The 56,748-nt window shown below is 67.6% G+C and carries 56 protein-coding genes and 2 pseudogenes (2 of these 58 only partly in view); 27 read left to right on the top strand and 31 right to left on the bottom strand.

Going from position 1 to position 56,748, the window contains the following annotated elements; genetic code table 11:
* From BO226_RS17440 to BO226_RS17420, 5 genes and pseudogenes are all read right to left on the bottom strand, one after another.
* Positions 1-30: the 5' portion of a TetR/AcrR family transcriptional regulator gene (locus tag BO226_RS17440; protein WP_175428025.1), read on the bottom strand. The gene continues 621 nt to the left of window position 1, outside the view; the window shows 30 of its 651 coding nt (coding positions 1-30); the start codon lies at positions 28-30; its stop codon lies off the left edge, out of view.
* Between the two features lie 334 nt (positions 31-364).
* A complete protein-coding gene (locus BO226_RS17435) occupies positions 365-553 on the bottom strand; it encodes a ferredoxin (RefSeq protein ID WP_071935809.1) in 189 nt (62 codons plus the stop codon).
* A complete protein-coding gene (locus BO226_RS17430) occupies positions 550-1,842 on the bottom strand; it encodes a cytochrome P450 (RefSeq protein WP_071935808.1) in 1,293 nt (430 codons plus the stop codon). Before BO226_RS17430 ends, BO226_RS17435 begins: the two co-directional genes overlap by 4 nt.
* 369 nt (positions 1,843-2,211) lie before the next feature.
* Positions 2,212-2,616 (bottom strand): annotated as a pseudogene (locus tag BO226_RS17425) (MFS transporter); the annotation flags it as partial.
* A 76-nt stretch (positions 2,617-2,692) separates the two neighbouring features.
* Positions 2,693-3,979, bottom strand: coding sequence for an MFS transporter (locus BO226_RS17420; protein WP_232238144.1), 1,287 nt, complete (start codon positions 3,977-3,979; stop codon positions 2,693-2,695).
* Positions 3,980-4,655: 676 nt separating this feature from the next.
* Between BO226_RS17420 and BO226_RS17410 the strand changes: the two genes are divergently transcribed.
* Both BO226_RS17410 and BO226_RS17405 read left to right on the top strand, forming a co-directional pair.
* Positions 4,656-5,990, top strand: a complete 1,335-nt coding sequence (locus tag BO226_RS17410) for a cytochrome P450 (RefSeq protein WP_071935806.1) — start codon at positions 4,656-4,658, stop codon at positions 5,988-5,990.
* A 360-nt stretch (positions 5,991-6,350) separates the two neighbouring features.
* Complete coding sequence (locus BO226_RS17405; RefSeq protein WP_006553745.1) at positions 6,351-7,073, top strand: M23 family metallopeptidase; 723 nt, start codon at positions 6,351-6,353, stop codon at positions 7,071-7,073.
* Between the two features lie 99 nt (positions 7,074-7,172).
* Here the strand turns inward: BO226_RS17405 and BO226_RS17400 are convergent, their stop codons facing one another.
* Complete coding sequence (locus tag BO226_RS17400; RefSeq protein WP_071935805.1) at positions 7,173-9,143, bottom strand: M13 family metallopeptidase; 1,971 nt, start codon at positions 9,141-9,143, stop codon at positions 7,173-7,175.
* Positions 9,144-9,256: 113 nt separating this feature from the next.
* On the opposite strand from BO226_RS17400, the gene BO226_RS17395 reads away from it, so the two are divergent.
* Positions 9,257-10,462, top strand: coding sequence for a serine hydrolase domain-containing protein (locus tag BO226_RS17395; RefSeq protein ID WP_064257483.1), 1,206 nt, complete (start codon positions 9,257-9,259; stop codon positions 10,460-10,462).
* A 242-nt stretch (positions 10,463-10,704) separates the two neighbouring features.
* Here the strand turns inward: BO226_RS17395 and BO226_RS17390 are convergent, their stop codons facing one another.
* From BO226_RS17390 to BO226_RS17375, 4 genes are all read right to left on the bottom strand, one after another.
* Complete coding sequence (locus tag BO226_RS17390) at positions 10,705-11,628, bottom strand: PaaI family thioesterase (RefSeq protein ID WP_064852267.1); 924 nt, start codon at positions 11,626-11,628, stop codon at positions 10,705-10,707.
* 197 nt (positions 11,629-11,825) lie between these two features.
* The gene (locus BO226_RS17385; RefSeq protein WP_071935804.1) at positions 11,826-12,437 is read right to left on the bottom strand and encodes a DUF1707 SHOCT-like domain-containing protein; all 612 of its coding nucleotides are present in this window, start codon (positions 12,435-12,437) and stop codon (positions 11,826-11,828) included.
* A gap of 52 nt (positions 12,438-12,489) precedes the next feature.
* Entirely contained in the window at positions 12,490-13,146 is a 657-nt protein-coding gene (locus tag BO226_RS17380) for a response regulator (RefSeq protein ID WP_071935803.1), read from the bottom strand.
* Positions 13,143-14,345, bottom strand: a complete 1,203-nt coding sequence (locus BO226_RS17375; protein WP_071935802.1) for a sensor histidine kinase — start codon at positions 14,343-14,345, stop codon at positions 13,143-13,145. Before BO226_RS17375 ends, BO226_RS17380 begins: the two co-directional genes overlap by 4 nt.
* 116 nt (positions 14,346-14,461) lie before the next feature.
* Between BO226_RS17375 and BO226_RS17370 the strand changes: the two genes are divergently transcribed.
* Both BO226_RS17370 and BO226_RS17365 read left to right on the top strand, forming a co-directional pair.
* Complete coding sequence (locus BO226_RS17370; protein WP_071935801.1) at positions 14,462-14,995, top strand: hypothetical protein; 534 nt, start codon at positions 14,462-14,464, stop codon at positions 14,993-14,995.
* A gap of 117 nt (positions 14,996-15,112) precedes the next feature.
* Positions 15,113-15,583 (top strand): VOC family protein, encoded by a 471-nt coding sequence (locus tag BO226_RS17365; protein ID WP_071935800.1) that lies wholly within the window; start codon positions 15,113-15,115, stop codon positions 15,581-15,583.
* 9 nt (positions 15,584-15,592) lie between these two features.
* Here the strand turns inward: BO226_RS17365 and BO226_RS17360 are convergent, their stop codons facing one another.
* Positions 15,593-16,612, bottom strand: coding sequence for a sigma-70 family RNA polymerase sigma factor (locus tag BO226_RS17360; protein WP_071935799.1), 1,020 nt, complete (start codon positions 16,610-16,612; stop codon positions 15,593-15,595).
* A gap of 186 nt (positions 16,613-16,798) precedes the next feature.
* Here BO226_RS17360 and BO226_RS17355 point away from each other — a divergent pair, with 186 nt between their 5' ends.
* The 7 genes from BO226_RS17355 (at position 16,799) to BO226_RS17325 (ending at position 24,174) form a co-directional block, all read left to right on the top strand.
* Positions 16,799-18,235, top strand: a complete 1,437-nt coding sequence (locus BO226_RS17355; RefSeq protein ID WP_071936504.1) for an ABC1 kinase family protein — start codon at positions 16,799-16,801, stop codon at positions 18,233-18,235.
* A 113-nt stretch (positions 18,236-18,348) separates the two neighbouring features.
* On the top strand, positions 18,349-19,158 hold the full coding sequence (locus BO226_RS17350; RefSeq protein ID WP_024102104.1) for a crotonase/enoyl-CoA hydratase family protein: 810 nt from the start codon (positions 18,349-18,351) through the stop codon (positions 19,156-19,158).
* 40 nt (positions 19,159-19,198) lie between these two features.
* Entirely contained in the window at positions 19,199-20,356 is a 1,158-nt protein-coding gene (locus BO226_RS17345; protein WP_006553733.1) for an acyl-CoA dehydrogenase family protein, read from the top strand.
* A 2-nt stretch (positions 20,357-20,358) separates the two neighbouring features.
* A complete protein-coding gene (locus BO226_RS17340; protein WP_071935798.1) occupies positions 20,359-21,390 on the top strand; it encodes an AMP-binding enzyme in 1,032 nt (343 codons plus the stop codon).
* A complete protein-coding gene (locus BO226_RS17335) occupies positions 21,387-21,995 on the top strand; it encodes a TetR/AcrR family transcriptional regulator (protein ID WP_232237984.1) in 609 nt (202 codons plus the stop codon). Before BO226_RS17340 ends, BO226_RS17335 begins: the two co-directional genes overlap by 4 nt.
* Positions 21,992-23,137: an acyl-CoA dehydrogenase family protein gene (locus tag BO226_RS17330; protein ID WP_071935796.1), complete on the top strand. Its 1,146-nt coding sequence runs from the start codon at positions 21,992-21,994 to the stop codon at positions 23,135-23,137. The genes BO226_RS17335 and BO226_RS17330 overlap by 4 nt, the downstream gene beginning before the upstream one ends.
* A complete protein-coding gene (locus BO226_RS17325; RefSeq protein ID WP_071935795.1) occupies positions 23,134-24,174 on the top strand; it encodes an acyl-CoA dehydrogenase family protein in 1,041 nt (346 codons plus the stop codon). Before BO226_RS17330 ends, BO226_RS17325 begins: the two co-directional genes overlap by 4 nt.
* Positions 24,175-24,287: 113 nt before the next feature.
* On the opposite strand, the gene BO226_RS17320 is transcribed toward BO226_RS17325, so the two are convergent.
* On the bottom strand, positions 24,288-26,900 hold the full coding sequence (locus BO226_RS17320; RefSeq protein ID WP_039958456.1) for an AMP-binding protein: 2,613 nt from the start codon (positions 26,898-26,900) through the stop codon (positions 24,288-24,290).
* A gap of 223 nt (positions 26,901-27,123) precedes the next feature.
* Positions 27,124-27,546: an STAS domain-containing protein gene (locus tag BO226_RS17315; RefSeq protein WP_064256113.1), complete on the bottom strand. Its 423-nt coding sequence runs from the start codon at positions 27,544-27,546 to the stop codon at positions 27,124-27,126.
* A gap of 293 nt (positions 27,547-27,839) precedes the next feature.
* Between BO226_RS17315 and BO226_RS17310 the strand changes: the two genes are divergently transcribed.
* On the top strand, positions 27,840-29,066 hold the full coding sequence (locus tag BO226_RS17310; RefSeq protein WP_064256114.1) for an EAL domain-containing protein: 1,227 nt from the start codon (positions 27,840-27,842) through the stop codon (positions 29,064-29,066).
* A gap of 16 nt (positions 29,067-29,082) precedes the next feature.
* Here the strand turns inward: BO226_RS17310 and BO226_RS17305 are convergent, their stop codons facing one another.
* The 3 genes from BO226_RS17305 to BO226_RS17295 all read right to left on the bottom strand — a co-directional run bounded on the left by BO226_RS17305 (position 29,083) and on the right by BO226_RS17295 (position 31,918).
* Entirely contained in the window at positions 29,083-30,093 is a 1,011-nt protein-coding gene (locus tag BO226_RS17305) for a DICT sensory domain-containing protein (protein ID WP_083543677.1), read from the bottom strand.
* 134 nt (positions 30,094-30,227) lie between these two features.
* The gene (locus BO226_RS17300; protein WP_071935794.1) at positions 30,228-31,004 is read right to left on the bottom strand and encodes a CoA-transferase subunit beta; all 777 of its coding nucleotides are present in this window, start codon (positions 31,002-31,004) and stop codon (positions 30,228-30,230) included.
* Positions 31,001-31,918 (bottom strand): CoA transferase subunit A, encoded by a 918-nt coding sequence (locus BO226_RS17295; protein ID WP_006553722.1) that lies wholly within the window; start codon positions 31,916-31,918, stop codon positions 31,001-31,003. The genes BO226_RS17300 and BO226_RS17295 overlap by 4 nt, the downstream gene beginning before the upstream one ends.
* Before the next feature lie 71 nt (positions 31,919-31,989).
* On the opposite strand from BO226_RS17295, the gene BO226_RS17290 reads away from it, so the two are divergent.
* A complete protein-coding gene (locus BO226_RS17290; protein WP_024102093.1) occupies positions 31,990-32,886 on the top strand; it encodes a LysR family transcriptional regulator in 897 nt (298 codons plus the stop codon).
* A 52-nt stretch (positions 32,887-32,938) separates the two neighbouring features.
* On the opposite strand, the gene BO226_RS17285 is transcribed toward BO226_RS17290, so the two are convergent.
* Entirely contained in the window at positions 32,939-34,354 is a 1,416-nt protein-coding gene (locus BO226_RS17285; protein WP_071935793.1) for an MFS transporter, read from the bottom strand.
* 204 nt (positions 34,355-34,558) lie between these two features.
* Here BO226_RS17285 and BO226_RS17280 point away from each other — a divergent pair, with 204 nt between their 5' ends.
* Positions 34,559-35,779: a CaiB/BaiF CoA transferase family protein gene (locus BO226_RS17280; protein ID WP_071935792.1), complete on the top strand. Its 1,221-nt coding sequence runs from the start codon at positions 34,559-34,561 to the stop codon at positions 35,777-35,779.
* Between the two features lie 176 nt (positions 35,780-35,955).
* Positions 35,956-36,270, top strand: coding sequence for a WhiB family transcriptional regulator (locus BO226_RS17275; RefSeq protein ID WP_425607480.1), 315 nt, complete (start codon positions 35,956-35,958; stop codon positions 36,268-36,270).
* Positions 36,271-36,275: 5 nt separating this feature from the next.
* Here the strand turns inward: BO226_RS17275 and BO226_RS17270 are convergent, their stop codons facing one another.
* Entirely contained in the window at positions 36,276-36,968 is a 693-nt protein-coding gene (locus BO226_RS17270; RefSeq protein WP_024102090.1) for an SDR family NAD(P)-dependent oxidoreductase, read from the bottom strand.
* A 212-nt stretch (positions 36,969-37,180) separates the two neighbouring features.
* Between BO226_RS17270 and BO226_RS17265 the strand changes: the two genes are divergently transcribed.
* The 4 genes from BO226_RS17265 (at position 37,181) to BO226_RS17250 (ending at position 41,568) form a co-directional block, all read left to right on the top strand.
* A complete protein-coding gene (locus BO226_RS17265; RefSeq protein ID WP_071936502.1) occupies positions 37,181-37,894 on the top strand; it encodes a dienelactone hydrolase family protein in 714 nt (237 codons plus the stop codon).
* 129 nt (positions 37,895-38,023) lie between these two features.
* Entirely contained in the window at positions 38,024-39,958 is a 1,935-nt protein-coding gene (locus tag BO226_RS17260; protein WP_071935791.1) for a 2-oxoacid:acceptor oxidoreductase subunit alpha, read from the top strand.
* Positions 39,955-41,025, top strand: a complete 1,071-nt coding sequence (locus BO226_RS17255; protein WP_064256118.1) for a 2-oxoacid:ferredoxin oxidoreductase subunit beta — start codon at positions 39,955-39,957, stop codon at positions 41,023-41,025. The genes BO226_RS17260 and BO226_RS17255 overlap by 4 nt, the downstream gene beginning before the upstream one ends.
* 129 nt (positions 41,026-41,154) lie before the next feature.
* Positions 41,155-41,568, top strand: coding sequence for a DNA-binding protein (locus BO226_RS17250; protein WP_071935790.1), 414 nt, complete (start codon positions 41,155-41,157; stop codon positions 41,566-41,568).
* Positions 41,569-41,637: 69 nt separating this feature from the next.
* Here BO226_RS17250 and BO226_RS17245 read toward each other — a convergent pair whose 3' ends face one another.
* Entirely contained in the window at positions 41,638-42,681 is a 1,044-nt protein-coding gene (locus BO226_RS17245) for a MaoC family dehydratase (RefSeq protein ID WP_071935789.1), read from the bottom strand.
* A gap of 5 nt (positions 42,682-42,686) precedes the next feature.
* The gene (locus BO226_RS17240) at positions 42,687-43,562 is read right to left on the bottom strand and encodes an HpcH/HpaI aldolase/citrate lyase family protein (protein ID WP_071935788.1); all 876 of its coding nucleotides are present in this window, start codon (positions 43,560-43,562) and stop codon (positions 42,687-42,689) included.
* A gap of 211 nt (positions 43,563-43,773) precedes the next feature.
* Between BO226_RS17240 and BO226_RS17235 the strand changes: the two genes are divergently transcribed.
* The 3 genes from BO226_RS17235 to BO226_RS17225 are packed head-to-tail and all read left to right on the top strand — an operon-like array spanning position 43,774 to position 46,179.
* On the top strand, positions 43,774-44,925 hold the full coding sequence (locus BO226_RS17235) for an acyl-CoA dehydrogenase family protein (RefSeq protein WP_071935787.1): 1,152 nt from the start codon (positions 43,774-43,776) through the stop codon (positions 44,923-44,925).
* A gap of 26 nt (positions 44,926-44,951) precedes the next feature.
* Positions 44,952-45,698 carry a GntR family transcriptional regulator gene (locus tag BO226_RS17230; RefSeq protein ID WP_006553711.1) on the top strand — a complete coding sequence of 249 codons (747 nt, stop codon included), beginning with the start codon at positions 44,952-44,954 and terminating at the stop codon, positions 45,696-45,698.
* Between the two features lie 28 nt (positions 45,699-45,726).
* Entirely contained in the window at positions 45,727-46,179 is a 453-nt protein-coding gene (locus BO226_RS17225; protein ID WP_006553710.1) for a MaoC family dehydratase, read from the top strand.
* Positions 46,180-46,182: 3 nt separating this feature from the next.
* On the opposite strand, the gene BO226_RS17220 is transcribed toward BO226_RS17225, so the two are convergent.
* From BO226_RS17220 to BO226_RS17205, 4 genes are all read right to left on the bottom strand, one after another.
* Entirely contained in the window at positions 46,183-47,310 is a 1,128-nt protein-coding gene (locus tag BO226_RS17220; protein WP_071935786.1) for a PQQ-dependent sugar dehydrogenase, read from the bottom strand.
* Positions 47,311-47,366: 56 nt separating this feature from the next.
* Complete coding sequence (locus BO226_RS17215) at positions 47,367-47,804, bottom strand: MaoC/PaaZ C-terminal domain-containing protein (RefSeq protein ID WP_071935785.1); 438 nt, start codon at positions 47,802-47,804, stop codon at positions 47,367-47,369.
* A complete protein-coding gene (locus BO226_RS17210) occupies positions 47,801-48,247 on the bottom strand; it encodes an FAS1-like dehydratase domain-containing protein (RefSeq protein ID WP_019290845.1) in 447 nt (148 codons plus the stop codon). Before BO226_RS17210 ends, BO226_RS17215 begins: the two co-directional genes overlap by 4 nt.
* A 92-nt stretch (positions 48,248-48,339) precedes the next feature.
* Positions 48,340-49,401, bottom strand: a complete 1,062-nt coding sequence (locus BO226_RS17205; protein WP_071935784.1) for an alanine racemase — start codon at positions 49,399-49,401, stop codon at positions 48,340-48,342.
* Between the two features lie 14 nt (positions 49,402-49,415).
* On the opposite strand from BO226_RS17205, the pseudogene BO226_RS28175 reads away from it, so the two are divergent.
* The 3 genes and pseudogenes from BO226_RS28175 to BO226_RS17185 form a co-directional block, all read left to right on the top strand.
* Positions 49,416-49,751, top strand: a pseudogene (locus BO226_RS28175) (hypothetical protein); the annotation flags it as partial.
* Between the two features lie 45 nt (positions 49,752-49,796).
* Positions 49,797-50,669: an alpha/beta fold hydrolase gene (locus tag BO226_RS17190; RefSeq protein WP_019290848.1), complete on the top strand. Its 873-nt coding sequence runs from the start codon at positions 49,797-49,799 to the stop codon at positions 50,667-50,669.
* Between the two features lie 4 nt (positions 50,670-50,673).
* On the top strand, positions 50,674-51,147 hold the full coding sequence (locus BO226_RS17185) for a nitroreductase family deazaflavin-dependent oxidoreductase (protein ID WP_024102076.1): 474 nt from the start codon (positions 50,674-50,676) through the stop codon (positions 51,145-51,147).
* Between the two features lie 7 nt (positions 51,148-51,154).
* Here the strand turns inward: BO226_RS17185 and BO226_RS17180 are convergent, their stop codons facing one another.
* The 6 genes from BO226_RS17180 to BO226_RS28725 form a co-directional block, all read right to left on the bottom strand.
* Positions 51,155-51,925, bottom strand: a complete 771-nt coding sequence (locus tag BO226_RS17180; protein ID WP_202399481.1) for an ABC transporter permease — start codon at positions 51,923-51,925, stop codon at positions 51,155-51,157.
* Between the two features lie 47 nt (positions 51,926-51,972).
* Positions 51,973-53,145, bottom strand: coding sequence for an ABC transporter substrate-binding protein (locus BO226_RS17175; RefSeq protein WP_071935783.1), 1,173 nt, complete (start codon positions 53,143-53,145; stop codon positions 51,973-51,975).
* Positions 53,142-53,882 (bottom strand): ABC transporter ATP-binding protein, encoded by a 741-nt coding sequence (locus BO226_RS17170; protein WP_071935782.1) that lies wholly within the window; start codon positions 53,880-53,882, stop codon positions 53,142-53,144. Before BO226_RS17170 ends, BO226_RS17175 begins: the two co-directional genes overlap by 4 nt.
* Positions 53,858-54,907, bottom strand: coding sequence for an acyl-CoA dehydrogenase family protein (locus tag BO226_RS17165; RefSeq protein ID WP_024102073.1), 1,050 nt, complete (start codon positions 54,905-54,907; stop codon positions 53,858-53,860). Before BO226_RS17165 ends, BO226_RS17170 begins: the two co-directional genes overlap by 25 nt.
* Positions 54,908-54,914: 7 nt before the next feature.
* Positions 54,915-55,430, bottom strand: coding sequence for a DUF4242 domain-containing protein (locus BO226_RS17160; RefSeq protein WP_016694511.1), 516 nt, complete (start codon positions 55,428-55,430; stop codon positions 54,915-54,917).
* Between the two features lie 114 nt (positions 55,431-55,544).
* Positions 55,545-55,595, bottom strand: a complete 51-nt coding sequence (locus BO226_RS28725; RefSeq protein ID WP_367880875.1) for a hypothetical protein — start codon at positions 55,593-55,595, stop codon at positions 55,545-55,547.
* A gap of 96 nt (positions 55,596-55,691) precedes the next feature.
* Between BO226_RS28725 and BO226_RS17155 the strand changes: the two genes are divergently transcribed.
* A complete protein-coding gene (locus BO226_RS17155) occupies positions 55,692-56,327 on the top strand; it encodes a TetR/AcrR family transcriptional regulator (RefSeq protein WP_083543675.1) in 636 nt (211 codons plus the stop codon).
* A 26-nt stretch (positions 56,328-56,353) separates the two neighbouring features.
* On the opposite strand, the gene BO226_RS17150 is transcribed toward BO226_RS17155, so the two are convergent.
* A protein-coding gene (locus tag BO226_RS17150; RefSeq protein ID WP_071935781.1) for an energy-coupling factor ABC transporter permease crosses the window boundary here: on the bottom strand, positions 56,354-56,748 show its 3' portion. Its footprint extends 718 nt past the window's final position; 395 of the gene's 1,113 nt are visible here — the last part of the coding sequence; the start codon falls outside the window, past its right edge; it ends in the stop codon at positions 56,354-56,356.

Genomic DNA, 56,748 nt, shown 5'->3' with positions numbered 1-56,748 from the left:
CCAGGCCGGCTCTTCGCTGACGCCCGTCACTGCCCGGATCGCCCTGTGTCGCGTGGAGTGGACATGGGGACACTGTACCGGAGGGTAGGGAGGCAACGCGGGCCGTCCTTCCGCTTTCCGTCCCGACTCGAGACTGTTGCTATCAGAAAAAGAAACCTTGTTCTCATCCCGATACGGCTGATTCGGGGCCGGAAAGAGGCAAGTCGGAATGCGCACCCGGGACGGAATCCGCTGCCGTTCTCGCCATCCGCTGCGGCAATTCGCTGGTTGTCAGGATGGCCGTGAGACATCCTGACAACCAACGCGGGGATCGGAGCGCACCCGGCCGGACGCCGGACCCGTCGAAGAACGGCGCGCTCTGATCTCAGTCGAGCCGGATCGCCCTTTCGGGGCAACCCCCTGCGGCCTCCCGCACGGAGTCCTGGTGTTCGGCCGGGACCTCGGACAGCAGGGTGACGGCGTATCCGCCGTCGCTCAGGTCGAAGACCTCCGGGCAGGCCGCGAGGCAGACGCCGTGTCCGCGGCAGGCGTCGTCGTCGACGACGACCTTCACTTCGACTCACCTTCCGCCGGCGTGTACTCGAGGTGCAGGGCGAGCAGGCCGCGCAGGATGAAGGTCGGCAGGTAACCGAACTTCCGGTCGTCCTCGGGGCCGTGCACTTTCTCGGAGATCCGGATCTCGCTGGTGCGCTCGAGCAGGCGCGCGATGCCCACGCGTCCTTCGGTTCGGGCGAGCGGGGCGCCAGGACACGAGTGCACGCCGCGACCGAACGCGATGTGGGTGCGTGCGTTGCGGCGATCGATGTCGAACTCGCTCGGGTCGGAGAACTGGCGCGGGTCGCGGTTGGCGGCGCCGTTGACCAGCATCATGATCGTGCCGGCCGAGACGTCGACCCCGCCGACGGTGGTGGGAGTCTTCGCGAGCCGGAAGTCGCCCTTGATCGGGCTCTCGAAACGCAGCGTCTCCTCGATGAAGTTCGGGATGCGATCGGGCTCGCTGCGCAGGGTCTTCTGGAGTTCGGGCTGCTCGGCGATGATCCGCAACGCGGAACTCAGCAGACGCACGGTGGTCTCCTGGCCGGCGGAGAACACGTTCGCGGCGATACGCAGGACGTCGTCGACGGGCGGCAGGGTGCCGTCGGGGAAGGTTGCGGTGGCGAGGCCCGTCAGCACGTCGTCGGTGGGGTTCGCGCGGCGGTCCTCGATGTACTGGCCGAACTTCTTGTACAGGAACTCGAGCGGGTTGAGCTTCAGCGTCTCACCCTCGGTGCTGCCGAGCGAGAAGCCTTTCTCCACTTGGATCTTCAGGCCCTCGATGAATTCTTGATGGTCACTCTCCGGCACGCCCAGCAGGTCGGCGATGACGAGCATCGCGAACGGAGCGGCGAAGCCGGTGATGTAGTCGCCCTCGCCTCGGGCGAGCAGATCGTCGAGGAGGCGGTCGGCGATGCGCTCGATGAAGGCCTCGTTCTCCTCGAGGCGCTTGGGCGTGATGAGCCGCATCAGCAGGCCGCGATGGTCGGTGTGCTGCGGGGGATCCATGGTGGGGAGCTGGTCGTTCATCGGCAGCGAGGGGCGGTGCTCCTCGATGAAGTCGGTGATGTCGTCGCTCTCGGGGCAGGCCGGAAGGCCGGAGAACGGACCGGTCACCGAGATGCACGACGAGAAGGTCTGCTCGTCGCTCAGGACCTGGATCGCCTCTTCGTAGCCGGTGACCATCATGACGTTGTGGTGGGGTTCGCGCGTGACCGGGCATCCCTCGCGCAGGGCGTCGTAGTAGGGGTACGGGTCCTCGACGAGTTCCGGATCGGTGAAGAAGTTCTTCGTCTCGATGTCGGTCATGGTTCCTCCCGGGGCAGGCGGTGGCTGTGATGGAGTTCGGCTTCGCCACGCGGCGTCGCGCGCTCGAGTCCGTATCTCGACCGCACATCCAACCACGGGTTCGAAAGTTGGGCGCGAGAGGATCTTTCGTGCATTTCGGACTTGTGATGGATAACGTGACGAGGATCGATGTGCTGTGTTCGATCTTGAAATGTGTGTAACCGCAGAAGCGACAACATGCCCGTACTCGAGCCTCGGAAAGTTCGGGTACGGGCACGGGATGTGTTCATCGTCGGAATGTCCGATGGGTGACTTCACGCCGACGATGGGTCGGTGGAGTCGACGGGAGGAAGAGCGACTCGACGACCTTCGCGTATCGGCGGTATCCGGTCAGCGGCGCAGATCGGCACCGCGAAGGGCCGGCGTGCTCACCGAGGTATCGGATGGACGGAGCGACCGGACATGGTTGACCGCGAGCGCGGCGAACACGATCACGCTGCCGCACGCCCCGAGGGCGAACGCGAGCGTGATGCCTCCGTCGGTCGGATGCAGGTCGGCGCCCATGTGTGCGGCGAGGACGGCGCCGGACAGGGCACTGCCGAAGGCGTCGCCGACGGTGCGGAGGACCTGGTTGAAACTGACGGCGCTGCCGAGCTCGGTGTCGGCCACGCTGCGTGCGATGAGCGCGGGCATCGCGGCGTAGGCCGTGCCCATGCCGACGCCGAACAGGAACATCCCGACGAGGATCTCCCACAGCCGGTCGTGTTCGAACCACAGCAGGAAGGCCGAGACGGTGCCACCGTCCACATCGACGACCGGGTCGTCGATTCACGAGCCGTCTCCGAACCTCGAACCTCGAACCGGGGCAACATCAGTGATGGGACAAGGCCGCGGGGCGTGCTTCGGTATCGATACCCGGGATACCGCGTCCCCGCAGCGATGCGCCCGCGGTCTCCGCCACGAAGTAGAGGGCGACGAGACCGACCGCGCACGCGCCCATCGTGTAGAAGGCCGGCATGAGATCGTTGCCGGTCCGCTCGACGAGCCATTCGTTGATCGCGGGAGCCGTACCTCCGAAGATCGAGGTGGCCACGTTGTACGAGATCGCGAACCCGGCGAACCGGACCTGCGTGGGGAACATCGCGGGGAAGGTCGCCGAGATGGTCGACAACTGCATCACGTACAGCAGGCCGAGCACGGTGAAGCCGAGGATCGCCCAGCCGAAGCCCACCGACATCAACATGTACATCGGCACGGCGAGAACGAACAGACCACCCAGCGACGCCGCCCAGAGGGGCTTGCGCCCGATGCGGTCCGACAAGGAGCCGGAGAACGGGATGACCGCCATCATCGCGAGCTGACCGATCAACACCAGGATCAGTGCCGAAGTGGTCGTCAGACAGATCCGGTCCTCGAGATAGGTCGGCATGTAGCTCAGCAACGTGTAGTTGCAGACGTTCAGCGCGATGACCAGACCCATCATCGTGATGATCGGTCGCCAGTAGCGGGTGATCAGGTCCTTGAACTCGGCGCCGACGCTGGCCTCCTCCTGGTGCGCCTCCTCCAGTTCCTTGAAGACCGGCGTCTCGTCGAGTTTCGAACGAAGGTAGAGGCCCACCAGTGCGAGCGGGCCGGCGACGAAGAACGGCAGTCGCCAGCCCCAGGTCGCCATGAAGGCATCGGTGGACATCAGATCGATCATCAGGACGAGGAACGCACCGACGGAGAAACCACCCAGCGTGCCGAACTCGAGGAAACTACCGTAGAAGCCACGTTTGTGGTCGGGGGAGTACTCGGCCATGAAAGTCGCTGCGCCACCGTACTCACCGCCGGTGGAGAACCCCTGGATCATGCGCAACAGCACGAGCAGCAGAGGTGCCCAGAACCCGATCGACTCGTACGACGGGACCGCGCCGAGCAGAACCGTCGAACCACCCATCAACAGGATGGTGAGCGCCAGGATCTGGCGCCGACCCAACCGGTCGCCGAGTGGACCCCACACGAAACCGCCCAGCGGCCGCATGACGAAGGAGACCGCAAAGACACCCAGCGTGAGCAGTGTCGCGGATTCGAGATCGCCGGGGAAGAACGAATCGGCGATGTAGGTGGCCGTGTAGGCATAGACGCCGTAGTCGAACCACTCGGTGAAATTACCCATGGCCGACGCACCGATAGCGCGCCGTACCGTCTCCGGCTGCTCTTCGTGAACGTCCGGTGTCGGGTCGACGGAACCGTTCTCCACGATTGCCCCCTCCGATCGAGCTCGGTGCCTCGGCGAATACCCGAGTCGAGGGAGGGCGAAACCGGTTCCCGTGAAGTTCCTCGAAGCCGTGGTCAGGCGGACAATCTGCTGAGCGGGCGTACCGACGAGGCATAACCGTGCCCGCTCACGCCGGCCCGCTGCGGAGTCGACGGTTGCGGCGGTGGCCTCCGGACCGTCGAGATAGCCCTGCATCACGTTGTATCCGCGGATTAGCACCTCGCTGTCGTCGGCGATGCTCACTTCCACACCGTCGCAGGGTTTTCCGACGGTCGTGGCGATCTGTTCGATGCGCACTGGGAGGCGGCCGACAAGGCGCTCTCGCGGCAAGCAGGCGCGCGGAAAATAGGGCACAGGGGAAATCGGGACGGGTAGTTGTCACTGCAGCGCCGACCGTTTGCGCGCCTTGAAGACAGTTGCATGCCGTCCGAAGGCGTGCTTCTGTCCGCGGACCGTGCAAGCCTGCTCGTTCCGGGGTTGCGGTGATCTCCCTCTGCGGGTCCGGACGGACGTTTGGATGTGCTCCCGACGGGAAGCCTTCACAAGTCCTGCCCCTCCGACGCCGGGAGCACCTGTGCCTGCAACGACCGCGACCGTTTCGCCCACCGACGCCGCTCGGCTCCTCGGGCAGGTGGCCGTGCCATTCGTGGCGGTGGGACCGATCGCTCGTCGGCGTTGGGCGATGAAGCTGCTCGAGAAGAACCAATCCGATGCCGGCGTGGTCCGCCTGGTCGCCGATCTACGGAAGCGGCACGGTGACGGACCGGTGGTCGTGCCGATCCCCGGCCGCACCCTCGCGACCGTCCTGACGCCCGAGGATGTGGACCGGATCCTGCGCACCGACACGGCATCGTTCACTGCGGCCAACAAGGAGAAGGTGGCCGCACTCAGCCCGTTCCAGCCCAACGGTGTGCTCATCTCCCGAGGGAACATCCGCGCCCAGCGACGCGCGTTCAACGAGTCGGTCCTCGAACCGGAACACGCCCTGCACCGTCTCGCGGCCGAATGGGTTCCCGTGATCGAGCAGGAGGCGCAGGATCTGCTCGAGCATGCGAGGTCGCGCGGTGAACTCGACGCTCCTGATTTCGTGAAGACCTGGTGGCGCCTCGTTCGGCGACTCGCGTTCGGCGACGCCGCCCGCGACGACGAGAGCATCACCGACCAGTTGTGGACGCTGCGCTCGAACGGGAACTGGTCGTTCGCGCATCCGCTCCGGCACCGCCTGCGCGATCGGTTCACCCAGAACCTGCACCGTCATGTCACGGCGGCTCCGTCCCAGAGTCTGGCCGGGGTGGTCCGGGACCTCGCAGCGCCGGCGTCCGTCGACCCGATCGGGCAGATGCCGCACTGGTTGTTCGCGTTCGACGCCGCAGGCATGGTCAGCGCCCGAACCCTGGCGGTGTTGTCGACCCATTCCGAGCAGCGTCTGCGCGTCGAGTCGGAATTGTCGGGAACCGAAGCCGGGACACCGCAGGTCTACGAGTACCTGCGGGCCTGCGTGCTGGACACGACCCGGCTGTGGCCGACCACTCCGGTGATCCTCCGGGACTCCGTGGAAGAGACCACGTGGAGCGACGGTGCGGGTGGTACCTCCACGATTCCCGCCGGTACGGGCTTCGTGATCCTGTCCTCGGCCTTCCACCGCTCCGACGACCTGCCGTTCGCCGACACCTTCGAACCCGAGATCTGGCTCGACGGCCGCGCCGAGCGCTATCCCGCGCTCGTGCCGTTCAGCGCCGGACCGACGGTGTGCCCCGGGCGCAGCATCGTGCTGTTCGCGGCGAGTACCTTCCTTGCGACTCTGCTCCGGTCCGCCGAGTTCACCGTGGTGTCGGATATGAAGCCGGATCCGGCGCGTCCGCTGCCCGCGACGTTCGATAATTTCGGTCTGCGTTTCGCGGTGCGGTAGGACCCTCTCGGCTGGGGCCGCAATACCGCCTCGATACCCCCTCGGAGATCGTTTCCCCGTTATCCGAAGGCGTGACGTCACTCACGGTTCATCCCGGTTTTGCGACCAACCCGTGAGGTCGATGGTGGCGATGTGAATCGAGTAGGGCAAATCGGGCACTTTTTGTCCGATACCGGTCGGTTTGGAGTCAAGGCGACACGCTGAGGTCGTCAAAGGTCGAAGTACTCTGTGATGGAATCGTGACCCTTTCGTTACCGAGGGCCTGTCCCAGAGGAAACTGCTGTGATCCGAAATCCTGAATCCACCCACACCCGAGAAGCCACCGATCTGCGACGGCGCGCAACCCGCGCCGGCAGGTGGATGGCAGTCGCGGTCCTCGCGAGCGCCGTCACCGTCGGCGGAACGACGGTCGCGAACGCCGCAGGCGACCGGGTCCGCGTCGAGTCCGCCACCGCATGGACGGGCGCCGGGGAGAACCTCTCGACCGCACCGCAGGTGCTGAAGGTCGCCGGTGTCGACGCATCCCACTACACCGAGAAGCTGAACCGCGCCGCCGAGAGGGAAGCACAGCGTGTCGTCGAGGCGATCGCTGCCCAGGAGGCAGCACAGCGTGCCGAGGCCGAGCGGATCGCCCGCGAGGCCGCCGAGCAGGCCGCTCGTGAGGAGGCCGCGCGTCGCCCCGCGCTCGCCTTCCCCGCTGCAGGAACGCTGACCTCGGGCTACGGTCCGCGCTGGGGGACCAACCACAACGGTATCGACGTCGCCAACTCGATCGGCACGCCCATCCTCTCCGTCACCGACGGCGTCGTGATCGAATCCGGTCCGGCCTCGGGCTTCGGCCTGTGGGTGCGCATCGCGCAGGACGACGGCACGACCGGTGTCTACGGCCACATCGATCAGTCCCTCGTCTCGGTCGGCCAGCACGTCCGCGCCGGTGAGCAGATCGCCACAATGGGCAACCGCGGCCAGTCCACCGGCCCGCACCTGCACTACGAGGTGTGGCAGCCGGGCGGCGCCAAGGTCGACCCCATCCCGTGGTTCCACGCGCGCGGCGTTCCGGTGCCGAGCTCGCACCTCGGCTGATCCGGTAGGCGACAGCCCGAGAACGGCCCCCGAAACGAACGCCCCCGAAACGACCACTGCCCCGACGCTGTCCGCGTCGGGGCAGAGTCGTGCGTGGAGTTACCAAATGCGCACGCGCTCCGAAGGATCGAGATACAGCCTGTCGCCCTCGGTGACGCCGAACGCCTCGTAGAAAGCGTCGATGTTGCGGATCACGCCGTTGCAGCGGAACTCCGGCGGCGAGTGCGGGTCGACGGCGAGGCGTCGTGACGCCTCTTCGTCGCGAACCTTCGTACGCCACACCTGCGCCCATCCGAAGAACACGCGCTGCAGGCCGGTCAGGCCGTCGATGACCGGCGCGGGCTTGCCGTCGAGCGCGATCTCGTAGGCCTTCAACGCGATCGACAGGCCACCGAGATCACCGATGTTCTCGCCGATCGTGAAGCTGCCGTTGACACGCTGTCCGGGAAGGGCCTTCGGCTCGAACTCGTCGTACTGCGCGATGAGGGCCGCGGTGCGCTTACCGAACTCCTCGCGGTCCGAATCGGTCCACCAGTTCTCCAGATTGCCGTCGCCGTCGTACTTCGCGCCCTGATCGTCGAATCCGTGGCCGATCTCGTGCCCGATGACCGCGCCGATACCGCCGTAGTTCGCGGCGTCGTCGGCATGCAGGTCGAAGAACGGGGGCTGGAGAATCGCGGCGGGGAAGACGATCTCGTTCATCCCCGGGTTGTAGTAGGCGTTGACCGTCTGCGGGGTCATGAACCACTCGCCGCGATCGACCGGACCACCGAGCTTGCCGAGATCGCGGTCGTATTCCGCGGCGTACCCGCTGCGGTAGTTGCCCACCACGTCGTCCGGGGTGATCGTCACAGCGGAGTAGTCGCGCCAGGTGTCGGGATAGCCGACCTTGGGGGTGAACTTCTCGAGCTTGCGCAGCGCGGCCTCGCGCGTGGCCGGGCTCATCCATTCGAGGTCGGTGATGGACTGCCGGTACGCCTCGGTGAGATTGTCGACGAGCACCTGCATGCGCGTCTTCGCCTCGGCGGGGAAGTGCCGTTCGACGTAGAGCTTGCCGACGGCCTCGCCGAGCAGGTCCTGCACGAGCGACACACCGCGCTTCCAGCGGTCGCGGATCTCCTGCGTACCGGTGAGCGTGCGGCCGTAGAACGCGAAGTTCTCGTCGACGAACGCCTCGGACAGGTACGGAGCCCGCGCGCGCAGCACCCGCCACACCGCCCAGGCCTTCCAGTCGTCGAGGTCCTCGTCGGCCCACAACGTCGCGAACGTCTCGAGGAAGCTCGGCTGACGAACGACGATCTCGGCCCACTGTTCGGTGGTCGCGCCGGTCGCGGTGATCCATCCCGTCCAGTCGAACTGCGGAAGATCGGTGCGCAGCGAGTCGAGGGTGAGCAGGTTGTAAGTCAGGTCGGCGTCGCGACGCTTGACGACGTCCCAGTGCCCGGCGGCCAGCCTCGTCTCGAGCGCGACCACCTTCGCCGCGTCGTAGGGCAGGTCGGCGAGGGCGAACATCCGGCCGATGTGGGCGGTGTACCGGTCACGGATCTCGGCGTAGCGGTCCTCGCGGTAGTACGACTCGTCGGGCAGCCCGAGCCCGCCCTGCGAAACGTGCATCAGGTACCGCTCGGAGTTCTTCGAATCGGTGTCGACGTAGTGCGCGAGCGCACCCGTCACGCCGGCGCGCTGCAACCCGCCCAGTACTGCCGCGAGCGCGGCGCGGTCGGCAGCGCCGGAGACCGCCCGGAGTTCCCCGCGGATCGGATCGAGACCGGCTGCCTCGATCGTCGCGGTGTCCATGAACGAGGTGTACAGGTCGCCGATCTTCTGGGCGTCGGTGCCCGGCTCGGCGCCGGACGCCGCGGCCTCTTCGATGATGGTCCGCACGTCGACCTCGGCCTTGTCGGCGAGCGTGCGGAAGGCTCCGTCGAGCGCGCGGTCGGCGGGGATCTCGTGTTCGGCGAGCCATCGGCCGTTCACGTGTTCGAAGAGGTCGTCCTGGGGGCGGACCCGTTCGTCGACGTGTCCGAGATCGATGCCGGAGCGAATCTCCGAGTTCTGCGCGAGGGTCATGCTCCCCATCCTTACACCGGAAGGGCAGGTCGTGCAGTCACCCTGCGGACCGGACCGCCGCGGAAGTGGGAGAACACCCTCGGGAGCGTTTACATACTCCTACCATCGCCCTCATGACCGAAGGTTCCACGACGGAGCCGCCCGTGGCGACCCCGCCCACACAGATGCTGGTCGATCCGCGCTTCATGCCTGTCGCGGATCTGTTCTTCCGGATGTTCTACAAGCCGAGCCAGGGCGGCGGCGCTCTCGCCTGCTATCTCCACGGCGAACCCGTCCTCGACATCTGGGCGGGCTGGGCCGCACGCGACAAGCGGTGGACCCGCGACACCGTGGTGCTGTCGTTCTCCACCGGCAAGGGGGTGGCCAGCACGGTGGTGCACCGCCTCGCCGAGCGTGGCCTGCTCGACTACGACGCAGCCGTGGCCGAGTACTGGCCGGAGTTCGCCGCGGCCGGCAAGGAGACGATCACCCTGCGACAGCTCATGTCGCATCGCGCCGGACTGCACAGGTCCCGCGGTCTCGTGCCCGGCAGGGAAGGACTGCTCGATTCCGAGGCGGTGGCCGCCGCGCTCGCCGCCTCCCCACCCGATCCACGACGTTTCCACGGGCCGGGTTATCACGCCGTCACCTACGGCAACCTCGTCGCCGAGATCGCATCGCGCGTGACCGGGGTGTCCTTCCAGGAACTCGTGCGCACCGAGATCGCCGAGCCGCTCGGCACGGACGAGTTCTGGTACCACGTGCCCGAGGACCAACGGCACCGCATCGCCCGGGTGTTCCCCAAGGTCAACTTCCTGCCGGCACCGTGGACGACGGCGTCGGCGGTGCTGTCGCACGCGCCGGGCGTGCGGGGTCTCGCCGAGGCAGGCATGGCGGAGGGCTTCGACGAGTTGATGCGCAGTCCGTCCGCGCACGACGCCGTCATGCCGGGATGGAACGGTGTGTTCACCGCTCGGGCCCTGGCCCGCATGTACGCGGCGATCGCGAACGGCGGAGCGATCGACGGTGCCCGCCTGTTGAAGGAGGACACCGTCGGCCAGTTGCTCGAAGTGCAGACCCGGCGACGCGACTACGTCCTCGGCATCCGGCCCAACTGGCGGCTGGGTTACCACCCCGGATGGGTCGCCCTGAGGCAGCAGCCGCTGCGGTCGGTCGGCCACTACGGCTTCGGCGGCTCCGGAGCGTTCGCCGACCCGGAGACCGGACTGTCGGTCGCGTTCGTCACCAACCGCATGGGCAACACCTTCACCACGATCTCCGACGGCCGGTTCCCGAGGCTCGGCGCCGCGGCGGTGACGGCCGCGCGCAGAGCAGCGTGATCAGACGTCGACACCCACGTTGACCGCGGCGAGGACCCGGTCACCCTCACGTGCGGTGACCGTCGTCCCCGTCGGGTCGTGGATCGAGTCGGTGTCGTTGCGAGTGTCGCGGCCGCTGTGCTCGGTGTACGGCTCGACCGTCCTCGTTCATGATCTCTCCTCCGTGCGTCCTCGTTCCGACCATCGTGCGTCCGGACGCTCGAGGCACAGTGCGAGAGAGCTGGGAGATTCCTGCGAATCCGTTACGCGCGGTGCAGCAGCTGGACGTTGGCGTGTGCGCGCACGTAGACGGTGCCGTCGGCGGCGCACAGCGTCGTCTCGAAGGACGCGAGTCGCCGTCCGGCCCGCACCGCTTCGGATCGCAGTTCGATGACCGGCCCGGGGACGGCGGGCGAGCGGAGGTAGTCGAGGCCGATCTCCAGCACGCGATAGTTCTGATCGATGCCTGTCAGCGTCTGTGCGGCCAGGCCGGTGACGGCCTCCGCCATCGACACGAGCACACCGCCCTGCACCGAACCGATCACGTTGGCCATCCACTCGCGCGGCGACAGCCGGGCCTGCACGACGCCGCGCTCGGCGGCTGTCACCTCGAGTCCGAGCAGCCCGGCGAGCGGTCCGCGCGGAAGAGTCCCGGTGGAGATGCCCGTGACGATGTCGAGGCCGGGCAGTTCGGCCAGGATCGCCACATCGGACCACGGTTCCGGCTCGTCCCGCTCCGGCACGGCCTCCGACGCCTCGGCGCCGAGTTCCATCGGCGTGCGCCCGACGACGATGGAGCGGCCGACCAGGTGCGCGACGAGAGCACCCTGCTCGTCGCGCACGTCGGTGCCCGACACGGCGGTGGACTCGTCGAAGAACAGGCTGCTGCCGTGACCGACGAGGGCCCCCGAGGCTGGGAAGGGGTGGGCGAGCGTCGCCGTCACGTGCGACAGCACGCTCTGCGGTCGCTCACCGGTCTCCGCGAATCGCGCGATACCGGCGGGTGCGCCCGCGGCGACGTCGGTGAAGACGCCGATGGAGGCGAGCGTGGTCTGCCCGCGGTGGTCGAACAGGTGCGATCCGACGGACTGGGTGACCGAGACCGACGCGTCGTCGGCGACCTCGATGCCGACGCCCATGAAACGACCCGGACGATCGACGGTGAACTGTGCGGTCTCGATTGCCATTCCTTGCTTCTACCAGGAACAGCGCAATAAAGAGCAATCGGGGAGTGGTTCGTCCCGGTCCGCGATCACCGGTCGACCCCGCTCTGCGGTCACCCCTCGGCTCAGCTCCGTGACTGTCGGTCGCTTCAGCCCCGTGACTGTCGGTCGCTTCAGCCCCGTGACTGTCGGTCGCTTCAGCTCCGTGACTGTCGGTCGCTTCAGCTCCGTGGCGTCTCCGGACCGCGACGACCCTCGAGTTCCCGGATCCGCTTCGACGCCTCCTCGAGCCGCTTCTTCCGTTCGGCGGCCTCCGACTTCTTGAGCTCTTCGTAGACCTTCTCGTCGTCGTCGCTGTACTTCAGGATCAACCGCGGAACGCTGAGCGTGACGATCAGCGACGGCCACACGATCCACGCGTAGCTCCAGTCGAGAGCGATCTGCAGGACGAGGAAGGTCACGAGCGTGACGCCGATGATGATCCAGTCCAGCGTCTCGACCATGCTGCCCCGTTCGCGGAGCGAGGCCAGTTCGTCCTCCGGGGACTGGGATGCCGTCGCAGAGGAGCTGTCGTGGCTGACCGCCGGCGCGGAGGAGTCGTGGGTCATCCGGATGTGACCGTCGACCTGTTCGAGGGGAACACCGCCGGGTAGCCCCCGGAAGGAGGGGAGCAACGCCGAAAACGTTCGCGCCGAAGATATCTCTCCGGATCGTTCGTAGAACTCGGCGCTGTCGAGCCGGCCCGCGGCGTAGTGTTCGCCGAGTGCGTTCAACGCGTGCATGCGTTCGGCGTCGCTGAGCAGCAGGTCGTCGTGATCGGAAGTGCCGGTCATTGTTTTCCCGCGCTTTCGGAGTCGGTTGTCGAATCCTGGTGCATCCCCGATCCTAGAGCTGATGGTCGGGCATGTCCCGGGCGAGGATGGCCGCCTGGATCCGCGATTGCAGCCCGAGTTTGTGCAGCACCCGGGCGACGTGTGTCTTCGCCGTGTTCTCACCGATGCCGAGGCGGGTGGCGATCTGGCGGTTGGACAATCCCTCGCCCAGGCACGCGAAGACCTCCTGTTCGCGTGCGGTGAGGGCGTCGATATCCGGACCGTCCGGAACATCCTCCCGCCGAGTCGATTTCGAGACGAACGCGTCGATGACGGTTCGCGTGACCTGCGGTGAGAGCACGGACTCCCCGGAGTGCACCGCCCGGATCGCGTCGAGCATGGCATCCGCGGAGGCGGTCTTGAGGAGGTATCCGGCCGCTCCGGCCCGAAGACTCTCGAAGACGTACTCGTCGATCTCGAAACTCGTCAGCACCAGCACCCGGGCACTCGTCTCCTCGGTGATGGTGCGGGTCGCGGCGATCCCGTCGACGTGCGGCATGCGGATGTCCATGAGGACGACATCCGGGGCGAGGGCGCGCGTCTGCGACACCGCGACGGCACCGTCGGCGGCTTCGCCCACCACCTCGATGTCCTCGCTCGTGTGGAGCAGGAGCCGCAGGCCCGCGCGGATGGCGCTGTGGTCGTCGGCGAGCAACACCCTGATCGTCACGTCGTACTCCTGTTCGCGATCGGCAGTTGCACGTATGTCCTCCATTCGTTCCCGTCGCGACCGGAGCGGGCGTGCCCGCCCACCGCGGCGGCGCGTTCGGCGATGTTGCGCAGGCCGTGCCCGGCGCCGCGGGCCGGTGACGGGTCCGGGGTGTCCGGGTCGCCGATCGGGTTCACCACCTCGATCCCGAGGTGGCCGTCGGCGTCGTCGAAACGAAGGGTCACCGGCCGTCCGGGTGCATGCTTGACCGCGTTCGTCAGGGTCTCCTGGACGATGCGGTAGGCCGTGAGATCGACCTCCGCGTCGAGGTCTGCGGGTGGACGACCGTCGATCCGGACGGAGGTGCCGGCGGCGCGTGCGGAGGCGGTGAGCGGTTCGAGGTCGGCGAGGCGACCCGCGGTGGTGATCTCGTCGGTGTCGTCGCTGCGCAACAGACGCACCATCGACTGCATCTCCTGCAGGGCGGCCACGCTGCCGGAGCGCACGGACTCGAGCACGGTCAGCGCTCGGTCGGGATCGGAATCGCGGAGGCGGAGCGCGGCCTCGCTCTGGATCGCGATCGACGACAGGTGCCCAGCCACGACATCGTGCAGGTCGCGGGCCAGACGCTGTCGCTCGGTGGTGATGGCGGCGCGACGGTCCAGTTCCGCGACCCGCGAGAGAGCCTCGGCGCGTGCCCGTTCGATCTCGGCGGCGTCCCGATGTGTGCGGACGGATCGGGCCCACCAGATCGGGACGACGATCACGAGCGCGGCGATCGACACGGCCCATACGGCGATGCGCAGTTCTCCGAAGTACACACCGAGCGCGACGGCGCCGACGACGATCGGGACCAACGGGGCGCGTTCGAGGAAGCGACTGGTCCGCGCCGAGCCGAAGAGCGCTGCGGCATACAGCAGGTCGCCGTATGCGATCCAGACCGGCAGCGAAGGGCCGACGACGAGGTCGACCAGTACCGGAACCGTGCCCAGCAGGAGTGCGAGAAGCGGTCGTGTGCGACGCATCGTCATCGGTGCACACACGCACGCGAGCAGAACCAGCCACACCCACAGCGGCTGCGGCGGCCGGTCCTCGACGAGCACACCGAGATCCAGCGCGTACAACAGCGCGCCACCCGCGAAGTACGCGAGGGCGACGAGCAGGGAGTTGTAGCGCGGGTTCACGAATCCCACTCGAATCTCGGATTCACGGTTGTCCACGGCAACGATTCGACCACAACCGGGGGAGGAGCAGGGTCGGCGTCACCCGAAGTGATGAGGCATCTGCCGCCCATCGGGCGACGCGCGCGGGGGGATGTGCGCGCGATTCTGAGGTCATGTTCAGCCACATCGCCGCTTTCATCGTGGGGTGCGAGATCGCGTTCTGGGTCGTGCTCGCGGCCGGGCTCATGTTCCGGTATCTGCTCCGGCTCCGAAGGACGGGCACGGTGCTGCTCGCCCTGATCCCGCTGATCGACGTCGTCCTGCTCGCGGCCGTCGCCGTGGATCTGCACAACGGCGCGGAGGTCGGCTGGGTCCACCGTGTGGCCGGCATCTATCTCGGTGTGAGCGTCGCCTTCGGGCCGAGCGTCGTCCGGTGGGCCGACCGGCGGTTCGCCTACCACTTCGCGGGTGGTGCGAAACCGGAACGCGCTCCGAAGGAAGGCCCGGAGGCCTTCCGCAAGGAATGTGCGGACTTCGGGCGATGGCTGCTCGCGGCCGGGATCAGCGCAGCCGCCGTGCTCGGGCTCGGGTCGACCGTCGCGAACGGCGAACAGGCCTCGGCGCTGTACGGAATCTTCCCCACCCTCGCCACGATCACGGTGATCTGGCTGATCACGGGCCCGGTCTGGGTGCTCGGTAAACAGTGACGACCACACCGCGCCGAGAAATCTCGGGGTGCGCGATGAGTTCTCGCGGGGCGGCCGGTCTGTATCCGTGACACCCACACCGCGCCCGCGCAGGACGGGCCGAACACAGGAGAAACCATGTCGCGCATGCTGTTCGTCAACCTCGCCGTCGAGAACGTCGCCGCCTCCCGTGCATTCTTCGACACGCTCGGATTCACCTTCAACGACATGTTCTGCGACGAGAACACCGCGTGCCTGGAGATCAACGAGCAGACCTACGTGATGTTGCTCGAGAAGCCGCGATTCCGCGACTTCATCAACGACGACATCTGCGACACCACGAAGGCGCGTGAGGCGCTGATGTGCGTCTCGGCCGACAGTCGCGACGCCGTCGACGCGCTCGTCGACGGCGCGATCGCGGCCGGCGGCAGCGAATGGGTGACGACCGGCGCGCAGAAGGCGCAGGAGGAGATGGGGGACTTCGCCCACCAGCGGGCCTTCCGCGACCTCGACGGCCACGTCTGGGAGGTCATGTGGATGGACATGTCGGCTGCGGCGCAGGCCTGGACTCCGGAGGACGCCGAGGAGAACGCCACCGCAGAAGCCTGACCGCGACCGTCAGCGGGCTGCCGGGTCCTCCGGCAGTCCGAATCGCGCGAACAACGCCGTGGTGTCGTCGGAGAAGAAGACGGTGGCGTGCGCGACCCTACCGTCGACGATGTCGAGCACCTGCAGTTGGAAAGGGTGGTGGCGGTCGTCCTCCCCTCGCATGTACAGCCCGAATGCCGGCTGGCCGTTGGCCACGGTGGGAAGCAGCACCTGGTCGCCGGGGCCCTTCGCGGGGCACTTGTGCTTGATGAGGGTGACGATCGCGTCGGGGCCCTGGTACCAGCCCTCGAAGGGCGGCATCTCCCAGACGGCGTCCTGGGTGAGCATCTCGACGAGCGAATCGATGTCGTACTTCTCGAAGCCGTCGATCCAGCGCTGCAGCAACGCCTTGGTCTCGGCGCTGTCGGGTTCGGCGAGGTCGTCGTCGCGGACCTGGGCGTCCTTCAGCTGCGCACGTGCCCGCTGCAGGAGACTGTTGACCGCCGCCGTCGACGTGTCGAGCGCGGCTGCGACCTCGGTGGCGCGCCACTGCAGGACCTCGCGGAGCAGCAGGACCGCGCGCTGACGAGCGGAGAGATGCTGCAGGGCCGCGACGAAGGCGAGGCGGACGGAATCGCGGGAGGCAGCGATGGTGGCGGGATCCGACGGATCGTCGGTGGCGTACCCCGCGGGGAACGGCTCGAGCCACGGCACCTCGGGGCGGGTGACCAGATCGTCGGTGGGATCGGAGCTGGGCGCGCCGAGCCCGGTGGGCAACGGCCGGCGACTGCGGCCTTCGAGCGCCGTCAGGCACACGTTGGTGGCGATCCGGTGCAGCCACGTGCGCAGTGAGGAGCGGCCGCCGAAGTTCTCGTAACCGCGCCAGGCGCGCAGATAGGTCTCCTGGACCAGGTCTTCCGCATCGTGCAGCGACCCGCTCATGCGATAACAGTGGGCGAGCAATTCGCGACGGAACGGCTCGGCGAGTTCCATGAAATCGGTCGACATCGATGTCGAACCGGCAGATTCTTCGAGCAGTTGTTCGGTCATGAGCGCGATACCCCCGGCTGGTCGGACCCGAATCCGCTACCCGTCAGAGAGTAGTCGGGGGCACCGACAGAAGACAGATGATCGCCGGGTCTCGATCGGGGGGCCGGATACAGGTACCGTGCACGAAGTCGCGCCGAGGTGAGCGCGTGGTGGACGGAGTGGGGACAGGTCGTGCACGAGTACACGCTGCGCGAAGGCGTATCCGGAGCGCAGGGTCACAGCAGGCCCGAGCGCAACGGGCCCGTCGGCCCCTTCGCCGACGTCCTTCCACCCGGGGCCCTGGACGTCGAGCGGCCTCCGCTCGACCGGTTCGGGCCGGCCGAGCTCGGACGGGCCGTGGTCGTCGCCGCCGTCCTGATCGCCTTCGTGGTGTGGGCGGTGTTGCGGTGGACCGTCCGGCCCCGGCAGCACAGCGTCGTCGAAGCGGCCGCGCACGGCACCGTCGACGCCTTCGAACATCTCGGGCCGACCTTCGTGAAGCTGGGCCAGCTCATCGCGTCGTCACCCGGACTGTTCCCCGCGGCCCTCGCCGACGCGTGCCTGCGCATGCTCGACGACGTGCCGACCTTCCCTTCCGAGCAGGCCCGCGCGGTGATCGAGGAGGATCTCGGACACCGCATCGACGAGATGTTCGAGTCGTTCGACGATGTGCCGCTCGCCGCGGCGTCCGTGGCCCAGGTGCACGGGTGCGTGCTGCGCGACGGCCGACGGGCCGTGGTGAAGGTGCAGCGACCGGGGATCGCGCACCGCATGCTCGTCGATCTGCGCGCCGCCTACATGGGCGCGAAGCTGCTGCAACTCTTCGAGTTCTTCCGTATCGCGAACACTCCGGGGATCATCCGCGATCTCTACAACGCGACGATGACCGAGCTCAACGCGGCGGTCGAAGCGGATCGTCAGGATCGTTTCCGCCGCAACATCTCCGCGTTCGGCGACAACGCCTACGTCACGGTGCCCGAGGTGTACTGGCAGTGGTGCGGTCCGCGGGTGATCTGCATGGAGCGCCTGCAGGGCAAGCCCGTCGACCGGGTGGTGCCGGGCCAGGACGATCTCGACACCTCCCTGCTCGTGCGCCGCGGAGTGAAGGTGTGGATGGAGGCGGTGCTCTGTCACGGCCCGTTCCACGGCGACGTGCACGCGGGCAATCTCTGGCTGCTCGACGACGGACGCGTCGCGCTGCTCGACTTCGGCATCGTCGGCGAACTGCCCGAGAAGTGGCGCGCGCTGCTGCGGGCGTTGTTCCGCGCGGCCCTGCTCGACGGGGACTTCACGGCGGTCGCGCAGAGTGTGCGGGCGCTCGGTGTCGCCGCCGATCTCGACGTCGACGACGCGGCGGTCGGCCGGCAGGTTGCCGAGATCTTCGGTCCGCTGCTCGGTCAGGACGTGGGGGAGTTGCGGCTCAGCGAACTGATCGGTGCGCTCGTCTCGCTCGGCCGCAAGTGGAACACGTCGACGCCCGAGGAACTCGTGTTGTTCGGGAAGCAGCTCGGATATTTCGAGCGCTACGCGACCGCGCTGGCGCCGGGCTGGGTGCTCGGCCGCGATCCCTTCGTCTTCCGGAACATCTTCCCGGACGAGGTAGCCATAAGAATCGCCGAATCGAACGTGAGCCTGCCCGACTGAGCCACGAGCCCGTTCGGTCTTTACAGGATCCGACCGGCCCCGTAATTTGAACGATCGTTCGACCAAATTATGGTGCGAGCCACACACTGGCTACCGGAAGGACCGCGACCGCAATGGCAACTTCGCAGGACGTCGTACTGAGCACGCGCGACGGAAACGTCGTGACCTGGACGATCAACCTTCCGGAGGCGCGCAACCCGATCTCGGGTGACGACGTCATCGATCGCCTCGTCGAGCTCGCCGAGGAGGCAAACCGCGACATCGACACCCGCGTCGTCATCCTCACCGGCGCCGGATCGGCCTTCTCCGCCGGCGGCAACGTCAAGGACATGGACGAACGTCGCGGCATGTTCGGCGGCAGCCCCCACGCCCTGCGCGAGGGCTACCGTTACGGCATCCAGCGCCTGCCCCGCGCCATCTACCACTGCGAGGTCCCGATCATCGCCGCGGTCAACGGACCGGCCGTAGGCGCCGGCTGCGACCTCGCGATGATGTGCGACATGCGGATCGCCTCGACGAAGGCGTTCTTCGCGGAGAGCTTCGTCAAGCTCGGCATCATCCCCGGCGACGGCGGCGCCTGGCTGCTTCCGCGCGCGGTCGGTGCGGCGCGCGCCGCCGAGATGGCCTTCACCGGCGACCGCGTCGACGCCGCGACGGCCCTCGACTGGGGCATGGTCTCGCAGGTCGTCGAACCCGAGCAGCTCCTCGACGCCGCGAACGCGCTCGCCGCCCGCGTCGCCGTCAACCCCCCGAACGCACTGCGCATGACGAAGAAGTTGCTGCGCGAAGGTCAGCGCGTCGATCTCGACACGCTCCTCGAACTGTCGGCCTCCTTCCAGGCGCTCTCGCACCACACCGAGGACCACCGCGAAGCCCTCTCGGCGTTCCTCGAACGACGCACCGGCGACTTCACCGGCAACTGACCTTCCCCTCTCCTTGCCCCCACACCCCGGAGGACAAGCCATGCAGCGGACGATCTTCACCGAAGAACACGAGCAGTTCCGGAAGATGGTGCGCGACTTCATCGAACGTGAGGTCGCGCCGCATCGCGAGGAATGGGACGAGATGGGTCGCCCGCCCCGCGAATTCTTCCGCCGGCTGGGCGAACTCGGCATCCTGGGGATCCAGGTCCCCGAGGAGTTCGGCGGAGGGGGCGAGTCCGGCTTCAAGTTCAACACGATCGTCTTCGAAGAGGTTGCGCGCGCCGGAGTCTCGTTCGGCTCCTACACCGTGCACGCCTGCCTGATCCTGCCCTACCTGCTCGAGTACGCGACCGAGGAGCAGAAGCAGCGCTGGCTGCCCGGCTTCGCCGACGGCTCGATCATGACCGCGATCGCGATGACCGAGCCCGGCACCGGCTCCGACCTCGCCAACATCGCGACCTCGGCGAAGCTGTCCGAGGACGGCAAGCACTACATCATCAACGGCGCGAAGACCTTCATCACCGGCGGCGTCACCGCCGACCTCATCCTCACGGTCTGCCGTACGAGTCCGTTCGATCCTGAGAACCGCCGCGGCGGCCTGTCGATCATCGCGGTGCCCACCGACACCGAGGGCTTCGCGGTAGGCCGCAAGCTCGACAAGATCGGCCTGCACCAGCAGGACACCGCCGAGCTCTCGTACACCGACGTGAAGGTGCCGGTCGAGAACCTCCTCGGTGAGGAAGGCGCGGGCTTCGGCTACCTCACCCACAACCTGCCGCAGGAGCGTCTGAGCATCGCTCTGAACCAGGTCGGCTTCGCCGAGGCCGCCATCGCCCACGCGATCGCATACACCAAGGAACGCAAGGTCTTCGGCAAGCCCGTCGCTTCGTTCCAGAACACCAAGTTCGTGCTCGCCGAGTGCTCGGCCGAGACCCAGGCCGCGCGTGTCTACGTCGACCACTGCCTCGAACTGCTCGACCGCAAGGAACTGACGGTCGCCGATGCGGCCCGCGCGAAGCTGTTCTGCACCGAGGTCTCCGGTCGCGTCATCGACAAGTGCCTGCAACTGCACGGCGGCTACGGCTACATCACCGAGTATCCGATCGCCCGGCTGTACGCCGATACCCGCGTGACCCGGATCTACGGTGGCACCAGCGAGGTCATGAAGACGATCATCTCCAAGGATCTGGGGCTGTAGGCATGTACCCGGGCCGTTACGCCGCCGTCGCCCCGGATCGGCCCGTCGTGCACGAGGCCGCGACCGGCCGGACGCTCACCTATCGGAAGCTCGAGGACGCGTCCGTCCGGTTCGCGCACTGGCTGCGCGCACACGACGTCGGGAAGGACGACCACATCGCGGTCGTCACCGTCAACGACGCCACTGCGCTCGAACTATACTGGGGGGCAGTTCGTTCGGGTGTCTACGTCACCTTCGTCAACACGCATCTCGCTCCCATCGAGGCGGCCTACCTCGTCGACGACTGCGACGCGAAGGTGCTCGTCGTCTCGGCGCCGCTCGCCGATCTCGCCGAGGCGATCGTGCCGCTCACCCCGAAGGTGACGCACCGTGTCGCCTTCGACGAGAACACCGTCTACCTGTCGCCGGCACCGATCTACCACGCCGCGCTCTTGCGGTACGGCGTGTCGACGCAGGCGCTCGGTGGCCCGGGCACACTCGGCCTGGCGCGCATCTGCGACGAGAACGGCAATCGGCTACCCACCGGCGAGATCGGCACCGTCTACTTCGAGCGGGACGACTTCTCGTTCGAGTACCACACGGATCCGGAGAAGACGGCGTCGACCAGGCACCCCTTCGAGGGCAACTGGTACACGACCGGCGACATCGGATCTCTCGACGAGGACGACTATCTGTTCCTCACCGGGCGCGACAAGTTCACGATCATCTCGGGTGGGGTGAACATCTACCTGCAGGAGATCGAGAACGTCCTCGCGCTGCACCGGTCGATCGCGGATGTCGCGGTGGTCGGCGTGCCGGATGCGGACCGCGGTGAACGTGTCGAAGCGTTCGTGCAGCTCGTCCCCGAGGCAGAGGGATCCGACGACGCCGAGGACGACATCATCGGGTTCTGCCGGGAGCGCCTCTCGCGTTTCACGTGCCCCCGGCACGTGCGGTTCGTCGACGAACTGCCGCGCACGCCGACGGGCAAGATGGTCGAGGGCAGGCTCGGCGAGCTGATCGCGCAGTACGCCGATACCGGAGCGTTGTCGTGAGAGTGCTGTCGCCGAAGCAGCGCGTCTTCATCGAGGCGGGCCGGAAAGAGTTCGTGCGCAACGGATACGGCTCGTCGTCGATCCGGACCATCGCGCAGGAAGCAGGCGTGAGCCTGTCCGCCCTGTACTACCACTACAAGAACAAACAGGATCTGCTGCTGGCGATCCTGCTCGACGGCGTCGACACCTACGACGCGGTCTGTGACGCCGAACTCGCCCGCGCCGGCGACGATCCGGTCGAGCAGATCCGCGCGTTCGTCAAGGGGAACGTCATCTTCCGCACGCAGTTCCCCGAACAGGGTCGCATGATCGCGACGGAGGTGCGCAACCTCGAACCCGAGGGTGCGCGACTGTACGAGGAAGGCCGGCGCGCCGGCCGAAGGCGGATCCGCGACATCATCGATCGCGGTGTCGCACAAGGCGTCTTCACCACGAAGTATCCCGACGACTGCCGCCGATCGATTTTGGCGATGGTCTCGGCTATCGCCAACTGGTATGACCCCGCGGGCCCGGACGACCCGGACGAGATCGCGGAACGCTACGCGGACCTGTCGCTGGCGCTGCTGTGTCCCACCATCACCGGTGGAGAAGGAGATCGACGATGAGTGCACGACTCGTGCCGAGGGCGGGCACCCCCGACCCGGCACTGACGGAACTCCGTGCCGAGGTACGGGCGTTCCTGAAGGAACAGATCGACGCGGGCGTGTTCACGCCGGGCATCGACACCTGGCTGACGCGATGGAACCCCGAGTTCACGCGCGCACTCGCCGCTCGCGGTTGGGTCGGCATGACGATCCCCGTCGAGTACGGCGGACACGGACGCACCTTCATGGAGCGCTTCGTCGTCACCGAGGAACTGCTCGCGGTGGGCGCGCCGGTCGCCGCTCAATGGGTCGCCGACCGTCAGGCCGCACCGTCGCTGCTGAAGTACGGCACCGAGGAACAGAAGAAGCGGTTCCTGCCGGGCATCGCGGCCGGCGAGATCTGCTGGGCCATCGGCATGTCCGAGCCCGACTCCGGATCCGACCTCGCGAGCGTCAAGACGAAGGCCACGCAGGTGGACGGCGGGTGGCGGATCTCCGGCACCAAGCTGTGGACGTCCGGGGCGCACCACGCCGACGCCTTCTTCGGCCTCGCGCGTTCCGCACCGCTCGATCCGGCGCACCGCCACGACGGGCTGAGCCAGTTCATCGTGCTGCTCGACTCCCCGGGCGTGACCATCCGCCCGATCCTGTCGATGTCCGGCGACCACCACTTCAACGAGGTGCTGCTCGACGACGTCTTCGTCCCGGACGACCTGGTGCTCGGACAGATCGGCGCCGGCTGGGAACAGGTGACGAGCGAGCTCGGTTACGAGCGCAGCGGTCCCGAACGTTTCCTGTCGACCTTCGGGGTGCTCGAATCCCTCGTGCACGGTGTGGCCGACGGTAGCGTCGAAGCGGACACCCGCATCGGAGCGACCATCGGACGCATGGCGGGCCTGCACCGCATGTCCACCGCGGTCTCCGAGTCCCTCGAACGTGGCGAGAACGCCGAACTCGCGGCGTCGGTAGTGAAGGTGCTCGGCACGAAGACCGAAGGGGACCTGGCGGATCTCGCCGACGAGGTCGCGGGATACACCGCGGCCGACGCACATCTGGCCGAGCTCGTCCGAGCAGGCGTCATGCAACGACCGGGCTTCACACTGCGCGGCGGCACGAGCGAGATCCTCCGCGGGGTCATCGCACGAGGATTGGGGATGAGATGAGCGGGCAGGACGCACTGCAGTCGACGGAACTGCGCGACTTCGCACAGATGTTGTCCGAGGTGTTCACCTCGGGTGACGACCACCGCATCGGTGAGGTCGTGGAACTCGATCGTGCCCTGTGGAGCACCCTCACCGAGCTCGGCCTCGATCGGCTCACGGGTTCGGAGGAGAGCGGCGGAAGCGGCGCGGGATGGCTCGAGGCCGCCCTGCTGCTCGAGGCCGCCGGCAGCGCTGCTGCTGCCGTGCCGGTGGCCGAGAACGATATGCTCGCGGGCTGGCTCCTCGAGCAGGCGGGCCTCGATGCGGCGCCGGCGGTGCGTACCGCCGCGGTGCTCGACGCCGACGGCCGCGCACGCCACGTGCCGTGGGCCCGGTTCGCGGACTCGATCGTCGTGTTGTGGGAGTCACCGCAGGGATGGCAGGTCGCCGAGGTCGCTCGCGGCGATGTCGAGATCGTCGAGGCCGTGAACCTGGCGGCGGAGCCCCGCGACCACGTGTGCGTCGACCTGTCGGCACTGTCCGGGCGCGACGTTCCGGCGGGCACCGCCGACGAGTTCCGCCACCGGGGCGCGCTCGTCCGTGCGCTGGCCACCGCGGGTGCGATGGATCGGGTTCTCGAGCTCGTCGTCGATCACACCACTGCCCGCGTGCAGTTCGGTCGTCCGCTGGCCAAGTTCCAGGCGGTGCAGGCGCTCGTCGCCGACATCGCCACCGAGGCCTCGCTCGTGCACGCCGCCGCGGATGGTGCGGTCGATGCCGTTCTCGCCGGTGGTTTCGATGACGCGTCGACCCGCTTCGCGATCGCGGCGGCCGCGTCGTGTGCCGGGCATGCGGCGTCGGTCGTCGCCCGAAACGCGCATCAGGCACTCGGCGCGATCGGCTTCACGATGGAACACGAGCTGCATTGGCACGCCAACCGGATCCTGTCGTGGCGCAGCGAATTCGGCACGGTCGCGTCGTGGGATTCCGAACTGCTCGCCGCGGCCGGTGAAGCCGGGGACGTGTGGGCGTTGATCACGGGTGGCCCGGCACGCTGACGAGCACGAGACATGTCGGTGCATGCTTCAACGCGGTCTTATCGATGTCGTTCACAGGGGCGAGGACTGCACACCACGCGTCCCGGGATCTTCGAACCAGTAGCAGTGACAGTTCACGCCACCGGGGATCTCCCCGGCATCTCCGCAGCGTGGGACGGGGGCGAACCACTGCTGGTACCGGCCGGATTCGGATCGGATTTCGCCCGCGCAGCACCGACCCGTCGACGCAGAGCAAGGGTGACCGTCACGGCTTGCCAGAAGAGAATGCCGACCAGAATCGACAGGGCGAACGCCAACCAGGGATGGTCCTCTCGCAGCGGCAGATACACCTGGAAGTGCGTCAGGTAGATGTAGAGCGACGCGCTCGCCAGCACCCCTGCGATCCGGCTCAGCACAGGTGGGCAGGGAACGGACTCGAGCCACACCAGCAGGCCCAGCCCACCGATGACGAGAAGTTCTCGCTGGAGATCACCCGAGAAGTATCCGGGCACCGTGGCTGCGATCACCGCCGTGACGATCATTCGGTGCCACACGGTCGTCGACGTAGCGGCAGCCCAGCCCAGGGCGAACAACCAGAAGACCATCGACGCGCTCAGAATCAGATTGTTGCCGTCCCCGAGCTCGATCACGCGGTAGCGGGGGAGCAGACCCACACCCACCAAGGCCATCGCGAACCAGAACGAGTGCCTGCGCTCAACACGGTCGATGAGCGGGATGGACAACACCGCGATGACTACGAGCAGGATGTACACGATCGCTTCGATGAACCAGTACCGCCATTCGGGCGTCCACCCGTCGGGGCCGAGAATGCCGTTGAGCAACAACGCACTGGTCACGAGATAGTCCCCGGTCAGTGCGATCACGACGCCGAGCCACACCATGCTGGGTACGGCAATTCGGGCGACGCTGCCCAGGACATGTCGCACCCGTTCGGTACGGGGAGTGGCGAGATGAAAGCGTGCGAAGTTGTATCCGGCGACCCCCAGCAGCACATGCGCGCCGCCGAGAACCCCGAACAACCGGATGTGCGAACCGACGATCAGCACGATCGCAACAGCGCGGAGCAGCACGTTGGTCTCGACCGCCCGCCACCATCGTCGCCGGGGCGTAGGCACGAAATCCTTGATCGCGGTGGTGTGCCAGTTCTGGGGTAGATAGCCGAGCATGCGCTCGAGCCGCAGAGACATCTGCACATAGGACAGCGAGTCGCCGCCCAGGCTCACGAACGAGCTGTCGTCGGTGACCTGCCCACTGTGCAGCACCTCGGCATACAGGGTCCGCAGGGCGGCCGTGTCCACGACGGTGCTCTCTGCCTCGGGTGAATCGGGCGTCGCGTGGTGCACGAGCTCGGCCACTGCCCGAAGGTCGGGTTTGCCCGTGCCGGTCCGCGGAAGCTCGTCGACGAGACACACCCGCACGGCCGCGACGGGAAGACCACAGGCCCGTGCGCTCGCGGACCGGATCGCCTCGAGATCGCTCGCACCCTCGACCGCCACGATCATGTCGTCCGTCCCGCCGACACAGCATGCCGTCAGTCCCTGTTCGGCGAGGGTCGACTCGACCTGCTGCAGGTCGATCCGTAGCCCGAAGATCTTGACGAAACGGCTGCGTCGGCCCACCACCTCGTACACGCCGCCGTCGATCTGCCGCGCGAGGTCGCCGGTCCGCAGTTCACCCTCGAGGACGTCCCCGAGACCCAGATCCTCGGGCGTGTGCGCGTAGCCGAGCATTACGTTCGGCCCCGTGTAGATCAGTTCACCGGTGCCGTCCGGAGCGTCCGGTATCGGCTCGAGCCGGAAGGATCCACCGGGAACAGCTCGTCCGATCGACTGCGGATAGTCGGAGGCGAGTTCCGGAGGCAGGTACGCCATCCGTGCGGTCGCCTCCGTCTGCCCGTACATGACGAAGAAATCCCAGCCCCGCTCACGGCCCGACTGCGTATAGGCGCGGACCCGATCCGGTGAGAGTCGACCGCCGGCCTGGGTGATGTAGCGCAGGTCGGGTAGGTCCAGTTCGTCGAATCCGAACCGATCGAGCAGATCGAACGTGTAGGGCACGCCGGCGAAGCTGGTGCCGCGGTGGTCTCGGAACAGCTCCCAGAACGCCGGGTCGGTCACCGAGCGGCTCGTGAGGATCACTGCGGCTCCGCGCAGTAGGTGGCTGTGGATGACAGAGAGCCCGTAGCAGTAATGCATCGGCAGCGTCGTCACTGCCCGGTCGGTACTACGGATGTCGAGGTACTCCGCGATCGACTCTGCATTGGACTGCACGTTGCGATGGGACAGGCGGACGAGTTTCGGGGAGCCCGTCGAGCCGGAGGTGCTCAGCAGCAGCGCCAGGTCGGGGTGCAGTACATGCGCAGAACCGTCACCCCGTTCCTCGATCGTCACGGTCCCGTCGATACTGCGCACCACCACGTCGGGTCGGTATGCGGCGATCAGGCCTTCGAAGGCTGCGGGGTGGTCGCCCGGCGCCAGCAGAACCGGATGTCCGGCGAGTAGGGCTGCAAGGTAGACGACAAGAACATCGATCTCGTTGGCACCTGCGATCAACACCAGTCGGCGGGTGTTGCCCAGCCGGGCAGTTGCCCGATGGACTCGGTCGGCCAGGTCGCTGTAGGTGACGGTTTCCTGCTGGGTGATCAAGGCTGGGGCGTCACCGAAGTCTTCCAGATGGAGGACGAAACGCACGCGAGGATGTTCCTTGCGGAAGAACGGGCTGAGCACCGATAGAGTGTAAGGGCTGCCAAACCTGACAACCGAGGGCTTGAATTGGCCTTTACCACCACCTTATGGGGTTCGCCCCCCACACACATGTCGCCGCGGTCGTGGGTGGATCCGATGCTGCAGTCGTGTCCGAGGTGTTGCGACGCGCGCACGTGGCGGGCGCGCACTGCTACAGCAGTCGGTTGCACGCCGGCCGGACGCCGTCACGCGCCCCTTGCTGTGATCAGGCAGCGGGTGCTGTGCCCGCGTCGCAGGGTGCGGCATCGGCTGTGACGTCGAGGCCGGGAGCGAGGATGTCGAGCAGCATGCGCACCTGGCGTGTGGGTGCGACGACGTGGAAACGGCCGGGCCGGATGTGAACGGCATCGGCGAGCATCGAGGCGACCTCGGAGTACATGAAGGTCACCTCGGACAGGTCGACGACGACGTGGTCGCCCGAGTGTGCGAGGTCGCCGAGAGTGGAGGCGAACTCCGCTCGGGCGGTCATGTCGAGATCTCCCTTCGCCCGCAGGACGCTGCAGCGACGGGAGGGCGAGTGGACATCGAGACGGTAGCGCGGTGCTCGGGCGACCGTCTCTGCACCGACTCGTGAGAGTGCGCCGGTGTGGGTGACGATCCTGCGGGTGGTGCTCGTACGTGTGCTCATTGCGGTCTCCTGTCGGCGTGGATTTCGTGCCGTCCGGTGCGGGCTGGATCACGAGCAGACGGTCGGCCTGCTGGGGTCGTGGTGAGAACGTCGGGGTCCGGTGAGAACTCGCCTCGGGCTTGCACAGAGCCTGTCCGACGGATGTCGCTTCGCCACCACCCGTTCCATAACGGAACGATAACGAAACATCACGGTTCTGTAACGTAGGCGTTCGGAGCTGCGAAAATATCCTATGTTCCTGGCTCCGTCGGCCCGAGCGGACGATCGGTGGCCGGAGATGGGATGCTGGATCCATGAGCGCTGTTCCTGCCGACGCTGCCGCCGACGCGGAGGCCGCGTTCGGCGGCCTCGTCGTGGAGACGGAGCTCGCCCCCATCCATCGGCTCGGCAGCGGTGCGCTGTCCGCCGTCGAACTGCAACTGCGTGGTCCGGAAGGATCATCGTTGCACGATGCGACCGCTCTGAGCGAGGCCGCCCGGGCGATGCATCAGAAGTCGGAACTGGACCGGATCAAGTGGCGCAGGGCCGGACGGCAAGCCGAGTCGGCGGTTCCGCATCTGGTGACCGTCGATCTCGATTCGCTCGACGAACTCGGCGCGCTCGGGGATCGAGGGGGCCCGACCACGGTCGCTCTCATCACCGAGCAGGCGCTGATCGCCGCCCCTGCCAGGACGCTGCGCACCATTGCGGCGGCGCGCACCGCCGGCATGCTCGTCGCGGTGGACGGTGTGGGAGCGCGTGCTCAGGCCCTCGCGCTGCTGCCGCTCGTCGAACCGGATGTGATCATCACGTCGCCGGCCCTGATCGCGCGTGCGGCCGACGCCTCGACGGCGAGGATTGCCCACGCCGTCGCCGCGTACATCGAATCCAGCAGCGCGGTCGTCATCGCGCAGGGCGTCGATTCGGAACTGCATCGCCGCCGCGCTCTGGGATTGGCCGCCGAATACGGAATGGGCGCGCTGTATCCGACAGTCGGATCGACCGGGGATGCCGCGCAAGCGGATTCGGATGTCGAACCGATATCGCTGCGTCCGCGACGGGCCGTTCCCGGCGGCCCCGAACTCACTCCCTTCGCTCTGGCGTCCGAAGGACGCAGACGCACAAGTAGTTTCAAGCGACTTCTGGTGTCGATGAGCAAGCTGCTCGAGACCAACGCGGTGGGAGCCGGACCGGAGACGATCGTGCTCGGCACCTTCCAGCGCGCCGAGCACTTCACCCCGACCTCCCGGGTTCGATGGGCGCAGCTCGCCGAGCAGGTCGCCTACACCGGGGTCTACGGCGTCGGAATCGATCCCTACGTCGACTCCGCGGTACACCACGCGCCGTTGGACCCGAACGATCCGATCGTCGACGAATGGAACGTCGTCGTCCTCGGTCCGCACTTCGCGTGCGTACTCGCCGCGCTCGACATGCACACCGACGCAGCGGATCTCGACCGCGAGTTCCGCTACGTGCTGTCCTACGACCGCGGCACCGTGATCCGGTGCGCCCACAGCATCCTGGCGCGTTTCGAGGGGTGACCCGAGGGAGAGCGGCTCAGGACGAGGGTGGGACCTCCAAGGGGACCGGTCGGGGACGGGACAGGGTCGCGCGCGCCGCGCGGGCGACGGCCTCCCGGTCGTAGGAGACGACGTACTCGAACTCCCGCTCGCCGCCGGCCGTTCGACGGTGCAGGTCGAGGGCAGAGAGCGCGCACGCGAACGACTCTCCCAGGAGGATGACGTTCCACTCGTCGACGAGGGGATCGTGCGGCTCGATCGGGACGAGGTCCGGGCCCGAGGTGCTCGTGCCGAACCCGACCGCGAAGACCGCGACGTGCGCGAGGGTGTCGGCCATCGACAGCCATCGTCTGCGTGCGGCCCCGGTGAAGTGGTCGTGGTGCTGGAAGGTGCCGAGGGCGATCGTGTCGGGTCCGGCCTCCCCGGCTCGCGCCTCGAGGTCGGCGCTCATGGACACGAGCAGACCCTTGCCGCTCCGCACGCGTTCCCGACCGGCAGACAGGATGCGGAAGGGCGCGGCGGTCGCGTCGTCGAGCGGCGCACTCCAGGTGGGTTCACGGAACAACCCTCCGCGCGGCGACGAAGGGCCGGCTTCACCCTCCGCAACGTGTAGTGCTGTACCGCAACCGAAATCGATACCGTGGGCGAGGGCCGCCTCGCGATGAAGGTCGGAGTCGACGCCCTCGGCGAGAGCGACGGAGTTCGTGCGCTCGCAGTGGGCCCGCAACGACAGCAGGGTAGTGGCGGCCCGCAGGTCGGATGCGACGAGCGCCTCGGCCGGTACGACGACCACCTCCGGCTCGACCAGAGCCAGGACGACCGTGGCGCGGGACGCCGATTCCGCGATGCGTACCGCCACGGCGAATCCGCGCTCGCGCACAGCGGCGATCCGGTGCAGGACCGTCGGGGGATCGGCGAACACCTCGTGCTCGTCGACCAGTGCGACGGCATCGCGTCCGGCCACCGGCCTGTGCGCGAGGTCGGTCAACGGCATCACAGCCGCGACGACCGTGTCGTCCACGAGGTCGTGGATCGTGCTCGCGTGCATGACGTGCCGCCTTCCCGCATCACGCGGCGGTCCGTCCGCCGAGCATCACGCCGGACGCGCGCAGGCTCGCAGGATCCGGGGCGTCGTCCGTTGCGGACATCCTGCCAGCCGCCACGTCGGTCACGTCGACGGGATCACCGCAGATACAGGCGGACCTTGTCGATCTCGTTGCGCAGCAGGTCGATCTCCTCGGCGGTGGGATCCTCGGTCAGCGTCAGCTCGTCGGAGACCTTCAGATCCCAGCCGGTGGCGGCGCGGACCTGGTCGACGGTGACACCGCGGTGGATGCTGGTCAGTTCGAGTTCGTCGAAGGAATCTTGCCGCGACAGCACGCCCAGACTGGTGAACACCTTCGTCACCCCGCGGCCGCGGGGCATGATGCCGACGCCCGCCTCACGGGCGCGCACCGGGCTCGGGGTCGTGCAGAAGTCCAGTTCGGCGGGGAAGGCACTCGGATCGTGGCGTCGCATGATCACGAACACCTCGCCGGCGTTGGGCATGATCTCGACGGCTCCGCCGCCGCCGGCCAGGCGCACGGTGGGCTTGTCCCAGTCGCCGATGATGCTGGTGTTGAGGCTGCCGTCGCGGTCGATCTGCGCCGCCCCGAGGAACCCGACGTCGACGTTGCCGCCTTGGAGCACGTACCCGAACAGCGACGCCATGGACACCACGGATTCGGCGCCGGAGACCACGACGGAGTCGGCGATGCCCTCGGCCATCGCCTCGGGGTGCGCACCACAGACCCCGGATTCGTAGATCAGCTCGACGTCGGGGTTCGACGTGCGGGCGGCGAGGTCGACGGCGAGGGTGGGCAGACCCACCCCGGCGAAGACCCGGGCCTTGCCGGCCAGGGCCCGCGCGGCGACGGAGACGATCAGTTCGGTGGTGGAGAAGGTTTCGGCGGTGGTCACTTTCGGCTCCCGTAGTCGACGGTCCCGGAGGGGCGCGGCGCGACCTCGAGGTCGGCCCAGTACTCTTCGCCCAGTTTCTCGAGGTATTCGGCGTGATCGGCGGTGGTGAGGACCCATTCCTTCAACCAGGTGCGCAGTTGCTGGGGGTCCTTGCTGATCGCGGTCCATCGGCGGTAGAACGCGCAGTCGCGGTCGTAGTAGCCCTGCGCGTAGGAGGGGTGCGCTCCGCGCGGGCTCAGGACCACCGCGTCCACCGCGTGCGAGGGGACGAGGGTGCGGCTGGGATCGGAGCGGATCACGTCGTCGTCGACGATCTCTTCGACCACCACGATGGCCTTCTTCGCAGCGTAGACCGCTTCCTGCTGCACACCGGCGATGCCCCAGATCTGGACATTGCCGGAGCGGTCGGCGCGCTGCGCGTGGATGATCGTCACGTCCGGGTTCAGCGGAGGCACGACGTAGACGCTGCCGCCGCTGAAGGGATCCTCGACGAGCCGGATGTTCGGGTTGATCTTCGGCAGGTCGCTGCCGGCATACGAGCGCAGCGGGAAGAAGGGCAGCCCGGCCGCGCCGGCCTGGTAGCGGCAGACCATGCCGTAGTGGCTGTACTCCTCGACCTCGAGTGCGACGGGGTCGTGGCTCTCGATGCGCCGGCGGATCTCGTACAGCGACCCGGCCGAGCCGCTGGCGAAAAACGAGGCGACGAGCTTCGACACGCAGTCGGCGGCGATGAGCTGATCGGAGATGATGTCGGGGGTCATGCGGCACAACGTCAGGTCGCGCCTGCCCTGCCGGATGATCTCGTGCGCCGCCGCGAACGGGATGAGGTGCGAGAAACCCTCGAGGGCAACGGTCATGCCGTCCTCGACATAGGTGGCGATCGCCTCGCGCAGGGTCATGAGTTTGTCCGGCATACCGGTCGTCCTCCGTGTGGTCGGTAATTCGGTGTCGGATATCAGGCGCCCGCAGGCGCAATAATCGACGGGTGGAGATCCAGCAGGTGAAGGCGTTCCTGGCGGTGGCGGAGGAACTGCATTTCGGTCGCGCGGCGCAGCGGCTGCACATGGCCCAGCCGCCGCTCAGCCGCACGATCCGCAGGCTCGAGAAAGAACTCGGAGCCGAACTCTTCGAACGCAACACCCGCAGCGTGCGGTTGACGGAGAGCGGTCGCGCGCTCGTGGAGCCGGCCCGGAACATCCTCGACGCCTGCCGGCTGGCCGAGATGGCGGTGACCGCCGCGGGGTCGGGCCAGACCGGCAGGGTCCGTATCGGTTTCGCCGGTTCGTCCTCGCACTATCTCGTGGGCCGGTGGGCGAAGCTCGTGCGGCGCACTCATCCCGGTATCGAATTCGTGCTCGACAGTTCGGCGTACGCGAGCGAGGCGCTCAACAAGCTGGCCGCGGGCAAGCTCGACATCGGCATCGTGCGCCTGTTGTTCTTCCCACCGGGGATCGCGTCGCGCGTCGTGGCCCGAGAGAACCTCGTCGTGGCGCTGCCCAAGGAGCACCCGCTCGCCGACCGTGAGCAGGTCCGGCTCGAGGACCTCGCGCACGAGGCGTGGGTGATGCTGCCCGCCGAACCCGGATCGATGCTGCGCGAGCTGTTGCTCCGTATCGCCCACGACGTCGGATTCACGCCCAGAATCGTTCAGAGCGCCCCGGATTCGCTGTCGCTGATCGCCCTGGTCTCGGCCGGGGTGGGATGTTCGATGACGGTTTCGTCGGTCGCAGCGAACGTCATCAACCCCGAGGTCGTGTTCGTTCCTCTCGCAGATCATCCCGAGCCGCTCGACGTGCGGCTCGTGTGGCGGGAGGACGACGACAGTGCCGCGCTGCGGGAGGTTCTCCGCCTCTCCGAGGAAGCGCTGCCGACTCCGGATTGACCGGGGCCGGCCGGCGACTGCGCCGGCCGGCCCCGAGTGCGAGCGATCCGTCCTAGGCATGGACGCGATCTCGTGGGGTGTCGTCGGTTCCCGGAGTACGGCGGTCGTGCTCGGCCGCCTCCGACTGCTCGAGGGCGAGTTCGTCGGCGTCGGACTTCTCGGCGACCGAGGGTGCCTTCGGATCGTATCCGGTGCGCTCGAGCAGTGCCAGGGTGCACACGAGGGAAACCGCTGCGTAGCAGGCCGCCGCGATGGCCACGCCGGTGACGTCACCGGACGAGTTGAGCAGGTACTGGGCGAGAACCGGGGTGCCACCACCGACGATCAGCGAGCACAGCTGGTAGGCGAGCGACAGGCCCGAGTACCGAATGTTTGCCGGGAAGGCGCGGGCCAGGATGCCGGCGATCGCGCCGTAGAACATCGAGTGCGGAATCGTCGCGAGGCACATACCCATCACGGCGACCGCGAAGGTCTCGGTGCGGATCGCGAAGAACATCGCCGGCATGAGGAACAGCTCCGGGACGATCATCAGGAGCATGGCCCTGCGCATGTCGATTTTCGACACCAGCACGGCACCGAACGGCTGCACGATGAACTGCACGACGAGGGCGATGGCGATGATCGCGAGGAAGGTGCCGCGCTCGTAACCGAGTTCGCTCGTCGCCCACGACAGCGCGAAGGTGTTCTTGAAATAGGTCACCTGGGCGAGGGGCAGTGCACCGGCGCCGAGCAGGACCAGGACCCAGTGCTTGCGCAGCACTTCCTTGATCGGGAGCTTGACGGTCTTCTTGCGTGCCAGAACGGCTTTCATCGCGTCCGATTCCTCGAGCTCGAGGCGGATCACCATGCCTATGACGACCAGCACGCCCGACAGCAGGAACGGGATACGCCAGCCCCACATCATGAACTGCGGGGTGGGCAGCGCTGCGAGGAAGAAGAAGGCCATCGTCGACAGCAGGTTGCCGGCGGGCGAACCCTGCTGCGCGAACGCCGAATACAGGATTCCCTTGCCCTTCGGGGCGTTCTCGCTGGCGATGAGGACGGCGCCGCCCCATTCGCCGCCGACCGCGACGCCCTGCACGATGCGCAGGAAGACCAGCAGGACCGGCGCCCACATTCCGATCTGCGCGTAGGTGGGGAGCAAACCGATGCCCACCGTCGCGATGCCCATCATGACGAGCGTGATGACGAGGGTGTTCTTGCGTCCGAGGCGGTCTCCGAGATGGCCGAAGATGACGCCACCGAGTGGGCGGGCGAGGAAGCCGGCCCAGAGGGTGACGAACGCGAGGAGGGTCGCGACACCGCTCGAGAGTTCGTCCGAGAAGAAGACCTGGCCGAACACCAGCGCGGCGGCCGTGCCGTAGATGTAGAAGTCGTACCACTCGATGGTGGTGCCGATGAAGGAGGCGATACCGGCCTTGCGGGCCTTCCTCGCGATCTCCTGATCGGTGGGTGTGGACGAACTCATGCGCCCTCCGTCTGCTACGCCCCGGACGAGGCGGGTGGAATGTGGTCTGCGTCTCAACAGAGAGCGGCAGGGCTCGGCTTTCCAGTCCAATACCCAATAGGACCCGAATCGATACCGCAGAGGTATTACTGGGGAGTCCGTGTTCGTCCTGGTAGACATGCAGCGACGCCGGATGGGGGAACCGCGAACGCGAAAGGACATCAGGTGACGAGCGACCGAACCGATCGGACCGAGGTGGAGGTTTCTGCCGGCCTGCCGCTGGAGGGCATCACTGTGGTGAGCCTCGAACAGGCGGTCGCCGCGCCCCTCGCGACGCGCCGTCTCGCAGACCTCGGAGCCCGTGTCGTCAAGGTCGAACGCGTCGGCGACGGCGACTTCGCGCGCGCCTACGACGGTGCCGTGCACGGCCTGGCCGCACACTTCGTCTGGCTCAACCGCGGCAAGGAATCGTTCGCGGTGGATCTCAAGGCTCCCGAGGGCATCGATGCGGTGAAGGCGCTGATCCGCGGTGCGGACGTCTTCTTGCAGAATCTCGCTCCCGGCGCGGTGGAGCGTCTCGGACTCGGTGCCGACGACCTGCGTGCCGACCACCCGGAACTGGTGGTGGTCAACATGTCCGGTTACGGCACCGACGGACCGATGCGCGACCGCAAGGCCTACGACATGCTCGTGCAGTCCGAGACCGGCCTGTGCTCGATCACCGGCACGCCCGAGACTGCGGTGAAGACGGGCATCCCCACCTCGGACATCGCCGCGGGCATGTATGCGCTCACCTCCATCCAGGCGGCGCTGTTGCGCCGGCACCGCACGGGCGTCGGCGCGACGATCGACGTGTCGATGTTCGACGCGACCGCCGAATGGCTCGGTTATCCGATGTACCTGCAGATGTATCAGGGGCGGCAGGTGCCGCGGATGGGTCTGTCGCACACGTCGATCGCGCCGTACGACAAATACCCCACCTCGGACGGCGAGATCCTCATCGGCGTGCAGAACGATCGGGGCTGGCGCACGCTCACCGATGTGCTCGGCATGCCCGAACTGGGCGATGATCCGCGCTACGCCACCAATCTCGAGCGGGTGCGTCGCCGCGAGGACGTCGATGCGCTGGTCGGGCAGGCCACCAAGCAATTCACCAGTGCGGAGCTCGACGGCAAGCTCGCCGACGCCGGTGTGCCGGCCGCGCAGCTGCGGGATCTGCGCGGGCTCATCGAGCACCCCCAGCTCTCGACGCGCGATCGCTGGCGTGAGGTGCAGACCGAGGCGGGGACGGTGCGTGGCATCCTGCCGCCGATGAACTTCCGCGACGTCGAACTGCCGATGGGCGCGGTGCCGGGGCTCGGTCAGCACACCGACACGGTGCTCGCCGCTCTCGGGCTCACCGACGAGCAGATCGCGGGCCTGAAGAAGGCCGGCATCGTCGGCTGATCCGCCCCGCTGGTCCGCCCGGCCTCGCCCGTTCGCCAAATGTGCGGCCATAGCTTCCGGTGCTTATAGGTATCCGAAGCGACTGCCATCGTCGATTCTGATGGATCCGCGCTGCTCAAGGATTGACGATCCCCGCCGGGTACCGAAAAATGGCCGTACAAACACTCGTTCGACGAGTGCGGGTCCGCGATGACCCGATGGGCAAGGAGGCGGCGATGTACGGATCCGGCGACCGTGACTGGGTGGTCGCGGCGCGGTGCCGCGGGGTGGACACGTCGATGTTCTTCCCTCAGCCCGAGGACGGCCGTGGTGCGGTGCTCCGGGCCGAGCGGCAGGCGAAGGAGGTCTGTCGCTCCTGTCCGGTGATCGACGCGTGCCGAGCGCACGCCGTGCGCACCGGAGAGACGCACGGCGTGTGGGGCGGCATGAACTACGCCGAACGGCGAGCCTTCGAACGTGCGATGAAACTCGGTCGCCTCCAGTCGGTCTGAGGCTGTCAGTCGACATTGGTGACGGGGATCAGACCACCGGTGACGGAGGCGCCCGCATCGGAGATCAGGAACTCGATGACCTTCGCGATGTCGGCCGGCTTCGACCAGCGGCTCGTGTCGGCGTCGGGCATCGCGGCGCGGTTGGCCGGGGTGTCGATGACGACGGGCAGCAGCGCGTTGACGCGGATGTGGTCGTCGCGGTACTCGAGCGCCATCGTCTCGACCAGCGCCGACACCGCAGCCTTGGAAGCGATGTAGGGGGCGCCGCCCGGGAAGGGGTTGAGCGTCGCGGCGGTGGAGATGCAGACGATCGATCCACCGCCGCGGCGGATCAGGTGGGGCAGCGCCGCCTGGCTGACGGAATAGGCGGTGCGCAGGTTGAGATCGAGCTGGGAGTCGAGGACCTCGATCGGGGTTTCGTGCACCCGCGGTCCCGAGGCGAAGCCGCCGACGAGGTTGACGACGCCGAACAGGGGAGCGTCGGGATCGTCGCACGCCAGGTTCAGGGCGTCCTCGAGCTGCTGCTCGTCGGAGACGTCGGCCTGGACGAGTTGGAGGTTCGGATGCATGCCCACGCGCTCGAGCTCGTCACGGACCAGCCACGGCACCACGACCCGCCATCCGGTGTCGAGGAGATGTTTCGTCACGGCGCTGCCGAGGCCGCCGGTGCCACCACTGACCAATACGGTGCGAGCCATCTGCCTGTATCCCTTTCGAGCGAGCCGTCTGCCGTGCTCCAACCGTACGTCGGTGCGCGAGAGGAACGATACCGCAGATCGGAAATGATGTTCTTTTTTGGTGGGTGGGACGGACGGCCCCTGAGCTGCAGTGACGGGTGGATGTGCTGCCCGCTGAACGACTTCGTACGAAGATCATGACGAACAAACGACGCAAAGTGGAAGGACGGTCGATGACCGACATCGAGGCAGAATTCGTTCACATCGGAGGTCTGCGCGCCTATCTGGCCAGGCCGCTCGGCGGTGCCACCGGAGGAATGCTGCTGCTGCCCATGATCACCGGCATCGACGCCCAGGTCCGCGAGTACGCGCACGACATCGCCGGAACCGGTGTGACCGCGCTCGTCTGGGATCCCTGGCACGGACCGAGCGCCGACGACACCTCGCGCGAGGAACTCGTGGAGTTGATGCGGGGCCTCGACGACGAGAAGTGCGTCGCGGAGATGGCGACCCTGCTCGACCATGCTTTCGGTGAGCTGCGCCTGGAGAAGGTCGGCGTGATCGGATGGTGCCTCGGCGGACGCCTCGCCCTGATCCTCGGCGCCCGCGACACGCGGGTCGCGAATGTCGTGGCCTACCACCCGTCGATCGCGGTGCCGCCCGCCCCGAACCACACGATCGACGCCGTCGAACAGGCAGGTCGCGTCGCTGCACCCGTCATGGTGCTGCACGCCGGCGCCGACACGATCATGAGCGCCGAGACCTTCGCGAACCTGCAGGCGACGCTGCAACAGCGCGAGACCGGCGCGACCATCACCCACGTCTACCCGGGCGCCGAACACGGTTTCTCCTCCCGCGACCGGCACGGCAATCCCGTCAACGCCGACGCCTACGCCGTGTCGTGGCCCCAGGCGTTGAGCTTCATCGGCGACACCGTCCGCTCCTGACGCGTTCGCTACAAAGTTGGCTTTCCGCTGCGGTGATTGCCGGCAATTGCTGTAGCGGAAAGCCGATCTTGTAGCGGATGAGCAGAATTTTCGGGAGAAACGGTTGCACATGCGCGCGTGAGGGCCACGATGGAGCGCATGGCGTCGAGCGCGAAACTCGAACAGGTCGTCATCCGCATCGCCGGCGACTCCGGCGACGGCATGCAACTCGCCGGTGACAGGTTCACCGCCGAGGCGGCGGCCTTCGGCAACGACCTTGCCACACAACCCAACTTCCCCGCCGAGATCCGCGCACCTCAGGGCACTCTTCCCGGGGTCTCGAGCTTCCAGATCCAGATCGCCGACCACGACATCCTCACCGCCGGCGACCGGCCCGACGTGCTGGTCGCGATGAACCCGGCGGCCTTCAAGGCCAACGTCGGCGACCTGCCCCGAGGCGGCACCGTCATCGTGAACAGCGACGAGCTCACCAAACGGAACCTGAGCAAGGCGGGCTACGACGCCGATCCGCTCGGCACCGACGCGGTGGAGCACCTGACCGTCCACGCCCTGCCGATGAGCACGCTCACCGCTGGAGCCGTCGAACCCGCCGGCGTCGGCAAGAAGGATGCGCAGCGCTCGAAGAACATGTTCGCGCTCGGTCTCCTGTCGTGGATGTACGGGCGGCCGATCGCGCCGGTCGAGACGTTCCTCGAGCGCAAGTTCGCGTCGAAGCCCGACATCGCGCACGCGAACGTCCTCGCCCTGCGCGCCGGCTGGAACTACGGGGAGACCACCGAGACGTTCGCCACGACCTACGAGGTGGCCCGCGCGTCGCTGCCACCCGGCACGTATCGGCAGATCACCGGCAACACCGCCCTCGCCTACGGTCTCGTCGCGGCGGGTCGCGCGGCGGGGATGGACGTCTTCCTCGGTACCTACCCGATCACCCCGGCCTCCGACATCCTCCACGAACTGAGCAGGCTCGAACGGTTCGGCGTGCACACCTTCCAGGCCGAGGACGAGATCGCGGGTATCGGCGCTGCGATCGGCGCGTCCTACGGCGGCGCGCTCGGCGTCACCAGCACGTCGGGCCCGGGGATCGCCCTGCAATCCGAGGCCATCGGTCTGGCGGTGATGACCGAACTGCCGCTGATCGTCGTCGACGTCCAGCGTGGTGGACCGTCCACGGGTCTTCCGACGAAGACCGAACAGGCCGACCTGATGCAGGCGATGTTCGGCCGCAACGGCGAATCGCCCGTCGCGATCGTCGCTCCGCAGTCACCCGCCGACTGCTTCGACGCCGCACTCGAAGCCGCGCGCATCGCCATCACCTACCGCACCCCGGTCATGCTGTTGTCCGACGGTGCGATCGCCAACGGATCCGAACCGTGGCGGATCCCCGACATCGACGACCTGCCCCGCATCGATCCGCGCTTCGCCGCGTCGCCGGGTGACGACGATCCCGGCTACCTGCCCTACGCCCGCCACGCCGACACCCTCGCGCGCGACTGGGCGATACCCGGCACCGCAGGTCGCGAGCATCGGATCGGCGGACTCGAGAAGGCCGACGGCACCGGCGACATCTCGTACCACCACACCAACCACGAGCTGATGACCCGACTGCGGGTCGCGCGGGTGGCCGGCATCGACGTCCCGGATCTCGACGTCGACGACCCCACCGGCGACGCCGAGGTGCTCGTGCTCGGCTGGGGTTCGTCGTACGGGCCGATCGGGGAGGCCGTGCGTCGCGCCCGGCGAGCGGGGCATGTCGTCGCCCGCGCGCACCTCCGGCACCTGGCGCCGATGCCGAAGAATCTCGGCGACGTGCTCGGCCGCTACCGGCGCGTGCTGGTCCCGGAGATGAACCTCGGTCAGCTGTCCTTCCTGCTGCGGTCGCGGTTCGATGCCGACATCCAGCCGGTGACGAAGGTATCCGGCATGGCGTTCCGCGCCGACGAACTCCACGACGCCATCGAAGCCGAGTTCGCCGGAACACTCGCCGACACCGAACGATCCCGGACGCCGGCCGCGGTCGCCTCGTCGACGAAACTCGACCCGACAGCAGAGAGGGCACGAGCATGACCGGACTCCTCGGCCACGATCTCGGACTCCGCCCGCACACCGACGCACTCGACGGTGTGCCCCGGACGGACGACCCGCAGAAGGCGAAGGACTTCACGTCCGACCAGGAAGTGCGGTGGTGTCCGGGTTGCGGCGACTACGTCATCCTCGCGACGGTCCGCAGCCTGCTGCCCGAATTGGGTGTCCGGCGTGAGAATATCGTGTTCGTCTCCGGTATCGGATGCTCGTCGCGCTTCCCCTACTATCTCGACACCTACGGTGTGCACTCGATCCACGGACGCGCCCCGACACTCGCGACCGGTCTGGCGGTGACGCGTCCGGATCTGTCGGTGTGGGTCGTGACCGGCGACGGCGACGCCCTGTCGATCGGCGGCAACCATCTCGTCCACGCCCTGCGTCGCAACGTGAACATGCGGATCCTGTTGTTCAACAACCGGATCTACGGCCTGACCAAGGGGCAGTACTCGCCGACCTCGGAGGTCGGCAAGGTCACCAAGTCCTCACCCGGTGGATCGGTCGACGCGCCGTTCAACACCCTGTCGCTCGCGCTCGGCGCCGAGGCGTCCTTCGTCGCACGTGCTCTCGACTCCGATCGCGCCGGACTGACGGAGGTCCTGCGCGCGGCGGCACACCATCGCGGTGCGGCCTTCGTCGAGATCCTGCAGGACTGCCCGATCTTCAACGACGGCTCGTTCGACGTGTTGCGCAAGGACGAAGCGCCGTCGCACCTGATCCCGCTGCGGCACGGCGAACCGATCATCTTCGGCGTCGACGACGAGCTATGCGTCGTCCGAAAGGGTTTCGGTCTGCGTGTGGTGCAGCGCTCCGAGGTGGACGCCGCCGACATCGTCGTGCACGACGCGCACACCGACGACCCCGAATACGCGTACGCGCTGTCGCGGCTGTCGGACCAGGACCTCCGTTACGTCGTCACGGGGATCGTGCGGCAGGTCGGGCGGACGACCTACGACGACGCGGAGCGCGCTCGGGTGCGGACCGCGCGGGAGTCCGGCACCGCCGACCTGCAGCAGTTGCTGCGGGGCGACAACACGTGGACCGTGCCCTGATGCCCGTATTCGCTACCGTCCTGGCTATTCGCCGCCGCAATTGCTGTGGCGGATGGTCGAAGTCGTTGCGGATCGGGAATCTGTGAACAATTTGTTGACAACAACTTGTTCACGCGTCATCCTGGGATCATGTCCGAGGAAGGTTTCACCCCACCCGATCCGAGTCGCGAACGCGCCCACCGTGAGTACGCGGGGCTGTTCCGGATCGCCGAACGGCACGGCAGCACTCCCGATCAACGGGCCAGGCAGTCGCACCCCGAGATGCTCGACTCGCTCGGCGCCATCCGTCTCGTCGCGGCACTGGCGGGCGGCGTGCACAGTCCCGGCCCCGACGAACCCGAGGTCGACGACGCCGACGTCATCGCCGCGCTCGGCCTCGTCCCGAAGGCGCGCGCCGAGATGGACCAACTCGAGGCGCTGATCCTCCGCATCGCGCGGGAGCGCGGGATGACCTGGCAGGAGATCGCTTTCGGCCTCGGTCTGGGAAGCACCCAGGCGGCCCGGCAGCGCTACGAGCGCCTCGTCAAACGAGTCGATGCATAACGACGAAACCGACATTGTTCGCGATTTCCCAAACGATTTCGCGCACAACGTCGGTTTCGGCAGGGGCTGTCAGGCCATGAGTGCGGTGAACCGCCAATCCAGCACGGGCGCCGGCTCGGCACCGCCGCGGTTGCCATTCGCGGCACCGCCGCGGTTGCCATTCGCGGCACCGCCGCGGTGCGCGTAGACGACCGACCGCAGGTTCAGCACGCCACCGCCCTCGGCGAGGGGCTCGGCGGATTCGATGTGCAGGTCGCTGGTGAGGGTGTCGCCCTCCTGCACCGGACCGGTGTGGTCGCACGCCTTCCAACCCAGCACCGTCACGAGATTCGGCAGCGCGCGCGTCGCCTGCGAGAAGGCCAGGCCGATGGTGTGGCCGCCGTACACGAGACGACCCGACGCGCCGACCCGCTCGTCGTGGTGCGTCGCCGCGATGTTGAGGCTCAGGCGCGCGAGTTCCGGTGCGCTCGAGACGACATCGCCGCTGGACTGCAGCACGGCACCGGCGAGGGACTTGTCGAAGTGCTCGCCCGGCACCTTCGACCGGTAGACATCCAGATCCCAGTCGGCGGGCGCGGACCACTGCGGTTCGTCCTGCGGTCCGATGGCCGAGAGGTCGTCGGAGTGCACGACGCGGTCGGGGTCGGGGTTCTCGCTCAGCGGCAGCATCGCGCAGCGGTAGAAATCGAGGACGGTGTTGCCGTCCTGATCGACCGTGTTCATGCGCAACGCCGCGAGACCGGTGGGCCTGCGTCCGGGCTTCGCCGAATTCTCCTTCAGTCCAACGACTTCGGTGGTGGTGTAGAGGGTGTCGCCGATGTGCGGGAAGCGGCGGAAACGCAGGCCGCGGTAGAAGAGGTTGGCCTTGACGTGGTGCGTGACGAGCGTGGACTGCCCGATCGCGATGTCGGTGACGAAACCGGCGTGCGCGACCGGCCCACCCGCGACGGCGGCCGAGAGGTGCTTGTCGAGCGGAAGACGCAGGCGGTCACCGAGAATGCTCTGGTGCGCGGCGGCGAGGCCGTCGGTGAGCGTCACGGCGGGGGCGGTGTCGAAGACCTGGCCGACGGTCAGTTCGTCGAAATAGGGTCCGCCGACGTACGAGGTGGTCATGGCTTTCAGGCTCCGATCTTCGACAGGGTGCGGCGGGCGGCGACGGCGACGGCCTCGTCGAGCATCTGCCCGTCGAGCTGGGCGGCTCCGGCGCCGCGGTTCTCGGCTTCCTCGAGCGCGTCGAGAACCTTGCGGGCGGCGTCGACCTGATCGCCGGTGGGGGTGAAGGCCGCTGCCGCAGAGGTGATCTGCGCAGGGTGGATGACCCACTTTCCGTCGAATCCGAGATCGGACACCCACTGCGCCGAGTGACGGAAGGCGTCGTCGTCGGCGGTGCCGAGGAACGGGCCGTCGATCGCCTGGACACCCGCAGCGCGGGCGGCGTGCAGCACGCGGTCCTGCACGTATAGCCAGTGCTCGGGCGCGGCGGTGCGGGCGCGGCCCAGGGAGGCGCCGAGGTCGGCGTAGCCGATGATCACGCCGGCAACCCGGGGCCCGGCGACGATCTCGTCGATGCGCTGCACGCCGGCAGGGGTCTCGATGAGGGCCTGCACCGGGACGGTCGAATCGCCGAGGATGCGGTCGGCCTCGACGAGGTCGTCGGCGCTCTCGACCTTGGGGATCACGATCGAGGCGAGGGCGTCGCCGAGTGCGGCGCACGTGCGCAGGTCGTACTCGAACCAGGGGGTGCCGCGTCCGTTGATGCGCACGGAGACGGTGCGTGCGGCGCCGTGTTCGCGGACCAGGGGAGCCACGAGTTCGCGGGCGGCGTCCTTCTGGGCGGCGGTGACGGCGTCCTCGAGGTCGAGGACGACCTCGTCGGCGGCGGAGGCGAGGGCCTTACCGGCTTTGCGTTCGTCGGATCCGGGGGCGACGAGAACGGCGCGCCGGCGGAGGTGTTGCTCGGAAGACACGGGGACCTCGGGGAGTTCGGTCGGCAATGATGGCGCTAAATGTACGGCCATTGTTGGCGGTATGCCACCCCACGGAGAGGTGTGCTCATAGGAAGGTGCAGTCGTTCGTATCGTCGAAAACTCTGCAATCACGCCTTCGAATGACGGTCTTTGCGTTGACAACGTCCGAACTCGGTCCACAAAATGGCCGTACAAAGTTCCCGGGTCCGTGTGGCCCGTCCCCAACGAAGGATGCCCCGTGACCTACCTGAACGACGAAGAGACTTTTCTGGTCGAGACCGTCCGCGACTTCATCGATCGGGAGGTCAAGCCGTCGGTGCAGGAGGTCGAGCACGCCAACGAGTACCCCGAGAAGTGGATCGAGCAGATGAAGCAGATCGGCATCTACGGGCTCGCCGTGCCCGAGGAGTACGGCGGCTCGCCGGTGTCGATGCCCTGCTACGTCCAGGTCACCGAGGAACTCGCCCGCGGATGGATGTCGCTGTCGGGTGCGATGGGCGGGCACACCGTCGTCGCCAAGCTGCTGACCCTGTTCGGCACCGAGGAGCAGAAGAGCAAGTATCTGCCCAAGCTCGCCACCGGTGAGATCCGGGCGACGATGGCGCTGACCGAGCCCGGCGGCGGCTCCGACCTGCAAGCGATGACCACGACCGCCAAGCGTGACGGCGACGAGCTGGTCATCAACGGTGCCAAGACGTGGATCACCAACGCGCGTCGCTCGGGGCTGATCGCGCTGCTGTGCAAGACCGACCCCACCGCGCAGCCGCGCCACAAGGGCATCTCCGTCGTGCTCGTCGAGCACGGCCCGGGCCTGACCGTCTCACGCGACCTGCCCAAGCTGGGTTACAAGGGCGTCGAGTCGTGCGAGCTGAGCTTCGACAACTACCGCATCTCCGTCGACGCGATCCTCGGCGGCGAGCCCGGCAAGGGCTTCGCCCACATGATGAAGGGCCTCGAGACCGGCCGTCTGCAGGTCGCCTCCCGCGCCCTCGGTGTCGCGACCGCTGCACTCGAGGATTCCCTCGCCTACGCGCAGCAGCGCGAGAGCTTCGGTCAGCCGATCTGGAAGCACCAGTCCATCGGCAACTACCTGGCGGAGATGGCCACCAAGCTCACCGCGGCCCGGCAGCTGGCGCGCTACGCGGCGGAGAAATACGACAGCGGCGAGCGCTGCGACATGGAAGCCGGTATGGCCAAGCTGTACTGCTCGGAGATCGCGATGGAGATCGCCCTGAACGCGGTGCGCATCCACGGCGGCTACGGCTACTCCACCGAGTACGACGTCGAGCGGTACTTCCGCGACGCGCCGCTGATGATCGTCGGCGAGGGCACCAACGAGATCCAGCGCAACGTCATCGCGAGCCAGCTCGTAGCACGCGGCGGACTGTGACGACCGGCCGCTAGGATCGGTCCGTCATGGACTACAAGGTGCGGGAAACGGAACCGGCCTACGCGCAACTCGCGCGCCAGCTCCGGGAGGCCGTCGAGGCGGGACGGTACAGCGACGGCACGCGGCTGCCCACCGAGGCCGAACTCGCCGAGGAACACGGCGTGAGCCGGCAGACGGTGCGTCGCGCCTTCCAGGATCTCGTGGCCGACGGCATCGTCTACCGTGTTCCCGGCCGCGGCACCTTCGCGAACGAGTCGGGCCGGCGTTATCGGCGCCAGCTCGGCTCGATCGAGGATCTGCTCGCTCTGTCGGCCGACACGGTCATGCAGATCGTCTCGCCGTTGCGGCGCGGGGTCGACATCGATGCGGCGAGCCGGCTCCGCCTCGACACCGACGTGCTGTACACCGCGGTCTTCAAGCGTCTGCACGACGGAATCCCGTTCGTCCTCACCACCGTTCATCTGCCCGAGCACGTCGCGGCACACGTGCTCGATTCGCCCGAGCTGCAAGCGGGCGCGTCGAGTCGGAACACGATGATCGGCCTGCTCGAACCCCATCTCGACAGTCCCATCGTCGAAGCCGCACAGTCCATCACGGTCGCGCTCGCCACCGAACAGGTGGCGACCGAACTGAATTGTGAAGTAGGACATCCCTTGCTGCGCGTCGACCGGTTGTACTCGAACGACGATGGCGTGCCCACCGAGTTGTCGGTGAGTTACTTTCTGCCCGAGCACTACACCTATCGCGTCACCCTCAGGCGAGCCGGTCTCTGACCGTCGCCGCACATCGACAGGAGCAACAATGCGGGTTCTCAACGGAATCGACGAGGTCGAGAAGGCCGTCGGCGAGCACCTCGGCTACAGCGATTGGCTCGAGATCGACCAGAAGCGCATCGACCTGTTCGCCGAGGCCACCGGTGATCACCAGTGGATCCACGTCGACCCCGAGCGTGCGAAGGACGGCCCGTACGGCAAGACCATCGCCCACGGTTACCTGACCCTGTCGCTGCTGCCGGTGCTCGGCACCCAGATCTTCTCCCTCGAGGGCCTGAAGATGAAGGTCAACTACGGCAGCAACAAGGTTCGCTATCCCGCGCCGGTCCCCGTCGGCTCGCGGATCCGTGCCGGCGCCGAGTTCACATCGCTCGAGCGCACCGCCAAGGGTGCGAACCTCGTCGTCGGATACACCATCGAGATCGAGGGTGGAGAGCGCCCGGCGCTGGTCGCCGAGACGGTGGTCGTTCTCGTCCCCTGATCGTCAGGAGATCTCGATCCGGAGGATGCGGTCGTCGTCGTCGTCGTCGGCCGGGCTGCCGCGACCGTCCCGATTGGACGTCGTCAGCCACAGTGAGCCGTCCGGCGCGGCGACGACGGTTCGCAATCGTCCGTACTCGCCGACGAAGAAGTCGGTCGCGGTGACTGCGGTGTCCTGCACATCAGTATCCGGGATATCGATGCGCCAGAGGCGTTCTCCGCGCAGGCCTGCCATCCACAGGCTGCCGTCGAACCATGCCAGGCCCGACGGCGACGCCTGCGAGACCGGCCAGGTGAGGACCGGATCGACGAATTCGCCGGAGCCCCCGGCCCCTTCGGTCACGGGCCAGCCGTAGTTCGCACCGGCCGTCACGAGATTCAGCTCGTCGACGTCGTTCTGCCCGAACTCCGACGCCCACAACCGTCCCCGGCCGTCGAATGCGAGTCCCTGCACGTTGCGGTGACCGAGCGAGTACACCGGCGACGCCGGATCCGGGTTGTCGGGCGCGGGTTCGCCGTCGCCGGTGATGCGAAGAATCTTGCCGCCGAGTGATTCCGGATCCTGGGCGAGTTCGCGCTCGCCCGCCTCGCCGGTCGCGACGTACAGCATCCCGTCGGGACCGAAGATCATCCGCCCGCCGTCGTGGATCCGTCCGGCCGGGATACCGTCGAGGATCACCTCCGGTTCGGCGAGCGTGGTGCCGTCGAAAACGGCTCGGAGTACCCGGTTGTCGCTGCCGGTTGTCACGTACAGGTACACGAAGCGGTCGGTGTCGAAGGTCGGCGACACCGCGATTCCCAGCAGTCCCGATTCGCCCTGCGCGAGGGTCTCTCCGACGCGACCGACCTCGCGGACCTCGCCGTCGGTGATCTCGACGATCCGGCCGGTGTTGCGCTCGTTCACCAGTGCAGAACCACCGGGAAGAAAAGCAACTCCCCACGGAGTGTCGAGACCGGACGCGACGATGCCGGTGACGCGCGGAGTGGCCGTCTCGGACGCCGAGTGCTCGACGATGGTACGGCTCACCCCGGCGGGACCCTCCTCGACGGACGGACTCGACGGGGACGCACATGCCCCGAGGTACACGGCTGTTGCTGCGGCGGCCAAGCCGGCGAGAAGTGTCCGCGACATGGGTCGATCCTCTCTTACCGAGGTCCGTTCCGTCGGCGAATTCCCGGCGCTCGGAGTCAGGACGAGAACGCGAGCCGGACCTGGGTCTTGCCGAGCACCCGCCGGTCGTCGACGGATACGGTGATATCGATCCGTGCGGTGCGCTCCGCCTCGTCGAGGTGGCCGACCTTCGCAGACACCGACAGGACGGCACCGTACATCGGGTCGACCACAACGGGTCGCGTGAACCGTGTCTCGTAGGAGACGACCACGGTGGGATCGCCGAGCCGTTCCGTGAGGATCTGCAGGGCGAGGGCTGCGGTGAGCATTCCCTGGCAGAGCACGCCAGGGAGCCCTTCGCCGGCCGCGACGACGTCGTCGTAGTGGATCGGGTTGAAGTCGCCCGAGGCACCGGCGTAGCGGACCAGATCGCTGCGGGTCACCGTCAGTTCGGTCTTCGCGATGACCGCACCGACCTCGAGTTCGTCGAATCGTAGTGCGGTGCCGAGTGTCATGCGTCGTCTCCTCGGTGAAGCAGTGTCGAAGTGACCACCGCGACCAGATCGTCCGTGTCGTCCCGGATCTCGCAGATCGTGGACAGGATGTGGTTGCCGGCGCGTTCGGTGACCTCCGTGATGGTGAGCGTCGCGGTCAAATCGTCGCCGGCCACGATCGGGCGCCGGTGCTCGACCTTCTCCGACCCGTGCACCACCCGGTGCAGCTCGAGACCGGTACCCGGCGTCTCCAGAAGCTGTGTCACCGACGGACTCTGGACGACGGTGGTGAAGGTCGTAGGAGCCACGACATCAGGGAAGCCGGCGGCCCGGGCTGCCTCCGGGTCGAGATGGATCGGATGCGTCGATCGGACGGCGCGGGCGAATTCCCGGATCTTCTCCCGGCCGACGAGATAGGACGTCGGCGGAAAGATGCGTCCGGCAAGGTCGGGGTTCAGCGGCATCAACGCAGCGTAGCGACGTGCGGGGAGGATCGGTGTCGTGTTCGTGACCTACACGCCGAATTCGAGGTGATCGTGTGGGGACCGTCTCGGGATCACGTGTTGCACCCTCGTGCCGCGACCTTCCATCGCTCGACTACCGCGTCGCCGGAGACCGTGATCAACTCGTCCGCGAGGTTCACGGCATTGCACACGTGGTTGGGGATCACCCGCACCCTGTCGCCGAGTTGTGGGCGGGTCGATGCCTCCGGCCACTGCACCGTCGCGTGATGCTCCGACAGTGCGGTGATGCGCGCGTCCGGTTCCCCGAGGATGCGTCCGTACCCCGTGGCCCACGCGGCTCGATCGGCGCCGAGCGCCTTGGAACCGGCATCGAGCACGATCACCTCGTCGCGAGCGGAAACGACGGTCGCCAGGGCGGTCAGCGCGATGTCGGATTCGCTCACCGCGTCGAGTTCGAGTTGCTGCGCATCACCGAAGACGTACACGCCGGGACGCAACTCTGTTGCAACCGTGGGCACGTCGAGATGTGCCGTGGGGGAGGAACCCCCACTGATCATGGTCGGCTCGATCCCCGCTGCTCGTAGCGACGCCGCTGCTGCCGCCAGTGCGTCGGCTTCCTCCCGTGCTGCGCTGTCGGGCGCGTCGGGTGCGTACGAGTGGCCGGGGAAGGTGAAGACGCCGCGCACGTCGAGGCCCGCCTCGCGGGCCGCCGACGCCACGGTTCCGGCCTGTTCGGGCAACACGCCGGTGCGGTGGTGCCCGCTGTCGATCTCGACGAGCACCCCGATCGCGGTGCCGGCGTGCTCGACGAATTGCCGGGCTCCGGTCGCGGAATCGATCCCGACCGTCAGGCGCACCCGGTCGGTCAACGCGCGCAGCCGTGCACCGCGGGCAGCGTCGACCCACAGCGGGTACGCGACGAACAGGTCGTCGAAACCCTCGTCGGCGAAGACTTCGGCTTCGGAGACGGTCGCGACCGTCAGGCCCCGGGCTCCCGCACCGAGCTGGCGTCGTCCGATCTCGGAGCACTTGTGCGTCTTCGCGTGGGGTCGCAGCGACAGGCCTCGTGAGGCGGCGGACTGCGCCATCCGCGCGATGTTGCGGTCGAGGATGTCGCGGTCGACGAGCAGTGCCGGGGTGGTGTCGAGGTCCATGGCCGAACCGTAGACCTGCCGGACTGAACGCCGACGTCGATGCCTATCACGAGTCGCCGCTCGAGGAGTTCGGCGGAATCCGCCGCATGGTCAACCGCAACGACCGCGCGGTGACGGCGACGGCGGTCGCCGGCCGGGTGGTCTTCCGCGACGGCGAGTTCGTGCCCGGTTACGGACATACCGTCGGCACCGGCCGGTTCCTGCGCGCCGGGGTGGAGGAGCGCGGACCCGCGCCGATGCGCATCTCTTCGACACTATCCTGCTGTCGCTCGTGCACATGTTCGACGGCGAAGCGCTGGCGTCGACGGTGCATCCGCAGCCGGAACTCGAGGTGCGACGGATCGAACTGATGGCCCGGATGTCGGCGCTCGTCACATCTGACATAAGTTCGAATAATGAGCAATAGTGGATCTGCTCCTCAGTGGTTCGTCGACGCCCTGGCCACACCCGTCGAGACCGGGAAGGTCGAGGCAGCCGGTGCGACCATCGCCTACCGGGCGTGGGGCGAATCCGGTCTGCCGGGCATCGTGCTGGTCCACGGCGGCATGGCGCATTCGGGGTGGTGGGACCACATCGGCCCGCAGCTTGCCGCTGGACGTCGTGTCGTCGCGCTCGATCTGAGCGGTCACGGCGACAGCGACCACCGCGAGCACTACACCCTGGAAGCGTGGTCCGCGGAGGTCGTCGCTGCGGCCCGCGCCGGCGGTATCAGCGGTCCACCGGTCCTCATCGGTCACAGCATGGGCGGGATCGTCTCGTTCGCCGCCTCACATCTCCACGGCGACGAACTCGCCGGTGTGGTGATCATCGATTCGCCGATCCGCGACATGACGCCCGAGGAACTCGAGATGCGCGCGAAGGCCGTCGCGAACGCCGGACCGCCGAAGGTGTACGCCGCGGCGGAGGACGCCGTCGCCCGATTCCGCCTCGTGCCGCCGCAGGACGACGCCGAACCCTACGTGCTCGAGCACATCGCCCGCGGATCGCTGAAGCAGGTCGACGGCGGCTGGTCGTGGAAATTCGACAATCTCCGCATGGGACGTGAGGGGCGCCGTAGCCTCGAGGCGATGAGTCCGGGATGCGCCGTCGCCTACTTCCGCTGCGAACGCGGCATCATCGACGACGCGCTCTACGGGCGGATGGTCGACAATCTGGGTCCTGATGCGTTGTTGATCGATCTTCCGGCCTCGGGCCACCATCCGATGATCGATCAGCCGCTGGCCGTCGTCGCCGCAGCCCGGACGCTGCTGGCAGCCTGGGGGAGATGACCGCATGAATCCGCTCCGACCGGTCGCCGTCCGTATCGGAGCGTTGCCGTGGTTGCCGCGGTATTCACAGCCGATCATCGCGGTGGACAAGACCATCCAACGGGCCACGCGCGGCAAGGTCACCCTGCTCGCGATCGCGGGACTGCCCTCGCTCGTGCTCACCGTGAAGGGCCGCAAGAGCGGGGTGCCGCGGTCCACACCGCTGCTGTGTGTGCCGCACGACGGGGGATGGCTCGTGGTGGGGTCGAACTGGGGACACCCGAAAGCCCCGTCCTGGGCGATCAACCTGCGCGCGGCCGACCAGGCGCAGGTGCTGTACGACGGGCACGAGCACGCGGTGTCGGTGCGGATCGCGGAGGGCGACGAACGCGCGCGGCTGTGGCAGGTGCTGCTGCAGACGTGGCCGAACTACGCGCTGTACGCGAAGCGCACCGACCGGGTGCTCCCCGTCTTCGTACTGACGTCGCTCGAGTCCTGATCGCAGGTCAGAGCGGGCGGTCGGCTTCCTCGACGCTCACCGGCCTCCGCCGTTCGCGCAGCAGGTGCCGCGCCGCCCAGTCGAGCCAGAACCCGAGGAAACCGATCACGACGATCACGGCCATGACCTGGTCGTAGGCGAGCTGGTCGCGGGCGTTGAGGATCTGGTAGCCGAGACCGGACCGCACGCCGAGCATCTCGGCGGGGACGAGCACGACCCACGCGATACCGAGACCGACCCGCAGACCGGTCTGCACCTGCGCGCGGATGGCCGGCAGGACGACGGTGGTGAGCAGTTCGAGTCGCGTCGCACCGAACGAGCGGGCCACCATCAGATAGCCCTGGTCGATGCCGTGCACACCGGCCGCCGTGTTGATGACGATCGGCCAGATCGCGGCGGCGGCGATGAGGAAGAAGACGGGCTGGTGGCCGATGCCGAACAACGCCACGGCGATCGGCGCCCACGACAGCGGCGAGATCATCCGCAGGAACTGCATGATGGGCATCGTCGCGCGCTCGACCAACGGGTTGAGTCCGATCAGCAACCCGAGCGGGATGCCGAGCGTCGCGGCGATCAGCAGACCCACCAGCAACCGCCACAGGCTCGCGAGCGTGTCGGGCAGCAGGACGCCGCGTGCGAACAGGTCGACGATCGCCGGGAAGACGTACTGCGGGGCGAAGTCCCGCACGAGTGAATCCGGCGCGACGAGCACCGTCGTCACCAGCCACCACAAGGCGATCGCGATGACGATGGCGACGGCCTGGGGGACGAGGGGCAGCTGCCGGACGGTGCGGGCCGTCTCCGGCGCCGTGCCGGTCGGGGCGCTCACGAAGGATCGACCTCCTCTGTGCGGGTGAGATCGGCGGGAAGGCCGAAGGCATCGGTGCCGTCGACGCGGGTGAGGGATGTGCGGACGAAGCGGTCGTCGACGAGGTCGTCGTGCACCGTCGCAGGGTCGAGACGAGAGAGGAACCGCGTGTCGCCGTCGACGACGGTGTCGTGCATCGCCTCGATCAGTGCCGCGGTGAAGGTCGGGAAGGGGAACGGCTGGTACCCGATGCGTTGCGGCTGCCACTGCGGGTGCACCGTGCCGGCCTCGCGGTCGGGATAGGTGAGGGCCTTCGTGATCGCGGGCAACGGCTGCGGAAGGTATCCGGCGGACAACATCGCGGCCGCGGCCTGACGGTCGGCGCCGATCTGCAACTGGGCGGAGACCACCGAGTCGGTGAGGGACTGTACGGCGACGGGGTCGCGTTCGATCAGGTCCTCGTGCACGAGCAGGGCGCAGCACGCGTGGTCGCGCCACACATCACCGAGGAAACGGTGGATCCGCCCCACCCCGCGGACCTCCGCGGCGGCGTTGAACGGATCGGCGACGGTGAACGCGGCGATCGAGCCGTTCGCCAGGGCCGGGATCATGTCGGACGGACCCATCACGACGAGGCCCACGGTACGGGCGGACTTCGACGGCGCCTCCCGCACGACCGGTGTCAGTCCGTGCGCCCGCAACAGCTGTTGCAGAGCGATGTTGTGGATCGACCACCAGAACGGGATCGCCACCGTCTGACCTGCGAGATCGCTCAGGTCGGTGATGTGCGGGGCGACCGTCAGCGCCGAGCCGTTGGTGTGGTTCCAGCCGAGGATCCGCACGGAACTACCCAGGCTGTACCGCAACTGGACCGCCATGGGCATGAGCAGGTGCACGACGTCGACGCGCCGGCTGATGAAGGCCTCGGCGAGCGACGCCCAACTGCGGAAGAGCACCGGCTTCGCGGAATCGACGACGCCGGAGGGATACAGGCTCGACCCGTGCGCGACGAGCAGCGGCGCGGCGTCGGTGATCGGCAGGTAGCCGATGCGCAGTTGCCCCGTGCGATTGGCGCGGTCGGTGGTCGCGGTGCGCGCGAGGTCGATCGTGCCGGCGATACCCCCGGCTGCCGCGAGGCCGAGCGCACCGCGCATGAGGGTGCGACGGCTGAACAGGCCCGGATCGGTCATGTCGCGGACAGTGACGAATCGCGGTAGTGCGCCAGGATGGCCGGACGCAGCGCGTCGCGGTCGAGCGCAGACATGCCGCCGAGCGCCCATTCCTGCTGCACCACACCCGAACTCCCGAACAGTGCGATGCGGTCGGCGAGTTCGAGCGCCTCGTCGATGTCGTGGGTGACGAGGACCGTCGTGAAACCGAGATCGCGCGCGAGTTCGCCGAGCCACGACCGCAAATCGGAGCGGGTGGCCGGGTCGAGGGCGCTGAACGGTTCGTCGAGCAGCAGCAGTCGCGGACGCACCGCGACGGCGCGGATGACGGCGATGCGCTGGGCCTGACCACCGGACAGCTGGTCGGGGTAGTAGCCGGCGAGCGCGGAGAGGCCGAAACGCTCGAGGAGCGAATCGGCGTAGGTGGTGTCGAACCGCTCGCGGTGCGCGGCGAACCGTCCACCGAAGGCGATGTTCTCGCGCACGGTGAGCCATGGCATCAGGAAGGGCTGCTGGAAGACCATCCCGGTGTGCGGACGGTTGTCGCCCTCGGTGTCGGGCCAGTCGACGGAACCGCGATCGAGGTGATCGAGACCCGCGACGATCCGCAGCAGCGTCGACTTGCCGCTACCGCTGCTGCCGAGCACCACGAGGAACTCGCCGGTCGCGATATCCAGATCCACCCCCTGGAGAACCGGGCTACGGCGACCGGCGAAACTTTTGTATCCGTTCGCTATTCGTACTGCGACAGTTCCCACCGAAGCTGTCCTTCCGACGGCGATTGAATGGGCAGGAAGGCCGCCTCACGGAATCGGCGGTTGGTGGCGCTGGCCGTCGCGTATCCGGCACCGCCGCGCAGTGTCGCTTCGAGGCGGGTCGCGGCGACGGCGACGACCGAACCGTCGAGACGCAGGCGGATGAACTCCGCAGGAGCGATCGAGGTGGGATCGGTGGCGAAGCGGTACAGCCGTTCGCGCAGTGACTCGTACTGCGCCGAAAGCTCTTCGTACTCACCGGTGAACTGCTCGCCCAGTCCGTGCAGACGGCCGACGGCCTCAGTGAGCGATGCGCGTGCCATGCCGACGCAGAACGAGGTCTGCAGCATCATGAAGGTGGGCCGGATCGAACCGCAGAAGTTTGCGAGATCCTCGGTGAGGATGTGCGACTGCGGAATCCGCACACCGTCGAGCTTCAGCGAGGTCGACGACGTGGCGCCGAGCGCGAGCAGTTCGGGTGAATCCGCGATGGTGATGCCCTCGGCGTCGGCGCGGACGACGGCGACGAGGCGATCACCGTCGGCGGTGCGGGCAGGGAAGACGATCACCGAGTCGGGAAAGACGTTGGACGCCCAGTGGATCGGGCCGGTAACGGTGATGCCGTCGTCGGTTCGTTCGGCGACGAGGGGGAGCTCGCCGAGACCGGCAAGATGCTTGAGCGCCGCGGCCATGGCGGTGACGCCGATCGTGCGGCCGGACGCGAGGTCGTCCCGGTAACGATCGCGCAGGAACTGCGGTGCGCGATCGATGTATTCGAGCGCCATGCGCTGCGCCCACAGCGAGAAGCCGACGGTGAGCGATTCGGCGGCGACCTCGTCGATGACCGCGACCATCTCGGAGAGACACTCACCGCTCAGCCCCTTGCGGAGCAGGCCGAGCTCGCCTGTACGGGCGATGTCGGTGCGGATGTCGGTTTCTCCGCGATCGAGAGCAGCTGCGCGATCGCGTACGAACTCTGCGATCGCCGCGCGCGGTTCCTCGCTCGTCCGGTCAATGGCCGCGGTCATCGGATGCTTATCCTTCGAGGGAGTGGAGACGGTCGATGGGCGTGCTGACGACCTCGCGGGCGCGCACGACGGCGGCCTCGTCGGGGGCGTTGTAGAAGCACAGGCACTTGTCCATGTCCTCGCGGACGTAGGTGCGCAGGAAGCTCACCTCGGGGACGTCGGCGTACTTCGGTGAATTCGCCTTCTTGCGCGCGAGGTAGGTCTCCATGTCGATGGTGTCGGGGATGTCCCACTCGACGAGGTAACCGGCCTCGGGGCGGGTGGCCTTGATCTGGTCGAGCTCGGCGCCGACCAGACGGACCTCGTTCGGGCCGACGATCTCGGCGACATCGAGGGAGGCCGACTCGAGCTGGGCGGGGCGGCAAGCGTCGAACTCGGCGATCGCGAAGACACGCGTGCCGCCAGTGGTGACCTGCGATTCGATCAGTTCGCCGCCGGCGGCGACGACAGCATCGTCGAAGGCCTTGATGGCAGCTTCGGCCTGGCCCTCGGTGGGGACGAGTTCGTAGAGATACAGCGACATGGGGTCACCTTCCGGGAAAGCGGGTTGGAACTGTGACCGGTCCGGGCACGGCGGGGCGCCGTTTCGTCTTCGGACGGGGCGACTACGGCATGCGGCGCACGCAGACGAGGCCGGTCAGAGAGAGGAGCGACAACACGCAGCAGTCGACACCCGCACGAGATCCACGTGCAGGCGGCGAGTCAGAAGGCTGTGTGTCACGTGCTTCACCGTACTGTGAATAGAACGGTCTGTCTATCGCGCCCTGTCCGTTACTCTGGGTACGTGCGTACGTTCGTCGAGAGTGAATCGATCGGCACTCCGAAGGGCACGGCCGGTCCGAAGGGGAGAGCCGAGCGATCGCCGTCCAAGCCCTCACCCTCCACACGTCTGCTCGACACCGCGAGCACGCTCTTCGCCGAGCACGGTATCCGTGCGGTGGGCATCGACCGCATCCTCGCCGAGGCCGGCGTCGCCCGCGCGAGCCTCTACTCGTCGTACGGGTCGAAGGATGCACTGGTGCTCGCCTATCTGGAGGATCTCGACCAGCGCGACCGGCAGCGGTGGCACGCCGCCGTCGAACCGCTCGACGATCCGATCGCGAAGATCCTCACCTTCTTCGATCTCGCGATGCAGTCGGCGCCGAAGAAGAACTTCCGGGGGTGCCAGTACGCCAACGCCGCGACGGAATTCCCCCAGGAGCCTCTCGAACCGGTGCTCGCGCACCGGGAATGGCTGAATTCGACGCTCGTCGACCTGCTGAATCTCGCCGGGGCGACCGAATCCGAGGTGGTGGCCGGGCGCGTGCAACTGATCTACGACGGTGCCTTGTCCGGCAGCAAGTTCGAGCACTCCGTCGAACCGATCCGGCTCGGCCGCGACATGGCTGCAGCGATCATCGAGACGCATCTCCCCCGCTGACCCGGGGTCCGCGTCGACCCGTGGACTCAGCCTGCCGAGTTGCTCCGCTGCTGTGTGCGGCGCTCCGTGGTCGCGGAGATTGCCGGCCGCGGCACGAGAGCGCGGAAACACACGCTCGCCAACACGAAGGTGCCGAGCGTTCCCAGCACCGCGGCAATGCCCGTCGAACCGGGACGGTCGTCGATGGTGTAGTCGGCCAGTGCGCTGTCGGCGAGCCGATGTTCCTCGACGTCCCGTGCCATGCAGTCGCCTGTGAGATCCTCGGCGAGCGAGTCGATCTCGCAGCCGCGTGAGGTGGCCACCTCCAGAGCGCCGGGGGTGTCGACGGCGAGCGGCGCGAGGATCCCCGCGACGACGAGCGAGGTGAACGCCAGGCCGATGAACAGCGTCCCGCGAGCGCGCGGACGCGGAGGCGGCGAGG

Origin of the sequence: Rhodococcus sp. 2G (genome assembly GCF_001886355.1) — a bacterium.
Taxonomy (GTDB): Bacteria; Actinomycetota; Actinomycetes; order Mycobacteriales; family Mycobacteriaceae; genus Rhodococcus; species Rhodococcus pyridinivorans.
Note: the sequence above shows the minus strand (reverse complement) of the source record. Positions and strands in the feature narration are given on the sequence as shown.

Coding starts and splice junctions, on each gene's coding strand:
- BO226_RS17205 (WP_071935784.1), bottom strand. CDS start 49,401: ATGGACCTCGACACCACCCCGGCACTGCTCGTCGACCGCGACATCCTC.
- BO226_RS17350 (WP_024102104.1), top strand. CDS start 18,349: ATGGCAACTTCGCAGGACGTCGTACTGAGCACGCGCGACGGAAACGTC.
- BO226_RS17330 (WP_071935796.1), top strand. CDS start 21,992: ATGAGTGCACGACTCGTGCCGAGGGCGGGCACCCCCGACCCGGCACTG.
- BO226_RS17175 (WP_071935783.1), bottom strand. CDS start 53,145: ATGACCGATCCGGGCCTGTTCAGCCGTCGCACCCTCATGCGCGGTGCG.
- BO226_RS17285 (WP_071935793.1), bottom strand. CDS start 34,354: ATGAGTTCGTCCACACCCACCGATCAGGAGATCGCGAGGAAGGCCCGC.
- BO226_RS17345 (WP_006553733.1), top strand. CDS start 19,199: ATGCAGCGGACGATCTTCACCGAAGAACACGAGCAGTTCCGGAAGATG.
- BO226_RS17325 (WP_071935795.1), top strand. CDS start 23,134: ATGAGCGGGCAGGACGCACTGCAGTCGACGGAACTGCGCGACTTCGCA.
- BO226_RS17395 (WP_064257483.1), top strand. CDS start 9,257: ATGACCGAAGGTTCCACGACGGAGCCGCCCGTGGCGACCCCGCCCACA.
- BO226_RS17225 (WP_006553710.1), top strand. CDS start 45,727: ATGCGGGTTCTCAACGGAATCGACGAGGTCGAGAAGGCCGTCGGCGAG.
- BO226_RS17210 (WP_019290845.1), bottom strand. CDS start 48,247: ATGCCGCTGAACCCCGACCTTGCCGGACGCATCTTTCCGCCGACGTCC.
- BO226_RS17250 (WP_071935790.1), top strand. CDS start 41,155: ATGTCCGAGGAAGGTTTCACCCCACCCGATCCGAGTCGCGAACGCGCC.
- BO226_RS17385 (WP_071935804.1), bottom strand. CDS start 12,437: ATGACCGGCACTTCCGATCACGACGACCTGCTGCTCAGCGACGCCGAA.
- BO226_RS17185 (WP_024102076.1), top strand. CDS start 50,674: ATGAATCCGCTCCGACCGGTCGCCGTCCGTATCGGAGCGTTGCCGTGG.
- BO226_RS17160 (WP_016694511.1), bottom strand. CDS start 55,430: ATGTCGCTGTATCTCTACGAACTCGTCCCCACCGAGGGCCAGGCCGAA.
- BO226_RS17340 (WP_071935798.1), top strand. CDS start 20,359: ATGTACCCGGGCCGTTACGCCGCCGTCGCCCCGGATCGGCCCGTCGTG.
- BO226_RS17405 (WP_006553745.1), top strand. CDS start 6,351: ATGGCAGTCGCGGTCCTCGCGAGCGCCGTCACCGTCGGCGGAACGACG.
- BO226_RS17315 (WP_064256113.1), bottom strand. CDS start 27,546: ATGAGCACACGTACGAGCACCACCCGCAGGATCGTCACCCACACCGGC.
- BO226_RS17305 (WP_083543677.1), bottom strand. CDS start 30,093: ATGCACGCGAGCACGATCCACGACCTCGTGGACGACACGGTCGTCGCG.
- BO226_RS17215 (WP_071935785.1), bottom strand. CDS start 47,804: ATGACACTCGGCACCGCACTACGATTCGACGAACTCGAGGTCGGTGCG.
- BO226_RS17420 (WP_232238144.1), bottom strand. CDS start 3,979: ATGGGTAATTTCACCGAGTGGTTCGACTACGGCGTCTATGCCTACACG.
- BO226_RS17245 (WP_071935789.1), bottom strand. CDS start 42,681: ATGACCACCTCGTACGTCGGCGGACCCTATTTCGACGAACTGACCGTC.
- BO226_RS17295 (WP_006553722.1), bottom strand. CDS start 31,918: ATGCCGGACAAACTCATGACCCTGCGCGAGGCGATCGCCACCTATGTC.
- BO226_RS17270 (WP_024102090.1), bottom strand. CDS start 36,968: ATGGCTCGCACCGTATTGGTCAGTGGTGGCACCGGCGGCCTCGGCAGC.
- BO226_RS17390 (WP_064852267.1), bottom strand. CDS start 11,628: ATGGCAATCGAGACCGCACAGTTCACCGTCGATCGTCCGGGTCGTTTC.
- BO226_RS17260 (WP_071935791.1), top strand. CDS start 38,024: ATGGAGCGCATGGCGTCGAGCGCGAAACTCGAACAGGTCGTCATCCGC.
- BO226_RS17310 (WP_064256114.1), top strand. CDS start 27,840: ATGAGCGCTGTTCCTGCCGACGCTGCCGCCGACGCGGAGGCCGCGTTC.
- BO226_RS17265 (WP_071936502.1), top strand. CDS start 37,181: ATGACCGACATCGAGGCAGAATTCGTTCACATCGGAGGTCTGCGCGCC.
- BO226_RS17190 (WP_019290848.1), top strand. CDS start 49,797: ATGAGCAATAGTGGATCTGCTCCTCAGTGGTTCGTCGACGCCCTGGCC.
- BO226_RS17400 (WP_071935805.1), bottom strand. CDS start 9,143: ATGACCCTCGCGCAGAACTCGGAGATTCGCTCCGGCATCGATCTCGGA.
- BO226_RS17370 (WP_071935801.1), top strand. CDS start 14,462: ATGTTCAGCCACATCGCCGCTTTCATCGTGGGGTGCGAGATCGCGTTC.
- BO226_RS17230 (WP_006553711.1), top strand. CDS start 44,952: ATGGACTACAAGGTGCGGGAAACGGAACCGGCCTACGCGCAACTCGCG.
- BO226_RS17165 (WP_024102073.1), bottom strand. CDS start 54,907: ATGACCGCGGCCATTGACCGGACGAGCGAGGAACCGCGCGCGGCGATC.
- BO226_RS17430 (WP_071935808.1), bottom strand. CDS start 1,842: ATGACCGACATCGAGACGAAGAACTTCTTCACCGATCCGGAACTCGTC.
- BO226_RS17365 (WP_071935800.1), top strand. CDS start 15,113: ATGTCGCGCATGCTGTTCGTCAACCTCGCCGTCGAGAACGTCGCCGCC.
- BO226_RS17360 (WP_071935799.1), bottom strand. CDS start 16,612: ATGACCGAACAACTGCTCGAAGAATCTGCCGGTTCGACATCGATGTCG.
- BO226_RS17255 (WP_064256118.1), top strand. CDS start 39,955: ATGACCGGACTCCTCGGCCACGATCTCGGACTCCGCCCGCACACCGAC.
- BO226_RS17220 (WP_071935786.1), bottom strand. CDS start 47,310: ATGTCGCGGACACTTCTCGCCGGCTTGGCCGCCGCAGCAACAGCCGTG.